The sequence below is a fragment of the Pseudoflavonifractor hominis genome (genome assembly GCF_014288125.1).
GTDB lineage: Bacteria > Bacillota > Clostridia > Oscillospirales > Oscillospiraceae > Pseudoflavonifractor_A > Pseudoflavonifractor_A gallinarum.
This window is the reverse complement of sequence record NZ_JACOPR010000004.1, coordinates 166,905-224,575: the sequence shown is the minus strand read 5'-3', so window position 1 is coordinate 224,575 and position 57,671 is coordinate 166,905. Positions and strand designations below refer to the sequence as shown.

Genomic DNA, 57,671 nt, shown 5'->3' with positions numbered 1-57,671 from the left:
GGTGATCTGGAGGAGGAGGCCCCAGACGTCCTCGTGGGCCTTCTCCAGCTCGTCAAAGAGGAGGACCGAGTAGGGACGCCGGCGCACCGCCTCGGTGAGCTGTCCCCCCTCGTCGTGGCCGATATAGCCAGGAGGGGAGCCGATCAGGCGGGAGACCGTGTGCCGCTCCATATACTCGGACATGTCGAAGCGGAGGAGGGCCTCTTCACTGCCGAAGAGGGCGGCGGCCAGGGCCTTGCAGAGCTCCGTCTTGCCCACGCCGGTGGGCCCCAGAAAGAGAAAGACCCCGATGGGACGGCCGGGCTCCTTCAGCCCCACCCGGCCCCGGCGCACCGCCCGGGCCACCGCCCGGACCGCCTCGTCCTGGCCGATCACCCGGCGGTGGAGCTCCCTCTCCAGGGCGAGGAGGCGGTCCTTTTCACTCTGGGTGAGGGAGGTGACGGGGACCCCCGTCCAGCGGGAGACCACCTGGGCCACATCCTCGGCGGTGACTTCCCCCACATTCTGTCCGCTGTGCCAGAGGGTGCGCTCCCGGTCCAGTTCCCGGCGGAAATCGCTCTCGGCGTCCCGGAGCATGGCGGCCTTTTCAAAATCCTGACTGCGGATGGCCTCCTCCTTCTCCCGTCGGGCCTGGGCCACCCGCTCCTCCAGCTCCCGCAGGTCGGCGGGCGCGGAGAGCCGCTCCAGACGCACCAGGGCGGCCGCCTCGTCCATCAGGTCGATGGCCTTGTCAGGAAGGCGGCGGTCGGCCAGATAGCGGATGGAGAGGGAGAGGGCCGCGTCCAGAGCCTCGTCGGAGATGCGCAGCTTATGGTGGGCCTCATACCGGCCCCGGATTCCCAGCAGGATGGAGCGGGCGGTGGCCTCGTCGGGCTCGGAGACGGTGACAGGCTGGAAGCGCCGCTCCAGCGCCGCGTCCTTTTCGATATAGCGGCGGTACTCGCTGGTGGTGGTGGCGCCGATGACCTGGATCTCCCCCCGGCCCAGGGCGGGCTTGATGATGTTGGCCGCGTCGATGGCGCCCTCGGCGGAGCCGGCCCCCACGATGGTGTGGAGCTCGTCAATGAAGAGAATGATGTTGCCCAGGCGCACCACTTCGCCCAGCAGCTGTTTGACCCGCTCCTCAAACTCGCCCCGGTATTTGGTGCCCGCCACCATGGAGGAGAGGTCCAGGGCCAGCAGACGCTTGCTGCGCAGCTCGTCGGGGACCTCCCCGGCGGCCAGGCGGCGGGCCAGGCCTTCGGCCACGGCGGTCTTGCCCACGCCGGGCTCTCCGATCAGGGCGGGATTGTTCTTGCGCCGGCGGGAGAGAATCTGGATCACCCGGTCGATTTCATCGTCCCGGCCCACCACCGGGTCCAGCAGGCCGCTGGCCGCCATGCGCGTCAGGTCCCGGGAGAACTGCTCCAGGAGCTTGCTGTCCCCGGCGCCGGTGTAATCGGGCTCGGATTTGGCCTTTCCGCCGCTGCGGAAGGGCGGGGGGAGCTCTCCTCCCATGGCCGCGGAGAGATCCCCCGCCAGACGCCGGGGGTCCTGCCCGCAGGCCGAGAGGACCCGGATGGCCACGCCCTCTCCCTCCTGGAGCAGGCCCAGCAGGAGGTGCTCCGTGCCCACGTAGTCCTGACCCAGCCGCCCGGCGTGGGCCAGGGCCAGCTCGATGATGTGCCGGAAGCGGGGGGTGAGCCCCTGGGAGGGGAGGGCCCCCGGTATCCCCGAGCCCACCGCACGCAGGATGGCGGTGCGGATGGTCTCGGCCTCCAGTCCCGCGCTCTGGAGGACCCGGGCGGCCACGCCCCCGCCCTCCCGCAGCAGTCCAAGCAGGAGATGCTCCGTACCCACATAGCCGTGCCCCAGCTCCGCGGCGCTCTCCTGGGCCAGACGCAGAGCGGTCTGGGCCCGCTGGGTAAAATTCACGTCGTTCAAACGATCACCTCGTTTTGCGGAGAATCGGAATCTCCGGGTTCTTTTTTGGATCGGCCCCATGGTAACGCCTCTTTCCTCAGTAAAATTCGATCGCACAAAAGCTGGAAATTCTGCCATCCAAAAATATACCCAGTATTCTGTGAATTTAGCATTGCAATTTTAAAAATTCGTGTTACAATGTGGTTAGTTTAAGTTTGGAGGTGTTACCTATGGCATATGTGATTAGCGGCGATTGCGTGAGCTGCGGCTCCTGCGCTGGCGCCTGCCCCGTGTCCGCCATCCACGAGGGTGACGAGCACTACGAGATCGACGCCGGTTCCTGCATCGACTGCGGTACCTGCGCTGATACCTGCCCCGTCGGAGCGATCTCCCAGGGCTAATCGTCTCATCTGAGAACTGAAAAACAGGGACCCGTCTTAGACGGGTCCCTGTTTTTGTGTTTGCATGAAATACATTTGTTTACAACGGGGCGGAAATCCTGTATACTACCATCATGTAAACTCATGCGTATTCCAGAGAGAAAAAGGAGGAGCGAGCATGAAGCAGCTCAAGAGCAGGGACCTGCTGCTGGTAGGATTCACCCTGTTTTCCATGTTTTTTGGGGCGGGAAATTTGATTTTTCCGCCCAATATTGCGGCTCAGGCCGGGACCATGACCTGGTTTGCCATGCTGGGTATGACCCTGAGCGCGGTGGGCCTTCCGGTATTGGGCATCATCGCGGTGGCCCGCTCGGGGGGACTGGACGTCCTGGGCGGCCGGGTCCACCCCCTGTTCGCAAAGGTCTTTACGGTGATCGCCTACCTGGCCATCGGCCCCTGTCTGGCCATTCCCCGTACCGCCAGCACGTCCTTTGAGATGGCGGTGCCCCCCTTTGTGGGCGGAGACGCCCCCATTGCGGTCTATCAGCTGATCTACTCCCTGGTGTTTTTCGTCCTGGCCCTCATTGTGGCCCTGCGGCCGGAAAAGCTCACCGACCGGCTGGGCAAGATCATGTGTCCCATCCTCATCGCCCTGATCGTCATCACCTTTGTGGGATGCGTGATCAATCCGCTGGAGGGATACGGCGCGGCCGGCGCGGGCTATGAGACCCCGGTCCAGGCCGTCTCCACCGGCTTTTTAGCGGGATACAACACCATGGATACCATCGCGGCGCTGGTCTTCGGCATTATCATCAGCCTGAACATCCGCGCCCGGGGCGTGGAGGAGGACCGCGCCGTGGTCCGCGGAGCGGTCCGGGCAGGCATCATCGCGGGTGTGCTGCTCTTTGTGATCTACTCCATGCTGGCCCACATCGGCGCCCTCTCGGGCGGCGCCTTCCCCAATCCGGAGAACGGGGCCCAGGCGCTGACCAACATCGTGGCCGCCCTGTTCGGACGGCTGGGCAACGTGCTGCTGGCGGCCATCTTCGTCATCGCCTGCTTCAATGTGTGCGTGGGCCTGATCTGCTCCTGCGGCGAGTATTTCAACAGCATCTGCCCCAAGCTCTCCTACCGGGCCTGGGCGGTCCTCTTTGCGGTGGTGAGCATGGTTCTGGCCAACGCGGGACTCAACCAGATCCTGGCCGTCTCCGGGCCGGTGCTCAATATGATCTATCCGGTGGTCATCATGCTCATCCTGCTGGCCTATGCCCAGCCCTGGCTGGAGGGACGGCGGATGGTGTACCCCATGACCATCCTCTTCACCGGGGTGGCCAGCATCCTCTTTGAGGTGCAGCGCCTTTTGAAGCTGGAGGTCTTGAACGGAATGCCGCTGGCCGAGCTGAATCTGGGCTGGATCCTGCCAGCCGCCGTGGGCGTGATCGTGGGCCTGATCCTGTCCGGCAAAAAAGCGGAAGCGTAATTTAGGAGGAGAACGGAAATGCATCACGACGGTCACTGCGGCTGCGGCCATGACCACAGCCATACCCATACCCACGACTGCGGGTGCGGGCACGAACATGGACCTGCACAGGGGGAGCTGACCCCCGCTATGGAGGACTTTCTTCACCATCTGCACCACCATCACTTCCTTCCGGTGGCCCGCTTTCTGGTGGAGAGCAGCGTGGAGGAGGATTTCTGCGCCGTGGCCCTTGCCCCGGTCTATCTCCGCGCGCCCGACGAGAGCATGGAGTCGGTGAAAGAGACGGCGGCCATGCTGCTGGAGCTGGAAAAGATGGGCTATCTCACCCTGGATTACGATTATCCTCTTGACAGATACTCATATAAAGAGTATAAAGAATCTGAGCTTTATGCCTATTTCTGCCGGACGGTGGCGGAGGGAACAGGACGAGCCGGATTCCTGGGTGACCGACCTGTGCTGGAACTGGGCAGTATCGCTCCCACATAAACAGATTGGAAGGAAGGATACTCCATGGAACAGCTCATTCGCAATGCCGTCATCGTGACGGTGGACCCGCAGCGCCGCATTCTCTGGGACGGAGCCATCCTGGTTCGGGATGACCGCATCGCCGATCTTGGTCCCAGCGCTGAGCTGAACGCCAAATACCCTGCCCCCGACCGCGTCGTGGACGCGGGAGGAAAGGTGATCTTCCCTGGCTTTATCGACAACCACACCCACCTCTTCCAGACCCTGCTCAAGGGCATCGGAGACGACATGGAGCTGAGCGACTGGCTCTCCCATATGATGTTCCCTGCGGCGGTCTACCTGGAGGCGGAGGACACATACCATGCCGCCATGCTGGGCCTGTCTGAAGCACTGCACAGCGGCGTGACCACCACGGTGGATTACATGCACTGCCACAGCAAGGGCGGACTGACCGACGGGATCTGCCGCGCGGTGAAGGACCTGGGCGTGCGCGGCATCGTGGGCCGCGGCACCATGGACACCGGCGTGGAGTACGGCACCTGCCCCGACCTGTGCGAGAAGGTGGCCGACGTGGAGGCCGATCTCCACCGGCTGTTCCGCACCTATCACAATACCGAAAACGGCCGCCTGAAGATCTGGGCCGCTCCGTCCTCCATGTGGTCCAACTCGGATGAGATGCTGAAGATGCAGTGGCGCGTGGTCAATGAATACGGCGCGGGCTTTACCGTCCATGTGTCCGAGACGGAGTATGCCCGCATGGCCACCGAGTGGGTCCACGGGTGCAACGACGTGGATCTGCTGAAGAAGCTGAACATCCTGGGCCCCAACGTGCTCATGGTCCACTGCTGCTGGGTCAATGAGCAGGATATGGAGCTGATGAAGCGGTACGACATGAAGGTGTCCCACGATGTCTGCTCCAACATGTACCTGGCCGACGGCGTGGCTCCGGTGCCCGAGATGCTGCGCAAGGGCCTGACCGTGGGCCTGGGCCTGGACGGCGCGGCCAGCAACAACGCCCAGGATATGATCGAGCTGATGAAGTGCACCGCCCTCCAGCACAAGGTCAAGACCCTGGATCCCATGGCGGTCACCGCCGAGAAGGTGCTGGAGATGGCCACCATCGACGGCGCCCGCTCCATCGGCATGGAGGAGGAGATCGGCTCCATCGAGGTGGGCAAGAAGGCCGATCTGGTCTTCTTCGACCCGGCGGCCAGCCAGAAGTCCACCCCCATGCACAACCCCGTCTCCACCCTGGTGTACTCCTCCGGGATGCAGAACATCACCGATGTGATGGTGGATGGACGCATGGTGCTGGAGAGCGGCCATCTGACCACCGCCAGCGACGAGAGCATCATCGCCAATGGCCAGCGCGCCGCCGAGGGCCTGTGCCGCCGCGGCAAGATCACCAACCGGGGCGAGGGCCACAAGTGGGAGAGCTTCAAGACCAGAGCCCAGGAGAACGGATCCTTCTGAGAGAAAGAACTACCCCCAGACCTACACGGGTCTGGGGGTAGTTTGCTGCAAGAGAGAAGATCAGATGGAGAGCTGTTCCAGCAGGAAGCGGCCGATGCTCTCCATGGCCTCGTTGGCCCGCTTGAGGGGGAACATCTGAAAGACGTGCCACATACCGCTCCACACCTCCAGGCGGCAGGGGATGCCGGCCGCCACCAGCCGGTCCCGCAGGCGGACCGAGTCGGAGAGCAGAATCTCGTGGGTGCCCGCCTGGATGAGGACAGGCGGAAAGCCGGAGAAATCCCCGAACAGGGGGGAGAGGTAGGGGGAGGTCCAGTCCTCCCCCCGGGCATAGGCCCCCCGGACGGCCTGGATATACTCCAGCGTGAGGGAGGGGTCCAGCTCGGCCCGCTCCTGATAGGAGCGCCCGCTGGCCGTCATATCGGTCCAGGGGGACATGAGGATGAGGGAGGCGGGGAGCCTGCGCCCCATGGCCTTGAGCCGGTGGGTGAGCACCAGGGCCAGATTCCCGCCCGCCGAGTCTCCGGCCACCACGATGTCCCGGGCACCGTAGCCCAGGTACATCAGGTGGTCCCAAGCCCGGATGGCGTCCTCCACCGCGGCGGGATAGGGGTGCTCCGGAGCCAGGCGGTATTCAAAGGAGAGGACCTCATACCCGGTGACCGCCGCCAGCTTGGAGGCGATGGGGCGGGAATAGCCCAGATTGCCGCTGGTATAGCCTCCGCCGTGGCAGTAGAGGATGGCGTGGCGGCGGTCGTGGCCCCGGTTGGGCCGGACCCAGGCCGCATTCATGCCGGAGAGGGAGAAGGGCTCCCAGCTCATCCCGGCCATGGGGGCGGCCAGGCGGCCCAGGACCTCCTGCCCCTTGCGCTGGCGCTCCAGATCCTCCGGGTCCATGGACTCGGGAGAGGTGGCGGTGTGGATGGCCTTGAGGGCCTTCATCATGCCGGTCAGGCGCCGCTGCTCGGCCCGCCGGGATTCGGAGCGGGCCCGGTCGGATTTGGAGAAGAGCATGGTTCGTTTCATGGACACAGGTCCTCCTTGTACGTGGGAGCTTGTGATATAGAAAAAGAGGTAATAGACGCTTTGCGGGTATTATACCACAGAAGGGGGAGGCGTAACAGTACCAAACCTCCCTTCGTCCAATTCCCCTTGTAGTTTCCATACGGGGGTGATAAAATGGAAAGCAAGAAGCGATCTGATCCAAGAGGAGGTGACCGAATGGCTCCCAGAGAACGCAGAGAGAAGCAGTGGTATAAGCTGGACAATGCCGGCGTGCTCTACTCCGCGATCCAAAAGGAAAACTATTCCGCCATCTACCGCTTTTCCGCGGTGATGGAGGAGCGGGTGGACCCTGATGCCCTGCAGCGGGCGGTGGATAAGACCATGCCCCGCTTTCCGGGCTTTGCGGTCCACATCAAAAAAGGGGCCTTCTGGTACTACTTTGAGCCCAATCCGGCCCCGGGCCCCTTTGTGAAACGGGATATTTCCAACCCCTGCCAGCCGGTCCGCTTCCGGGAGGACAACGGCTGGCTGGTGCGCTTTTACTACTATGAGCACCGGATCTCCCTGGAGGTCTTCCACGCCCTCTCGGACGGGGCGGGCGCACTGGTCTTTTTCCGCACCCTTCTGGCCGTGTACCTGCGGGAGATGGGGCATGCCATCCCCAACGGTCCGGGCATTCTGGACGTGGAGGAGCCCCCCCACCGGGAGGAGCTGGAGGACGCCTATGCCCGCTATGCCACGGTCCGTTCCCTGCGGGCCGGGATCGGGAAGAAGGCCTTCCAGAACACCGGCACGCCGGAGCCCTTCTATACGCTGAATGTGACCATGGGCTTCGTCCCGGTGGACCAGCTCAAGGCCCGGGCCAAGTCCTACGGCGTGTCCATCACGGAGTATCTGACCGGCGCGCTGCTGAAGGTCATTCTGGAGAATCAGGCCAGAGAGGAGCCCCGCCATCCCAAGCCGGTGGCGCTGGCCATCCCCATCAATCTGCGGCCCTGGTTCCCGTCGGAGACCCTGCGCAATTTCATCCTGACGGTGCGGCCCTGCATCGACCCTTCCCTGGGGGAGTATACCTTCCCGGAGATCCTCTCTCAGGTCCACCACTATATGCGCCTGCACATCAACCGGCAGGAGATGCAGGCCCTGCTGACGGGAAATGTCCGCTTCCAGACGAACCGGGCCCTTCAGCTCATTCCCATCTGGCTGAAAAATCCCGTCATGGCCCTGAGCTACCGCCTGGCGGGGACCCGGCCCTATTCCGGTACTTATACGAATCCCGGCGCCTTCACCGTGCCCGAGGAGATGGCCCCCCACATCCGGCGGATGGAGGTCATTCTGGGGCAGGCCACCAACCCCCGGGTCCACTGTGCCTCCATCAGCTACGGCAATACCATGGAGATCACCTTCGCCGGGACCCTTCAGGAGACCGACACCGAGCGGGAGTTCTTCCGCTTCCTGGTCCGGGAGGGCATCCACGTCAAGGTGGAGAGCAACCGGAGCGTCCAATCCGAGCTGCTGTTTTGAGTTTTGCGTGAAAACGAGGTGTAAGCTGCTATGTCCTATTGCGTCAACTGCGGGGTAGAGCTGGATGGAACGGCCTCCTTCTGCCCTCTGTGCCATACGCCGGTGGTCAACCCGAAGCAGCCGGTGGATACCGTCTCCCCCAAGCCCTTTCCAACGGAGCGGGGCGAGGTGGCCCCGGTCTCCAAGTGGGAGCTGGCCGTGCTGATCTCAGCCATGCTGGTGTCGGTGTCGGTGTGCTGTGCTATTTTGAACATCTTCCTCCCGGCGGAGCGGACCTGGTCCCTCTACGTGGTGGGGGCGGCCATTATGCTGTGGCTGTGGTTTGTCCCGCCGCTTCTGCTGCGGGGGATGCCGCTGCTGATCCGGCTGGTGCTGGATGTGGCGGCGGTGGGGGTGTATTTGCTCCTCATCGCCATAGACCTGGACGGAATGGTGTGGTACCTGGGCCTGGCACTGCCCATCGTGCTGTGGGGCGGGGCCTGTGTTCTCTTCCTGGGGCTGATACTGGGGGGAGGACGGCGCTCCATCCTGACCACGGTCACGCTGCTGGTGGGCACGATCGGGGCCTTCCTGGTGGGCACGGAGCTGCTCATCGACCGGTTTATCCACGGGGCCTGGGGGCCCAGCTGGTCCCTGGTGGTCTTCACCATCTGCGTGGCGCTGGTCATTCCGCTCATCATCGTACGGCGGATCCCCTCCCTGCGGGAGGAGGTCCGGCGGCGGTTCCATATGTGACAGCGCGGCGGCGCGGCTCTCTTCGGAGGGCCGCGCCGCTTTTTTCGTGGTATGCAGAATAAAAACGTATATCCCAGAGTGTGCGCCAGGGGAGTACATTCTGAAATATTCACTATAAAATGAATATTTAAAATTATATTCAAATAAAATGGGAGATATAAGAATAATTATGCAAAATGACAGTTGCATTTTTATTCTGATGGGAGTATAATGATGCCAACATCAGGAAGACGGCCGGAGCGGCCGCCTCACAGGAGGTCATTACAATGTCTGAGATCAAGAAAGTTGTCCTCGCCTACTCCGGCGGTCTGGATACGTCCATCATCATCCCCTGGCTGAAGGAGCACTACAACAACCCCGAGATCATCGCCGTGGCCGGCGACGTGGGCCAGAATGACGAGCTGGAGGGCCTGGAGGAGAAGGCCATCAAGACCGGCGCTTCCAAGCTGTATGTGCTGGATCTGGTGGATGAGATGGTAGACGATGTCATCATCCCCTCCATGATGATGGGCGCCAAGTACGAGGACTATCTGCTGGGCACCGCCTTTGCCCGGCCCATCATCGCCAAGGGCCTGGTGGAGATCGCCAAGAAGGAAGGGGCCGACGCCATCGCCCACGGCTGCACCGGCAAGGGCAACGACCAGATCCGGTTTGAGCTGGCCATCAAGCGCTTCGCCCCCGAGATGAAGATCATCGCCCCCTGGAGAGAGTGGGACATCAAGAGCCGCAACGAGGAGATCGACTACGCCGAGGCCCACAACGTGCCCCTGAAGATCAGCCGGGAGACCAGCTACTCCAAGGACAAGAACCTGTGGCACCTCTCCCACGAGGGCCTGGACCTGGAGGATCCCGCCAGCGAGCCCCAGTACGACAAGCCCGGCTTCCTGGAGATGGGCGTCTCTCCCGCCATGGCCCCCGACGAGGCCACCTATGTGACCATCGACTTTGAGAAGGGCTGGCCCGTGGCCGTGGACGGCGAGAAGATGAAGGCCTCCGACATCATCCGCAAGCTCAACGACCTGGGCGGCAAGAACGGTATCGGCCTGCTGGACATCGTGGAGAACCGGATGACCGGCATGAAGGACCGGGGCGTGTACGAGACCCCCGGCGGCGCCATCCTCTACCGGGCCCACGAGGTGCTGGAGATGATCACCATCGACAAGGACACCAAGCACATGAAGCAGAAGCTGGCGGTGGACTTTGCCGATCTGGTCTACAACGGCAAGTGGTTCACCCCCGTGCGGGAGGCCCTCTCCGCCTTCGCCGCTGAGACCCAGAAGTACGTCACCGGCCAGGTGAAGCTCAAGCTCTACAAGGGCAACATCATCACCTCCGGCGTCACCTCTCCCGACACCCTCTACTCCGAGGACATCGTCACCTTCCAGGAGAGCGATTACAACCAGAACGACGCCACCGGCTTTATCAACCTCTGGGGCCTGCCCGACACCATCCTGGCCCTGCGGGACCAGGGAAAGCTGAAGTAAGACGGCATTCAGCCCTCGTCAGAGTTTCGCCGCCCGCAGGCGGCGAAAGAAAATCGAAATCCGTTTTTTCCGAGGACATGTGCCTCGGAAAAAACACTTCTCAGCCCACAAGCGTGCGCGCTTTGCGCGCGCGACGCAGGGGGCTGTATCCCCTCTCAAAAATGCCTGCATTTTTGAGAAAACACTAACCCGATGAAAGAGAAATGAGGTAACCAGCATGAAATTGTGGGCAGGACGGTTCCAGAAGGAAACCGATACCCTGGTAAATGACTTTAACTCGTCCATTTCCTTCGACGCCCGTCTCTACAAGGAGGACATCGCAGGATCCATGGCCCACGCGGCCATGCTGGGAAAGACCGGCATCATCGAGGCCCATGAGGCCGAGAAGATCATCGACGGGCTCAAGGCCATCCTGGCCGACGTGGAGGCCGATCAGGTGGAGTTCTCTATGGAGAATGAGGACATCCACATGAACATCGAGTCCCTCCTCACCCAGCGCATCGGCCAGACCGGCAAGCGGCTGCACACCGCCCGCAGCCGGAACGACCAGGTGGCGGTGGACTTCCGGCTCTATGTGAAGAAGGAGATCCCCGTCATCATCGGCATGATCCAGGACCTGGAGGAGGTGCTGGTGAAAAAGGCCCAGGCCAACCTCCACACCGTCATGCCGGGCTACACCCACCTCCAGCGGGCCCAGCCCACCACCTTCGCCCACTACATGATGGCCTACGCCAACATGCTCAAGCGGGACATTACCCGCCTGGAGGACTGCCTGGAGCGGATGGACGAGTGCCCCCTGGGCGCGGGCGCCCTGGCCACCTCCACCTATCCGGTGGACCGGTTCCAGACCGCGGCGGCCCTGGGCTTCCGGTGCCCCACCGACAACTCCATGGACTCGGTGTCCGACCGGGACTTTGCCATTGAGTTCCTGTCGGCCTGCTCCATTCTGATGATGCACCTGTCCCGTTTCTCGGAGGAGATCATCCTCTGGTGCTCCTGGGAGTTCAAGTATGTGGAGCTGGACGACGCCTACTCCACCGGCTCCTCCATCATGCCCCAGAAGAAGAACCCCGACGTGGCCGAGCTGGTCCGGGGCAAGACCGGGCGGGTGTACGGCTCCCTCATCACCCTGCTGACCGTGATGAAGGGCCTGCCTCTGGCCTACAACAAGGACATGCAGGAGGACAAGGAGCCGGTCTTCGACGCCATCGACACGGTGGAGCTGTGCATCCCCGTCTTTGCCGCCATGCTGGACACCCTCACCGTCAAGGAGAAGAACATGCGCGCGGCGGCCTCCGGCGGCTTCATCAACGCCACCGACTGCGCCGACTACCTGGTCAAGAAGGGAATGCCCTTCCGGGAGGCCTACATGATCGTGGGCAAGCTGGTCAACTTCTGCATCAAGGCCGGTGAGACCCTGGACACCCTGCCCCTGAAGGACTTCAAGGCGGTCTCGCCCATCTTCGAGGAGGACGTCTACCAGGCTCTGGAGCTCAACACCTGCGTCAACGGACGCCAGGTTTACGGCGGTCCCTCCGCCGAGAGCGTGCAGCAGCAGATCGACCACATCAAGGACTTCCTGGCCCAGCGGAAGAAGGGCTGACCCCTTCAGACAGTACCTCCTCAAAATCTGGATTGTAACTGATTTTTGGTTGAAATCCACTCCGAAACATCGTAGTATGGGGACATAAAGCCATCAAGATGGAACAGAAGGGAGTGGTTTCCATGATCAAAAGGATCTGGCCTGCCCTACCGGCGCTGATCCTGTTGGCAGGGTGCGCGGGCGCGGGAAGCGGGCTTTCCACCAGCCCGTCGCCGGAGCCAGCACCGAGCGCCGCCGTGCCGTCTTCCAGTCCGGTTCAAGAGACGGAGGCGGCGGAGGATGTGTTCGCCCAGCTGCCGGAGGAATTTATCTTTGCCAGCGGCGCGGGCGGCTGGTGCACCGTCCTCTCCATCGAATCGGACGGCAGCTTTACCGGGGAGTACCACGACTCCGAGATGGGCGGGACGCCGCCGGTGTGCTATCTCTGCACGTTCAGCGGCACGCTCTCCCAGCCGGAACCGGTGAACGAGTATACCTATTCCGTCCAGCTGCTCTCCTTGGAACAGGACGAGCCGGAGGGGAAGGAGTATATGGAGGACGGCATCCGCTATATCATCTCCACGCCCTACGGGATGGAGGGGGCAGAGGAGCTGCTGCTCTACCGGCCGGGCGCGCCGGCGCCCGAGCTGCCAGAGGAATTCCGCGGCTGGGTGGGCATGCTCGGCGCAGCCCAATCCGAGACCCTGCCCTTTTGGGGGCTCTACAATGTGAACACCCAGCAGGGCTGGGCAGGCTATGAGGGGGATTAAGATGAAACCAAAAATTTATATCGACGGCAAGGAAGGCACCACCGGCCTTCAGATCTATGAGCGCCTGGGCGCGCGGGAGGACATTGACCTCCTGCTCATCGACGAGGAAAAGCGCAAGGACGTTGAGGAGCGGAAGAAGCTCCTCAACGCGGCCGACCTGGTCTTCCTCTGCCTGCCCGACGCGGCGGCCAAGGAGGCGGTGGCCCTCATCGAGAATGACCACACCCGGGTCATCGACGCCTCCACCGCCCACCGCACCGCCAAGGGATGGGTCTACGGCTTCCCGGAGTTTTACCGCTATCCCGGCGAGGTCATCGGACAGGCCACCCGGGTGGCCAATCCCGGGTGCCATGCCACGGGCTTTCTCTCCTCCACCATGCCCCTGGTCTCCCTCCACATCCTGCCCAAGGACTACCCGCTCACCTGCTACTCCCTGACCGGCTACTCCGGCGGGGGCAAGAAGATGATCGCGGAGTACGAGAGCGGGGAGAAGGGGAAGGACCTGTACAGCCCCCGGATCTACGGCACCAACCTGCGCCACAAGCATCTCAATGAGATGCGGAAGATCTCCGGGCTGGACCAGCCTCCGGTCTTCTGCCCGGTGGTGGACGACTACTATAAGGGCATGGCCACCACGATCATGCTCCACAACAAGTATCTGCTGGGGCAGCCGACGGCCAAGGAGATCTACCACATCCTCATGGCCTACTACGCCGGACAGAAGCTGATCTCGGTGCGCTATGAGGAGGAGGGCGGAATGCTCCCCGCCAACGCCCTGGCCGGAAGCGACCGGCTGGAGCTGGTGGTCTGCGGCCATGAGGAGCAGACCATCGTCACCGCCCTCTTCGACAACCTGGGCAAGGGTGCATCGGGCGCGGCGGTACAGAATATGAATATCATGTTGGGCCTGGACGAGACCACCGGGCTCCATTTGGGCTGAGCGGAAGAAGGGGAGCTGGAGACAGCGCACCCTTCGTTCCCCCACAGAAGGGAAGGACATAAGGTTATGAAGCAGATCAACGGCGGCGTGACCGCAGCCAAGGGCTTTCGGGCCTGGGGCGTTCACTGCGGCGTCAAGAGCAAGAAGCTGGAAAAGAAGGACCTGGCCATCATCCTCTCCGAGCGGGAGTGTGCGGCGGCGGCCACCTACACCATGAACCGCGTCAAGGCGGCCCCCATCTACGTCACCATGGACCATCTGGAGGACGGAACGGCCTGGGGTGTAGTGGCCAACAGCGGAAACGCCAACGCCTGCTGCCCCCAGAGCCATGAGAATGCCGAGCTTATGAGCCAGTACGCCGCCCAGGCCACCGGCCACAAGCCCTCGGACTTTGTGGTGGCCTCCACCGGTGTCATCGGCCAGACTATCAACATCGCCGCCATCGAGCGGGGAATGCCCGAGGTGGCGGCCGGACTCACCGACGGCCCCGAGGGCTCCGACGCGGCGGCCCACGCCATCATGACCACTGACACCAGCAAGAAGGAGATCGCCATCTCCTTCACTCTGGGCGGCAAGACCGTGACCATGGGCGCCATCGCCAAGGGCTCCGGCATGATCCACCCCAACATGGGGACCATGCTCTGCTTCATCACCACCGACTGTGCCATCACCGGCGAGCTGCTCTCCGACGCCCTCCACGAGGTGGTGCCCAAGACCTTCAACCGGGTGACGGTGGACGGGGACACCTCCACCAACGACATGTGCGTGGTGCTGGCCAACGGCATGGCGGAGAATCCTCTCATCGAGTGGAAGGATGACAGCTACACCGTCTTCCGCAAGGCCCTGCACCAGGTCTGCGAGTATCTGGCCCGCTGCATCGCCGGCGACGGCGAGGGCGCCAGCCGCCTCATCACCTGCACCGTCCATGCGGCCCGCAGCGAGGAGAGCGCCGAGCGCCTGAGCAAGGCGGTGGTGGGCTCCCCCCTGGTGAAGGCCGCCATGTTCGGCACCGACGCCAACTGGGGCCGGGTCCTGTGCGCCATGGGCTACTCCAAGGCTCCCTTCCGTCCCGAGTACGTGGATGTGAAATTTGCCTCCGCCGTGGGCGAGGTGCTGGTCTGCCAGCAGGGCATGGGCCTGGACTTCGACGAGGAGGCTGCCAAGAGCATCCTCTCCCAGGACGAGGTGATCATCGACATCTGCCTCCACGAGGGAGAGCACGAGGCCACCTGCTGGGGCTGCGACCTGACCTATGACTATGTGAAGATCAACGGCGATTACCGCACCTGATCGGGAAAGAAGGATTCCAAATGTCTGACCCTGTTGTGACCAGAGCCACGGTGCTGGCCGAAGCTCTGCCCTATATCCAGAAATTTTACGGCAAGACCATCGTGGTCAAATACGGCGGAAACGCCATGATCTCCGACGAGCTGCGCCGGGCCGTCATCAGCGACATCATCCTGCTCCACCTGGTGGGCATCCATGTGGTGGTGGTCCACGGCGGCGGGCCCGAGATCTCGGAGATGCTCCGCAAGATCGGCAAGGAGTCCCGCTTTGTGGACGGCCTGCGCTACACCGACGAGGAGACCATGGACATCGTCCAGCAGGTGCTCTGCGGCAAGGTGAACAAGAACCTGGTGGCCACCCTCAACCGCCGGGGCGGCCACGCCATCGGCCTGTGCGGCATGGACGCGGGCCTCTTCCAGGCCCAGAAGCTGGACGAGAAGTACGGCCTGGTGGGCGAGATCGTCAAGGTCAATCCTGACCCGGTGCGGGACTGCCTCCAGCAGGGCTACATCCCGGTGGTCTCCACCGTGGCCCAGGGAGTGGACGGGGAGAACGCCTACAACATCAACGCCGACACCGCCGCGGCCAAGCTGGCCGTGGCCCTGGGGGCCGAGAAGCTCATCCTCCTCACCGACATCCGGGGGCTGCTGCGCGACCCGGCGGACGAGGGGACCCTTATCCCGGTGGTGGGACTCTCCGACGTGCCCCAGCTGGTGCGGGAGGGCGTGATCCAGGGCGGCATGATCCCCAAGATCGAGTGCTGCGTGGAGGCGGTACGCTCCGGCGTGGAGCGCACCCACATCCTGGACGGACGCATCCCCCACTCCATCCTCATCGAGATGCTCTCCGACCAGGGCATCGGTACCATGATTCTGTAAGGAGACGGCAACCATGACCTTTGAAGAACTGAAAGCCCTGGATCACGCCCACACCCTTCAGACCTACGGGCGCTTTGACGTGGCCATTGCCCACGGAAAGGGCGCCACGCTCTGGGATCTGGAGGGGAAGGAGTACATCGACTTCACCTCCGGCATCGGCGTGAACTCGGTGGGCTACGGAAATGAGCAGTGGGCCTGGTCCATCTATGAGCAGGCCCTGGCTCTGGGGCATATCTCCAACCTCTTTTATACCCAGCCCTACGCCAAGCTGGCCGACGTGCTGTGCCGGCGGGCGGGAATGGCGGCGGCCTTCTTCGGAAACTCCGGCGCCGAGGCCAACGAGGGCATCATCAAGCTGGCCCGCAAGTACAGCTTTGACAAGTACGGCAAGGGCCGCAGCACCATCCTGACCCTGAAGAACTCCTTCCACGGACGGACCATCACCACCCTGACCGCCACCGGACAGGATGTGTTCCACCAGTACTTCTATCCCTTTATGGAGGGCTTCCGCTACGCCGATGCCAACGATCTGGAGAGCGTCAAGGCAGAAGGCGGGAAGGACGTGTGCGCCGTGATGCTGGAGCTGGTCCAGGGCGAGGGCGGCGTGCTCCCCATGGAGCCGGACTTTGTCCGGGGTCTGGCGGAGCTGTGCGCCGAGCGGGATTGGCTCCTGCTGGTGGACGAGGTCCAGACCGGCATCGGCCGGACGGGCACCCTCTTTGCCTACCAGCAGTACGGCATCCAGCCCGATGCGGCCTCCTTTGCCAAGGGCATCGCCGGCGGCCTCCCCATGGGCGGATTCCTGGTGAACGAGAAGTGCCGGAATGTGCTGGGAGCGGGCATGCACGGCTCCACCTTCGGCGGCAACCCCATCGCCGCCTCGGCCGCCCTCACCGTCCTGGATATCCTGGACGAGGACGCGCTGGAAGCGGTGAAGGAGAAGGGCGCCTACCTGCGCGCCGGCATTGAGGCCCTGGACAAGAAGAGCATCGGCTCCACCCGCGGGCTGGGCCTGATGATCGGCATTGAGGTCAAGGAGGGCTATACCAACAAGGCCCTGGCCGCCCAGCTGGTGCAGAATGGCCTTTTGGTCCTCACCGCCGGTCCGGGTCTGCGGCTGCTGCCCCCCCTGACGATCACGAAGGAAGAGATGGACAAGGGCCTGGCGATCATGGCCCAGGTCCTGGAATAAGAACGGCGCGGGACACCGCTCCCGCCGGATGATGAGGTGACATGGAAATGAAGGATCTGTTGAAGCTGCTGGATCTCTCCAAGGAAGAGATCATTCATATTCTGAACGTGGGCGACCAGATGAAGTACAACCAGAAGCACGGTCTCACCCACAACTATCTCCAGGGCAAGACTCTGGCCATGATTTTCGAGAAGAACTCCACCCGTACCCGGGTCTCCTTTGAGACCGGTATGTACCAGCTGGGCGGCCACGCCCTCTTCCTCTCCAGCAAGGAGAGCCAGATCGGCCGCGGCGAGCCCGTGGAGGACACCGCCCGGGTGCTCTCCCGCTACTGCGACGGCATCATGATCCGCACCTACTCCCAGGAGGAGGTGGAGAAGCTGGCCGAGTACGCCGACATCCCGGTCATCAACGGCCTGACCGACTTCGCCCACCCCTGCCAGGTGCTGGCCGACCTGATGACCATTCGCGAGCACCAGAGCAAGCTGGAAGGGCTGAATATGTGCTTCATCGGCGACGGCAACAACATGGTCAACTCCCTCATCGTGGGCTGCCTGAAGGTGGGCATGAACGTGTCCGTGGCCTGCCCCGAGGGGTATGACCCCCATCCCGACGTGATGGAGTTTGCCAAGAGCGTGACCGACGCCACCTTTACCCTCACCCGGGATCCCATGGAGGCCGCCAAGGGGGCCGACGTGGTCTTTACCGACGTGTGGGCCTCCATGGGCCAGGAGGAGGAGACCGCCAAGCGCAAGGCCGCCTTCCAGGGCTACCAGGTCAACGAGGCGCTGATGAAGGTCACCAACCCCGGCTGCATGGTGCAGCACTGCCTGCCCGCCCACCGGGGCGAGGAGATCACCGCCGAGGTCTTTGAGGCCCACGCCGGCGAGATCTTCGACGAGGCTGAGAACCGCCTCCACGCCCAGAAAGCGGTGCTCTACCTGCTCATGGGTGAGGAAAAGAAGTAAATCAGACCAAAAAGAAACGCTCCCGGTTTCATCGAAACCGGGGGCGTTTCAGCGTGTCGAAAAACTTCGACACGCTTCTCAAAAATGCAGGCATTTTTTCGAGGGGATGCAGGCCGCGGCGCGCACTTCGTCGGGTCAAAGTCCGCACCGTTCGCCCCGGCCTGACGGCCAGGGTTCACTCCGCTCCCTTGCCCTTCCTCTCCCAAACAAACCCGCTCCGCTGGGTTTTGTTTGGGTTCCCGGCTCACACGCTTGTGGCCTGAGAAGAGTGTTTTCCGATGTACACGCCGCCGGAAAACACGATTTGACCCTCTTCCGCCGTCTGCGGACGGCGGAACTCTGCGAGGCTTTTGTGGTATAAATCGCAGAAATACACTTTATCGACAGTTTGAAGCCCCCGGTTCCGCGGAACCGGGGGCTTGTTCTGTATGAGAAGAAAATCAGTGAGCCAGCTGCTCCATACCCAGGCGGATACGGCGGAGGGTCTCCTCCTTGCCCAGGATGTGGCACAGCTCCACAGCGCCGCCGGGGGTGACGGCCTTGCCGGAGACTGCGGTGCGCACGGGCCACATGATGCGGCCGTTCTTGAGCTCGTGGCTGGCGGCCAGGTCGATGAGGGCGTCGTGGATGGCGTCATAGGTCCAGTCGGAGAGGCCTTCCAGCACGGGGAGGACCATCTGGAGGGCCTCCAGAGAGTTCTCCTCGTTGGTCTTCATCTTCTTGTGGCAGTAGAGCTCGTTGGAGTAGGCAGGCAGCGCGTCAAAGAAGTCTACCTGGGGGGCGATGTCCAGCCAGGTGTCGCAGCGGGGCTGCACCAGGGGCGCGATGAGGGAGAGGTCGATGCCGGGGGTCTTGACCGCCTGCTCCAGATAGGGCCGGGCCCCCTCATAGAAGGCCTCGGGGGAGAGGGCGCGCAGGTACTTGGCGTTGAAGTACTTGAGCTTCTCCAGGTCGAAGATGGCGGGGGACTTGGAGATGCCCGCCACGTCGAAGGACTGAGCCAGCTCGGAGAGGGTGAAGAACTCCCGCTCGCTCTCCTCGCCCTTGGGGGACCAGCCCAGCAGGGTGACATAGTTGACCACGGCCTCGGAGAGGAAGCCCATGGCCAGCAGGTCCTCGTAGGAGGGGTCGCCCTTGCGCTTGGACATCTTGTTGTGCTGGTCGCGCATGACGGGGGAGCAGTGGATATAGGCGGGGACCTCCCAGCCAAAGCCCTCATAGAGCAGGTTGTACTTGGGGGCGGAGGAGAGGTACTCGCTGCCGCGGACCACGTGGGTGATGCCCATGAGGTGGTCGTCGATGACGTTGGCGAAGTTATAGGTGGGCAGACCGTCTGACTTCATGAGGATCTGGTCATCCAGGGTGGAGTTCTCCACCGTGATGTCACCAAACACCACGTCGTGGAAGGTGGTGGAGCCCTCCTTGGGGATCTTCTGGCGGATGACATAGGGCACGCCGGCTTCCACCTTGGCCCGGGCCTCCTCCATGCTCAGGGAGCGGCAGGGATCGTCGCCCCGGTCAAACTCACCGGAATCCTCCTCGGACTCGGTCTTTTCGCAGAAGCAGTAGTAGGCGTGGCCCCGCTCCGCCAGGAGCTCGGCGTACTTGCCGTAAAAGCCGCGGCGCTCGGTCTGTACATAGGGGCCCACCGGACCGCCCAGATCGGGACCCTCGTCCCAGTCCAGACCGCACTTGCGCAGGGTGTTGTAGATCACGTCCACGGCGCCCTCCACCAGGCGGCCCTGGTCGGTGTCCTCGATGCGGAGCAGGAACTTGCCGCCGTTGTGCCGGGCGATGAGCCAGGTGTACAGGGCGGTGCGCAGGTTGCCCACGTGCATATAGCCCGTGGGAGAGGGGGCAAAACGAGTGCGGACCTCTCCCTTGGGAATGCGGGCCTCCATCTCGTCAAACCAATTCATATCCAGAGCCATTTGAATTCCTCCAACGGTTGGGCGCCGCCCGAACGGGGGAGCGCCTGAATTAAGCAGACAATATTATAGAGGCTTTTCCTGCCTATGGCAAGGGGGCGGGGGCAAAACTCTTCCAAAATGGACGGAAAAGGGGGGATCAGGGCTCCTCCGGAGGGAGGATCTCCAGGCGGAAGACGTTGACCACGTCGGCGTCCGGACAGCAGAAGCGGTAGTCCCCGTGGCGGCTCTTGGGCAAGGTCCCGCCGTAGCGGAGGATGTCCACGAAGGGGAAGGCCGCGTGGGCCGCCATGGGGCACAGCTCGCCCCGCTGGGTCTCAAAGTCGAAGGAATCGCCGATCTGGTGCCCCCGGTGACACCGGCAGGGGCCCAGACGGTCCACCAGAGTGATGCGGACGGACGGCTTTTTCATGGAAAGACAGCTCCTTTCTCTCAGAAACCCGGCAGGGCGAAGGGGGGCTCAGGCCTGCTCGCCGAAGAAGAGGGCCATGTCCTCCTCCACGGTGCGGATGCCGGCGATGCCGAAGTTCTCCACCAGGACCTTGGCTACGTTGGGGCTGAGGAAGGCGGGCAGGGTGGGGCCCAGGTGGATGTTCTTCACCCCCAGATAGAGCAGGGCCAGCAGGACGATGACCGCCTTCTGCTCATACCAGGCGATGTTGTAGATGATGGGCAGGTCGTTGATGTCGGAGAGGCCAAAGACCTCCTTGAGCTTGAGGGCGATGACGGCCAGGGAGTAGGAGTCGTTGCACTGGCCGGCGTCCAGCACCCGGGGAATCCCGTTGATGTCGCCCAGGTCCAGCTTGTTGTACTTGTACTTGGCGCAGCCCGCGGTGAGGATCACGGTGTCCCGGGGCAGGGCCTTGGCAAAGTCGGTGTAGTAGCTGCGGCTCTTGGCGCGGCCGTCGCAGCCGGCCATGACCACGAACTTCTTGATGGCTCCGCTCTTGACGGCCTCTACCACCTGATCGGCCAGGGCCAGCACCTGGGCGTGGGCAAAGCCGCCCACGATCTCACCCTGCTCCAGCTCGGCAGGGGGCGCGCAGCGCTTGGCGTGCTCGATGAGAGCGGAGAAGTCCTTCTCCTCCCCGATGGCGCCGGGAATGTGCTTGCAGCCGGGGAATCCGGCGGCGCCGGTGGTGTAGAGCCGGTCCTTGTAGCTGTCCTTGGGGGGCACGATGCAGTTGGTGGTCATCAGGATGGGACCGTGGAAGGACTCGAACTCCTCCTTCTGCTTCCACCAGGCGTTGCCATAGTTGCCCACAAAGTGGGGGTACTTCTTGAAGGCGGGGTAGTAGTGGGCGGGGAGCATCTCGGAGTGGGTGTACACGTCCACGCCGGTGTCCTTGGTCTGCTCCAGCAGCATCTCCAGGTCCCGCAGGTCGTGGCCGGAGACCAGGATGCCGGGGTTCTTGCCCACGCCCAGCTGGACCCGGGTGATCTCGGGGTTGCCGTAGGCCTGGGTGTTGGCCTGGTCCAGAAGGGCCATGCCGGATACGCCGTATTTGCCGGTCTCCAGAGTGAGGGCCACCAGGTCGTCGGCGGTGAGGGTGTCGTCCAGAGTGGCGGCCAGGGCCCGCTGGAGGAAGGCGTCGATCTCCTCGTCGGCCTGGAGCAGGGCGTTGGCGTGCTTGGAGTAGGCGGACAGGCCCTTCAGACCGTAGGTGATGAGCTCCCGCAGAGAGCGGATGTCCTCATTTTCGGTGGAGAGCACGCCCACCTGGGCGGCCTTCTCCTCCCAGTCGCCGGAGCCGTCCCACCGGGCGGCGGCGGGGAGGGCGGAGGGATCCTGGACCTGGGCCAGCAGGGGGGCCTTGGCCGCCAGGGTATCCCGGATGCGCTGGAGGATGGCCTCCTGGTCAAAGTTGGCGTTGGTGATGGTGGTGAAGAGGTTGAGGGTGATGAGCTGGTTGAGGGAAGCGGGGATGGCCTCGCCCTGGGCACGCAGGGCGGTGGTGACAGCGGAGAGCCCCTTGGTCACATAGACCAGCAGGTCCTGGGTGTTGGCCACCTGGGCGGTCTTGCCGCACACGCCGGCTCGGGTGCATCCGGCGCAGCCGGCGGTCTCCTGGCACTGATAGCAGAACATCTTGTTTTCCATAGTCTAACTCCTTTTTATGGCCGGAGCAAGCTGCGGCCGGTGGTTTTCTGGATCATGGCATCAGTATAGGGGAGAATGGCCCATTTGTATGTTGGAATTCCAACAGAAAAACGAATGCACCGGGAAAACCGGATGGAAAAATCCGGTGTGGAAGAGGGAAAGGACACGCCTCCCCTTGCAACCGGAGGGAGAACGTGACATAATGAAGATTACCAAAGATTAGAAAAGGAGGCCCCCGCATGAAGCCATCGAAAACCTACCGGTCCGAAAATCTGCACTATCTGAAAATGCTGGCCCGGCAGTATCCCACCGTTCAGGCGGCCAGTACCGAGATCATCAATCTCCAGGCGATCCTGAACCTGCCCAAGGGCACGGAACACTTCATCTCCGATGTGCACGGCGAATACGAGGCATTTCTGCACATCCTCAACTCCGCTTCCGGCGTGGTGCGGGAAAAGCTGGACAAGCTCTTCGGCACCAGCGTCTCCAAGGCCGAGCTGGACCAGCTGGCCACCCTCATCTACTACCCCAAGGAGAAGCTGGAGGAGATCGAGCGGGAGAACGACGACATGCGGGAGTGGTACCGCATCACCTTCCACCGCCTCATCGAGGTCTGCCGGGAGGTCAGCTCCAAGTATACCCGCTCCAAGGTCCGTAAGGCCATGCCCAAGGAGTACGCCTATATCATCGACGAGCTCATCCACACCCACTATGAGGACAGCGATAAGCGGGACTACTACGAGAACATCATCTCCACCATCATCGACATCGACCGGGCCTCCAACTTCCTGGTGCAGCTGTGCGAGCTCATCAAGCGCCTGGCCGTGGACCACCTGCACCTGGTGGGCGATATCTTTGACCGCGGCCCCCGGGCCGACATCATCCTGGACTCGCTGATGGAGTACCACAGCGTGGACATCCAGTGGGGCAACCACGACATCCTGTGGATGGGCGCGGCCTCCGGCTCCCGCACCCTGGTGGCCACCGTGCTGGCCAACTCCCTGCGCTACAACAACCTGGAGGTCATCGAGACCGGATACGGCATCTCCCTGCGGCCCCTGTCGGTCTTTGCCAACGAGGTGTACAAGGACTGTGACATCCACCAGTTCGCCGTCAAGCTCACCAATGAGGACGAGGCCCACTACACCGAGAAGGACAAGATGCTGGCCGCCCGGATGCACAAGGCCATCACCATCATCCTCTTCAAGCTGGAGGGGCAGAAGATCCTGCGCAATCCCTGCTTCGGCATGAACGACCGGCTGCTCCTGGACAAGATCGACTATGAGAACAAGTGCATCACCCTGGGGGGCACCACCTATCCGCTGGAGGACACCGACTTCCCCACCGTGGACCGGAACGACCCCTATGCCCTCACGGAGGAGGAGTCTGTCCTCATCGACCAGCTCACCGCCTCCTTCCGGCACAGCGAAAAGCTCCAGCGGCACATCCGCTTCCTCTACTCCAAGGGCAGCCTCTACAAGGTGTTCAACGGGAACCTCCTCTTCCACGGCTGCATCCCCATGACGGCGGAGGGGGAGCTGATGCGCTTCTCCATCGGCTGCGAGAACCTCTCGGGGCGGGCCTTCCTGGACTATGCCGACCTGGTTGCCCGGCGGGCCTACTACAATAAGCCCGGCTCTCCCGAGCGGCAGTTCGGTATGGACTTCCTCTGGTTCCTCTGGGCGGGACGCAACAGCCCCATCTTCGGCCGGGACCGGATGACCACCTTCGAGCGGCGGCTCATCGTGGACGAGTCCACCTGGACCGAGCCCAAGAATCCCTACTACCAGTTCTACAACGACCCCGCCGTGTGCGATATGCTGCTGCGGGAGTTCGGGCTGGAGGGTCCCCACTGCCACATCATCAACGGCCACATCCCGGTCAAGTCCAAGAAGGGCGAGAGCCCCATGAAGGCGGGGGGCAAGCTGCTGGTCATCGACGGCGGCTTCTGCAAGGCCTATCAGAAGACCACCGGCATCGCGGGCTATACCCTGATCTACAACTCGGGCTGCTTCCGCCTGGTCTCCCATGAGCCCTTTGTGGGCCGGCGCAACGCCATCCGGGAGAATCAGGACATCGCCTCCAGCTCGGTGGTGTTTGAGCGGCTGGAATCCCGCATGAAGATCGCCGGGACCGATGTGGGCCGCCAGCTCCAGGAGCAGATCGACGACCTGATGGCCCTGCTCTGGGCCTTCCGCAGCGGCGAGATCGCCGAGGATCACAAGAAATAAGCAGAGAGAACAGGGCGCGGCCGCCGCAGAACGAATCTTCTGCGGCGGCCGCGTTTGTTTTTTGGGGGTCAGGAGGGGGCATAGATGCCGTGCCCGGTGTCGGTGTCATTGATATACCAGGTGGGACGGAGCTCATCCAGGTAGGGGTCGGTCACGGCTGGGACATAGGCGGAGCTGATGCTGGAGTAGCGGTGGACCTTCTCCGTGTGCATCACCGGAGTGAGATCCCAGTAGGCCTGCATATAGATGATCTCATAGAAGGGCTGGAGGAAGGAGGAGCCAATCCCGTCGGTACGGTAGATCAGCTGGACCCACAGGACGCGGGCCTCCTCCGGGCGGGTCTCCACGCCGAAGTAGTTTCCCGCGCGGAAGAGGGAGAGGGCCTCCTCCGTACTCCGGATGGGGTAGACCCCCTGCTGGACCAGCGTGAGGGTGAGGCGCAGAGAGGTGGCGCTGTCCGACCGGGCGGCGGAGAAGGTGTAGTCCAGCAGCTGCTCCTCCAGTGGTTGCCCGGTATCGGCGGGGAAGGAACGGGACTGGGTGTCGGGCTCCCCGGAGAAGGAATAGTGGACCGACTTGGCCGTTTCGACGGCGCCTCCCCCGGTGAGGCGGGAGAGCAGGTCGGCAGGGGAGCAATAGGTGGGCTCGATGACCACCTCGGGGGCATCTGCGGAGAAGGAGAGCTGGGTGCCGTCGGCCAGGAGAAAGACGCCGGGACCGTCGGTGCCGCGGAGGGTGGTATCCAGTGCGTCGGCCAGATCCTCGGCGGCGGCCTGCTGCGCCTCGGCGGAGAGGGGGCCGGAGGGGTAGACGGGCAGCGCGGAGATTTCATCGGTCCGGTCCCGGGTGGGATTTCCGCTGTCATAGTCCTCCGGGGTGATGATAATGCTCCACCCGTGGTCGTCAGGGGGGAGCGTGGGGGTGGGAGTGACGGCGGGCGGGTCGGAGACAGCGGGCGGGTCGGAGACGATGGGTGGAAGGGCCTGTCCGGTATCCGCGAGGGCGATGGAGATGCTGGCGGTAATCCCGGCCGCGGCCAGCAGGAGGCCGGCCAGGGCCACCCGCAAGGGCCGGCGGGGGCCTCGTCCCTTTGCGCTGTCCAATACGGCGTCCACCCGGCGCCGGACCGCGCGGGGGTCCACGGTGGGGTAGGCCTCGGGCAGGTCCAGGTCCTCCCATAGATCGTGCAGGTGATCACGCATGGTCGATTCCTCCTTTCAATAGCGCCTCTTTCAGGCGTTTCCGGCCCCGGCTCAAACGGGCCTTGGCGGCCGCCAGACTCAGACCCAGGCGGGGGGCCACCTCTTTCAGGGGCTGGTCCTCGTAGTAGTAGAGGAGAAACAGGGTACGGTCGGGCTCCTCCATGGACTCCACGGCCCGACGGAGCTGGGCGTGGCACTCCTGCCGCTCCACCAGGGCCTCGGGCAGATCACCCACTGCGGGCAGGGTGTCGGAGAGGGGGAGGACACCCCGGGTGCGGCGCAGGCGGTCGGCGGCTTTGTTCCGGGCCACGGCGGCCAGCCAGGGGCGCAGGGACGGACCGCTCTGGATGTCACCGGAGCGGAGCCACAGGGTCACAAACACGTCGGAGACCACCTCCTCCAGATCCTCGGGGAGGAGGGATGGCCCCAGAGTGCGGGCGGCGACCGCGGTCACATACCCGGTGTAGCGCCGGATGGCGGCGTGGAGTGCCCAGCGGCGTCCCGCCTGGATGTGCCGAAGCAGAGCTTCTTCCTTCAAAGCATACACCTCCTAAGGGGGCTGTGTGGGAGTGTTTTTTGCTCCCCTCTTCTGGACGCAGAAGGAGCGAAAAGGTGACACAAAAAAGACCTGACGGCGCGATTCTCGCCCCCCGGGAGGGAATTCCCGCCCTGTGGGGTGGCTGCGAGAGCGATTTCCTGCTACAATGGGGCCAGAAAGAAAGGAGGCGGAACCATGGAAGCGGAATTCAGTGAACGCCTGAAACGCTATCGCAAGGAAAAAAACATGACCCAGCAGGAGCTGGCCGACGCCCTGGGGGTGAGCAACAAGAGCATCTCCCGCTGGGAGTCGGCGGGCGGATACCCGGACGTCCCCCTGCTGGTGCCCCTGGCCCGGGCCCTGGGGGTGAGCGTGGACGATCTGCTGGACGGAGAAAAGCCGGTGCGCGCCCTGACCCGGACGGATGTCCAGAGCCTGCTCTCCTTTGCCTTTGCCCTGGGGGGCGGCATCCTGTTCTATCTCCTGCGGCTCTTTGTGCCCCTGCTGGTGTGCTACCTGGCCTATCTGGGCTGCATGGCCTACGGGGTCTACCTCCAGCGGTACTACGCCTACCACTCCCGCTGGTTCTGGCTGGGGAACGCCGGGATGAATCTGGCGGTCAACCTGAGCGTGATCGCCGGCGCGGCGGCCGGCGGGCTCGTCCTGATCGCGGGAGGAGGGAGCACGCTCCTGTCGACCTGGTTCCAGCTGTGGCTGTCGGGCCGGCAGAGGGGGATGGTGCTGGGGGTGCTCTTCCTCTGGCTGGCGCTGGGCGCGGCGCTGACCGCCCTGACCATGGGCCTCGCCCGGCGGCATTTTCAGGAAAAAGGGGGCTTCCGTCTGTCGGTGTGGTCCCTGCCCCGGGGCCGGGCACTCCTCCCGGCGGCGGGATTCCTGGTGGTGCTGGGATTCTGGGGCGCCTACTGCCTGGACATCCTTCCCATCTGGTGCTACCGGTATCAGGGTGGGCTCTTTGCCGGACTGCTGGTCCTGCTGGAGCTCTGGTATCTGTGGCTCTTCCGGCGGGACCGGAGGCGCCTGGTTCCGGCCCTCCTGATGACCGCCCTGTGCGGGCCCATGTGGCTCTTTGCAAAGGGAAGCGCCGAACAGATCTGGAGCCTTTCCACCGGGCGGGAGTACTCCTGGACGCCGGAGGTCGATCTGAGCCGCTTTATCGTGGAGTGGAGGCCGTCGGCAGGGGTGTTCCTGCTGGGTGTGATCCTGCTGGTCCTCTACCTGGTCCTGGCCGGATGTTCCGTGCGGAAGAAGCAGCCGGAAGAGGATACCATATGACAAAAGAGGGTGTACGGTTTCCCGTACACCCTCTTTTCATCGCCTCAGGAGTGGATGTGCTCCTGGGCGGACTCCTCCGCGTCGGCGCGCTTCTTGCTGTGGGGACTGTATTTTTTGTCGTCCAGTCCGGGAATAAACAGGTATTTCCGGATGGTGAACAGAATGGAAATGGCGATCACCATGACCAGATTCTCCACCGCGGTGGTGTGCTCAATGACCATCTGGCGGGCGATGGCGAAGAGGAGGACCTCCACCACCGAGCTCATATTGTGTCGGCTGAGCATCTTGAGGAACTCGATGCCGATGACCACGGTAAAAACGTCGGCCAGAAAGGTCTGGAGCAGATCGGTATTGCCGGGGCCGCTTGTCATAATGTTCAGCTCCAAGAGAACCGACCAGACCGACAAGGTGATGGCGACAATCACAATGAGGCTCACCACGATCTCCAGCAGTTGGGCCACACGGTAGATGTACGAGGGGATGCGCAGTTTCAGCAGTTCACTGTCCATAAAAATCCCTCCGGTTGAAATCAGGGCAGGGGGAACTCGTTCAGCAGCCCGTCCACATCGGAGGGCTCGGTGGCAAAACTGGCCACCAGGCGGATGACGGTATGGTCGGCCTCGGGCGCCGCGCCCCATACCTCAAAGGCGCAGATCCGCTCCAACTCCGGGAGGATGGCGTCGGGCACAATGGGGAAGATCTGATTGGAGGGGGACTCGAAGAGGAAGGAGTACCCCTTGGCCTTCAGTCCGTCCTGGAGCTTGCGGGCCATGTCGTTGGAGTGGCGGGCCAGCTGGAAATAGAGGTCGTCCTTCAGCAGGGCCTCGAACTGGGCGCCCAGCAGCCAGCCCTTGGCCAGGACAGCGCCCCGCTGCTTCTTGATGCGGAAGAAATCCCCCTGAAGGGCGGGGTTGACCAGGACCAGCGCCTCGCCCATGAGGGCGCCGTTCTTGGTGCCGCCGATGTAGAAGGCGTCGGTCAGGCGGGCCAGATCGGGGAGGGTCAGGTCGTTGGCGGGGGAGGTGAGGGCACAGCCCAGGCGGGCGCCGTCCAGGAAGAGGAGCAGGTCGTGGGCACGGCAGCAGGCGGAGAGGGCCTCCAGCTCGGCCTTGGTGTAGACGCCGCCGGTCTCGGTGGCGTCCGAGATGTAGACCAGCCGGGGCTTGACCAGGTGGATGTCCTCATAGGCCGGGAGGGCCGCCTCGATGAGGGCGGGGGTCAGCTTGCCGTCGGGGCCGGCCTCCAGGGGGAGGAGCTTGTGCCCGGTGGCCTCCACCGCGCCGGACTCGTGGCCATTGACATGGCCGGTCTGGGCGCAGAACACCCCCTCCCAGGGGCGGAGGAAGGCGGCGATGGCGGTGAAGTTGGCCGAGGTGCCGCCGATCAGGAACTGCACATCGGCCTGGGGGGCCTGGCAGAGCTCCTTGATCCGGGCGGCGGCCGCCTCACAGTGGGGGTCGAAGCCATAGCCGGGGTTGCCCTCCAGATTGCTGGCGGACAGGGCCTCCAGCACCTTAGGATGGGCGCCGAAGGAGTAGTCGTTGCGGAACAGATACATCACATTTCCCTCATTTCAAAACGTGGGCGGTATCCCATTGGATACCGCCCACAGGCTTGACAGACTGGATTACTTGCCGGGCTTGAAGCTGTCCTTCAGGCTGACGGAGCGGTTAAAGACCAGGTGGCCGGGCTGGGAATCCTTGTTGTCCACGCAGAAATAGCCCTGGCGGAGGAACTGGTAGGAGGCGGGCGCCTGGGCGCCGGCCAGACTGGCCTCCACCTTGGAGCCGGTGAGGACCTCCAGAGAGCCGGGATTCAGGCAGTCCAGGAAATTCTTGTCGCCGGCATCGGGCTCGGCGTCGGCGAAGAGGTTGTCATAGAGGCGGACCTCGGCGTCCACGGCGGTGGCGGCGTCCACCCAGTGGATGGTGGCGCCCTTCACCTTGCGGCCGTCGGCGGGATCGCCGCCCCGGCTGTCGGGATCGTACTCGGCGGCGATCTCAATGACGTTGCCGGCATCGTCGGTCTCATAGCCCACACACTTGATGAGGTAGGCGCCTTTCAGGCGGCACTCGGGTCCGCCGGGATAGAGGCGCTTGTACTTGGGCACGGGCTCGGGGAGGAAGTCCTCGGCCTCCACATAGAGCTCCCGGGAGAAGGTGACGGTCCGGGTGCCGTCCTCGGGCCGGTTGGGGTTGTTCTCCACCTCGAAGGTCTCGCTCTGACCCTCGGGGTAGTTGGTGATGACCAGCTTCACGGGGCGCAGGACCGCCATGACGCGCTGGGCAGTCTCGTTGAGGTCCTCCCGCAGGCAGTGCTCCAGGAAGGCAAACTCCACCGTGGAGGCCGCCTTGCTCACGCCGTTGCGCTCGGAGAAGTTGCGGATGGAGCGGGGGGTGTAGCCACGGCGGCGCAGGCCGCAGAGGGTGGGCATGCGGGGATCGTCCCAGCCGGAGACCCGGCCCTCCTCCACCAGCTGGCGGAGCTTGCGCTTGGACATGACGGTGTAGTTGATGCCCAGCCGGGCGAACTCGATCTGGCGGGGCTTGGCGGGCACATCGCAGTGCTGGATGACCCAGTCGTAGAGGGGACGGTGGTCCTCAAACTCCAGGGAGCACAGGGAGTGGGTGATCCCCTCCAGAGCGTCCTCCAGCGGATGGGCGAAGTCGTACATGGGATAGATGCACCACTTGTCCCCCTGGCGGTGATGGTGCATATGGTTGATGCGGTAGATGACCGGGTCGCGCATGTTGAAGTTGCCGCTGGTGAGGTCGATCTTGGCCCGCAGGGTCATGCGGCCGTTCTCGAACTCGCCGGCGCGCATCCGGGCGAAGAGGTCCAGGGACTCCTCCACCGGGCGGTCCCGGTAGGGGGAGCGGGCGGGGGTGTTCACGTCCCCGCGGTATTCCTTAAACTGCTCCGGGGTGAGCTCACAGACATAGGCAAGGCCCTTCTTGATGAGCTCCACGGCGTACTGGTACATCTGCTCAAAATAGTCCGAGGCAAAGAAGAACCGGTCGCCCCAGTCGTAGCCCAGCCAGTGGATGTCCTCCTGGATGGCCTCCACATACTCCACATCCTCTTTCGTGGGGTTGGTGTCGTCCATGCGGAGGTTGCACAGTCCGCCGTACTTCTCAGCGGTGCCGAAGTCCACGAAGATGGCCTTGGCGTGGCCGATGTGCAGGTAGCCGTTGGGCTCGGGGGGAAAACGGGTGTGGACGGTCATACCTTGGAACTGACCGCCCTGCGCGATATCCTCGTCAATGAAATCATGGATAAAGTTCTGGGCCATTACGGGTGGATTCAGTTCGTCAGGCATATCATTCACTCCTTTGTATTATCGGCGCCCGCCCGCCGCCGGGGCAGGGACAGGTGACTTTTCCTATTATATACTGATGGATACGAAGTTTGCAAGACTTCTGTGCCCGTGAAGGGGAGGGAAACGGGAAAAAACCGCGGATTTTCCCGCCCGCCGCCGGGGCAGACCTTGACAGGGGAGCGTTTTGCCGTCTAGAATGAGACAGACCGTGCGGTTTCCGTCCCATCCCGGAGGCCCGCCGCCGGAGAGAGGAGCTTGTCATGAAACGCATCTTGGGACTGGGTATCCTGTCCTCCTTTTTCTTTGCCTTTACCTTTATTCTCAACCGGAGCATGAATCTCTCCGGCGGATACTGGATCTGGAGCGCGTCGCTGCGCTATCTGTTCTCCCTGCCGTTTTTGTGGGGGATGGTGGGAGCCCGGCACAAGCTGGGCCCGGTGCTGGAGTCCATCCGGCGCAGTCCGGGGCCCTGGCTGCTCTGGAGCACGGTGGGCTTCGGCCTCTTTTACGCCCCGCTGACCTGGGCCTCCGACTTCGGGGAGTCCTGGCTCACGGTGTCCCTGTGGCAGCTGACCATTGTGGCGGGGGTCTTCCTTAATCCCCTGTGGGGAAAGAAGATCCCCCGCCGGAGCCTGGGCGCGGTGGCGGTCATCCTGCTGGGGGTGGTCCTCATCCAGAGCGAGCGCCTCCTGAGTGGGGAGGCCGGGGGCGGGGTGCTGACCTGCCTGGGGCTCATCTCGGTGGCGGCGGTGGCCTACCCTCTGGGCAACCGCAAGATGATGGACCTGTGCGGGGAGGAGCTGGACACCCCCCAGCGGGTGCTGGGCATGACCATTTGCAGTCTGCCCTTCTTCCTGGCCCTCTCGGCCGTGGCGGTGGTCCAGGGACGGCTGCCCAGCGGGAGCCAGTGCTTCCAGGCGCTGCTGGTGGCCATCTTCTCGGCGGTCATCGCCACCATCCTCTTTTTCCAGGCCACCAATCTGGGACGGGGGGACCCCAAGCTCCTGTCCCTGGCCGAGGGGACCATCGCGGGCGAGATCATTTTTACCCTGATCGGCGGGGTGGTGCTGCTGGGAGACGCCATGCCCACCCCAGTCCAGTTCCTGGGCATCGGGGTCATCATTGCGGGACTGCTGCTCAACTGCCGGGCGGCGGCCAAGTGAGGAGGACGCTATGAGACTGCTGCTGGCACGGCACGGAGAGACCGACTGGAACGCCCGGGGACAGATCCAGGGACAGAGCGACACCACCCTCAACGACCGGGGCAGGGCCCAGGCCGCCGAGCTGGCCCGCCGCCTGCTGGCGGCCGGGGAGCGGGTGGAGCGGATCTATGCCAGCCCCCAGAAGCGGGCCCTGGAGACCGCCCAGATCGCGGGCAGACTGCTGGGCCTGACGCCCGAGCCGGTGGAGGGCCTGCGGGAGATCTCCTTCGGCCACTGGGAGGGACATGCCTGGACCGAGATCCAGAAGCGCTGGCGGGAGGAGTACCGGCGCTATGAGGCCGACCGCCTCCGCATGGCCCCCCTGGGGGGCGAGTCCTTCGCGGCCATGCTCTGCCGGGTCCTGCCCGCCCTGGAACAGATCAGCCGCTCCGGGGAGGGGACCGCCCTGGTGGTGGCCCACAGCGCGGTGATCAAGGGGACCCTCTGCTGGCTGGAGGGGGGCAGCTTTGCGGAGATGAACCGCCGCTACCGGCTGGACAACGCCCAGTGGGCGGTGCTGGAGGGGCGAGATTCCTTTCCCCTCCCCCTTGCCAAAGAGGGACGGATATGGTAGGATGGACAAGACGGCCCTTCCGGCGCGGGAAGGGAAGTACATGAGTCGAGGACAAGGGCGTTCCGGCTCCCGAAGGACGGGAGAGGAGCGCCCTTTTTGCCAGGATCACACAGCGTGTCGAAGTACTTCGACACGCTTCTCAAAAATGCAAGCATTTTTTCGAGGGGGATGCAGTCCGCTGCGCGCACTCGCTTTCGCTCGCACACTTGCGGCCTGAGCAGAGTGTTTTCCGACGTACATGCCGCCGGAAAACACGATTTGATTTTCTTCCGCCGTCTGCGGGACGGCGGAACTCTGCGAGGCTCTTGCAGCACAAATCGCAGAATACACTTCATTGACAGACTGATATATTTAAAGGGGGATTATTCATCATGGCACTGAGTAAGGAAGACATCATCCGCATCGTGCGGGAGGAGGACATCAAATTTGTCCGCATGCAGTTTGCCGACATCTTTGGACAGCTGAAGAATGTGGCCCTCACCGCCTCCCAGGTGGAGAAGGCGGTCAACAATCAGATCATGTTTGACGGCTCCTCGGTGGAGGGCTTTGTCCGCATCGACGAGTCGGACCAGTGCCTCTACCCGGACCGGGACACCTTCACTATCTTCCCCTGGCGGGCCCAGTTCGGCAAGACGGCCCGGATGATCTGCGACGTGTACAACACCGACGGCTCCCCCTTCATGGGGGACCCCCGGAACGTGCTCAAGCGCATGACCGAGAAGATGAAGGCCATGGGCTACGACACCTTCAATGTGGGGCCCGAGTGCGAGTTCTTCCTCTTCAAGACCGACGAGCACGGGAACCCCACCACCGAGACCAACGACGAGGCGGGCTATTTTGACCTGGGCCCCCTGGACCACGGGGAGACCACCCGGCGGGAGATCTGCCTCAACCTGGAGGAGATGGGCTTTGAGATCGAGGCCAGCCACCACGAGAACGCCGCGGGCCAGCATGAGATCGACTTCAAGTACGCCGACGCCCTCACCGCCGCCGACAACATCATGACCTTCAAGCTGGCGGTCAAGCTCCTGGCCCAGAAGAACGGCCTCCACGCCACCTTTATGCCCAAGCCCATCTTCGGCGTGGCCGGATCGGGCATGCACACCAACATGTCCCTCTTCCGGGACGGCAAGAACGTGTTCTACGATCCCAATGACCGCCGGGGACTCTCCAAGGAGGCGTACAGCTTCATCGCGGGCATTCTGGCCCATGTGAAGGGGATCTCGGCCATCACCAATCCCCTGGTCAACTCCTACAAGCGCCTGGTGCCGGGCTATGAGGCCCCCTGCTATCTGGCCTGGTCGGCCTCCAACCGCTCGGCCCTCATCCGCATCCCGGCCGCCCGGGGGCAGTCCACCCGGGTGGAGCTACGCTCCCCCGACCCGTCCTGCAATCCCTATCTGGCCTTTGCTGTGTGCCTGGCCGCCGGACTGGACGGCATCGAGCGGGGCCTCACCCCGCCGGAGGAGATCACCGAGAACATCTATGCCATGGACGACGCCGCCCGGGCCGCCCGTGGGATCGAGAGCCTGCCTGACTCCCTCTCCAGCGCCATCAAGGAGCTGCAGAAGGACCAGCTGCTCATGGATGCCCTGGGGGATCATGTCTCCTCCTACTACATCCAGGGCAAAAAGAAGGAGTGGTACGAGTATAAAACCCGCGTCAGCTCCTGGGAGCGGGAGAAATACATCACCCTCTATTGATGGAGCACAGCGCACAGGGAGTTGAGTGGGGTTGGAGCGCGTCGTACTTGCCTTTGAGAATGAGAACACCAGCCGGAAGGTCCGCGCGCTGCTGGAAGGAGCGGGCCTGGCCCGGGGACTGATCTGCCGCACGGCGGCGGAGGTCCGCCTCCTGCTGGGCCAGCCGCAGATCCCCACGGTGGTCTGCGGCTACAAGCTGCCCGACGCCACGGCGGAGGAGCTGTTTTTTGACCTGCCGGCCGGGCGCACCATGGTGCTGGTGGCGCCGGAGAATCTGCTGAGCCTGTGCGGGCGCTCCGACGGGCTGGTGACCCTCTCCACCCCGCTCTCCCGCAACGCCCTGCTGGAGGGGGTGGAGCGGGCGCTGGGCCTGGCCCAGAGCGTCCGGCTGAGTGTCCGCCCGGCCGGGGAGGAGGAACTCATCCGCCGGGCCAAGGAGTGGCTCATGGAGCAGCGGGGGATGGACGAGGGGCAGGCCCACCGCCTGCTCCAGCAGAGAAGCATGATCTGCGGACGAAAGCTGGCGGAGACCGCCCGGCTCCTCCTGGAGCGGGAGGCGGGACTGGCGCTGTATGGATAAGGAGGAATTGGCGTGAAGTTTACCAAAATGCAGGGTCTGGGCAACGACTATGTCTACCTGGACTGTACCCGGGAAATGCCGGAGGATCTGCCCGCCCTGGCCCGGCGGGTGTCTGACCGGCACTTCGGCATCGGCTCGGACGGACTGATCTGCATCTGTCCCTCGGACTGTGCCGACGTGCGGATGCGGATGTACAATGCCGACGGCTCGGAGAGCGAGATGTGCGGCAACGGCATCCGCTGCGTGGGAAAGTTTGCCTACGACAAGGGGCTGGTGGGCAAGACCAGCCTGGCGGTGGAGACCCTGGCCGGCATCAAGCACCTGGAGCTCCACCTGGAGCACGGGAAGGTGTCCGCGGTGACGGTGGACATGGGGGTCCCCACCTGGGAGGAGAACCGGGTCCTCACCATCCAGGGAGAGGACTACACCGTAACGCCGGTCTCCATGGGCAACCCCCATGCGGTGCTCTATGTGGACGACCCGGGAGCGGTGGACCTGCCCCGGCTGGGCCCCGATTTTGAGCACCACCCCAGCTTCCCCAACCGGACGAACACCGAGTTCGTGCAGGTCCTGGGCCCGGACCACCTGCGCATGCGGGTGTGGGAGCGGGGCAGCGGCGAGACCATGGCCTGCGGCACCGGCGCCTGCGCGGTGCTGGTGGCCACGGTGCTCAACGGCAAGTGCGGCCGCAGCGCCGACGTGGACCTGCTGGGCGGCCGCCTGCACATCCGCTGGGACGAGGAGACCGGCCACGTCTTCATGACCGGAGGGGCCGCCACCGTCTTTGAGGGAGAACTTATCGAGGAATAAGCTCTGATACATAAATGCACTCTCCGGACGGTTTTCCGCAAAAGCCTCGCAGAGTTTCGCCGCCCGCAGGCGGCGAAAGAACGTCCGAATTCGTTTTTTCTGAGGACATGAGCCTCAGAAAAAACACTTCTCAGGCCGCAAGTGTGCGAGCGTAAGCGAGTGCGCGCAGCGGCCTGCATCCCCTCTCTCAAAAATGCCTGCATTTTTGAGACGCCAGCCGGCGCCCTACTGGGCGCCGGTTTTGTCGTATCATGGGGAAGCGTGAGGAAGATGGGGGGCAACGGCTTATGACCTTTTTTGTGGCGGGACGGGCTTATAATGGGGGGCACGGAAAGGGGGGAGGCCGTTGACAGTGGTCTACATAGACGAGCTGTTCCTGCTCAATCTGACGGTCAACTATCTGCTCCTGCTCTCGGCGGGCAAGCTGGCGGGGGAACGGCTGCGCCGCCTCTGGCTGGGGGCCGGGGCCGCGCTGGGCGGGCTCTATGCCGCCGCGGTGTGCTTTCCGGGGATGGGATTTCTGCTCCATCCCCTCTGCAAGCTGGCGGTGGGGGTGGCCATGCTCCTGCTGGCCTACGGGCGCAGTCCCCGCCTGCTGCGGGTGAGCCTGGTGTTCTTCGGCGTGTCGGCCGCCTTCGGGGGCGGCGTGTTCGCCATCGCGCTGCTGGGCGGGCGGGGGCTCACCCTGAAAAACGGGATCTTTTACTCCGGGATGGACCTGCGGCTCATCCTGCTCTCGGCGGCCGGGTGCTATACGCTTTTGACCCTGGTCTTCCGGCGGGGGGCGGTCCACACGCCCCGGGAGCTGCGCACTGCCGTGGTGCGGCTGGGGGAGCGGACGGTATCCCTGGTCACGCTGGTGGACACCGGCCACACCCTCACCGATCCGGTGAGCGGGCGGATGGTGCTGGTGGCGGAGGGGCGGAAGCTGGAGGACCTCTTTCCGCCCGGGAGCGGCCCCGATCCATGGGTCCTCACCCACCCGGTGGAGGGGATGGAGAAGCTGAGCCAGGGCGCGCTGGGACGCCGCCTGCGCCTGCTGCCCTACCGGGCGGTGGGGGTGGAGTGCGGCTTTCTCCTGGCGGTCCGGGCTGACTCGGTCCGGGTGGGGGGAGAGGAGCTGGGCGACCTGCTGGTGGCCCTCTCGCCCACGCCGGTATCCGACGGAGGAAACTGCACCGCGCTCATCGGCGCGCTGTAAATCAGACCCGGTGAGGACCGGGAGGAGGAGAAAGGGTATGAATCTGCGCCTGCGCATCTACACGGGGATACAGCGGCTCCTGACGAGGCTTGGCCTGTCGCTGCCGGGAAAGGTCATGTACATCGGCGGCAGCGACACGCTGCCCGCCCCGCTTCCCCGGGAGGAGGAGGCGGAGCTCATCCAGCGGCTGGAGGAGGGGGACGAGTGGGCGAAAAAGCGCCTGATCGAGCACAACCTGCGCCTGGTGGTCTACATCGCCCGTCGATTTGAGAACACCGGCGTGGGGCTGGAGGACCTGATCTCCATCGGGACCATCGGACTCATCAAGGCCGTGTCCACCTACAAGCCGGCCAAGAACATCAAGCTGGCCACCTATGCCTCCCGGTGCATTGAGAATGAGATCCTCATGCACCTGCGCAAGACCTCCAATCAGAAGACCGAGGTCTCCTTTGACGAGCCCCTCAACACCGACTGGGACGGCAACGAGCTGCTCCTCTCCGACGTGCTGGGGACCGAGAGCGACCTGGTCATGCGCCCCATCGAGGAGGATGTGGACCGGCAGCTCCTCTTCGACGCCCTGGAGAAGCTGGAGCCCCGGGAGCGGGAGATCATCACCCTGCGCTTCGGGCTCAGCGGCGGAGCGGAGCAGACCCAAAAAGAAGTGGCCGACCGGCTGGGGATCTCCCAGTCCTACATCTCCCGGCTGGAGAAGCGGATCATCTCCCGCCTCAAGCGGGAGATCCTGCGGATGATCTGAACGACAATTTTTTTGAAAAAAGTGTCAAAATTACCTTTCTGTTTGGAGAAATTATGGTATAATAATACTATACCGGAGGAGATCCGGAACACGACCGAAACAGGGAGGTGCCTTTTATGAAACAGGTCGTCATTTCCATCAGCCGCCAATACGGCTCCGGCGGGCGCATCATCGCCCGGAGACTGTCGGAAGCGCTGGAGGTTCCATACTATGACAAGGAGATCATTCAGGCGGTGGCCGAGCGGACCGGTCTGACGGAGAACTACATCCGCCAGGCGGAGACCCGCCCCACCGGCAGCTTTATGTTCGATCTGTACAATATGACGCAGATGCTGCCCCTGCCCGATCAGGTGTTCATCGCCCAGTCCAAGATCATCAAGGAGGCGGCTCAAAAGGGCCCCTGTGTCATCGTGGGCCGCTGCTCCGACTACATCCTGGACGAGTTCCCCAACTGCCTGCGGGTCTTTGTGATGGCCCCGCTGGAGGAGCGGGCCCGCCGCGCCCGGGAGGAGTATGGGGTGGAGAGCGTCCATATCGAAAACTACGTGACCCGTCAGGACCGCTACCGCGCCTCCTACTACAACCATTTTGTGGGGAAAAAGTGGGGCGATATGAACAACTACGATCTGTGCATCAACAGCCGCATCGGCATTGAGGAGTCGGTGAAGGCCATTCAGGCCGCCGCGCTGGCCATGGATGAGAACGGCAAATAAACAAGACAGGACGGCCCGGAGATCGTATGGTCTCCGGGCCGTTTCAGGCTGTCGATAAAGTGTATTACTGTGATTTATGCTGCAAGAGCCTCGCAGAGTTCCGCCGTCCGCAGACGGCGGAAAAGAGTCAAAATCGTGTTTTCCGGCGGCATGTACGTCGGAAAACACCCTGCTCAGGCCGTTAGTGTGTGCCCCAAAGGGGCACGCGCGCGGCGGCCTGCATCCCCTCGAAAAAATGCTTGCATTTTTGAGAAGCGTGTCGAAGTTTTTCGACACGCTGGGACGGCCCGGAGATCGTATGGTCTCCGGGCCGTTTTTCGGGTTCCGGACCGGGGGCGGGGGGCGGAATTTGCTTTCCGCACGAAGAAAGGCGTTTTTTATCTTGCGAACTGGGCTGCGGTGGGCTATACTGAAAGCAATGGTTCAAAATATCGTTCAAAGGACAGGTGAATCAAATGGAACAGGCAAAGGTACATGAACTGGCAGTCACCGCTGCAAAAGGGCGCCTGCTGGGCATGGATATGGTCCATACGGCGGCTTCCGGCCACATCGGCGGCGCGCTGTCCGCGATGGACATCCTGACGGTGCTCTATTTTCACGAGATGAAGGTGGACCCCAAGGAGCCCAAGTCCCCCGATCGGGACCGCTTCGTGCTCTCCAAGGGCCACTGCACGCCCGCGCTCTACTCCGTGCTGGCGCTGCGGGGATTCTTCCCCGTGGAGGAGCTCAAGCTCTTCCGCTCCATTGAGGGCCATCTCTCCGGCCACCCCGACATGGTGCACGTCCCCGGCGTGGACATGTCCACCGGCTCCCTGGGACAGGGCCTCTCCACCGCGGTGGGCATGGCTCTGGCCGGCAAGCTGGACAAGAAGGACTACCGGGTCTATGCCGTCCTGGGCGACGGTGAGGTGGCCGAGGGCCAGATCTGGGAGGCCGCCATGGCCGCGGCCAAGTACCATCTGTCCAACCTCTGCGCCTTCGTGGATGTGAACGGCCTTCAGATCGACGGCAAGACCGCCGACGTCATGCCCACCGAGCCTCTGGATCAGAAGTTTGCCGCCTTCAACTGGAATGTGCTCCAGGTGGACGGCCACGACTATGCGGCCATCGCCGACGCGCTGGAGCAGGCCCGCGCCTGCACCGACAAGCCCACCGTCATCCTGGCCCGCACGGTCAAGGGCAAGGGAGTCTCCTTCATGGAGAACGACGCCGGCTGGCATGGCAAGGCTCCCAACGACGAGCAGTATGAGAAGGCCCATGCCGAGCTGGAAGCCAAGCTGAACGAACTGGAGGGGAAGTAAACCATGGCTGATAAGATCGCAACCCGCGCCGCCTTCGGCGAGGCTATCGTAGAACTGGCGGAGCAGTATCCCGAGCTGGTGGTGCTGGACGCCGACCTCTCGGGCGCCACCATGACCAAGAATTTTTCCAAGGCCTATCCGGAGCGCTTTTTCAACATGGGCATCGCCGAGAGCAACATGGTCGGTGTGGCCGCCGGCCTTGCCACCTGCGGCAAAAAGCCCTTTGCCGCCACCTTCGCCATGTTTGCCGCCGGCCGCGCCTTTGAGCAGGTGCGCAACTCCGTGGCCTACCCCCACCTGAACGTGAAGGTGGTGGGCTCCCACGGCGGTCTGAGCGTGGGCGAGGACGGCGCCACCCATCAGTGCTGCGAGGACTTCGCCACCATGCGCTCCATTCCCGGCATGCTGGTGTGCTGCCCCTGCGACGGCCACGAGATGAAGCTGGCGGTCAAGGCCCTGCTGGACTATGAGGGCCCCGCCTACCTGCGTCTGGGCCGCCTGGCGGTGGAGACCGTCACCGACACCATCCCCGGCTACACCTTCGAGCTGGGCAAGGGCACCACCCTGAAGGACGGCGGCGATGTGACCATCGTGGCCACCGGCATGATGGTGCAGATGGCCCTGAAGGCCGCCGAGATGCTCCAGGCCGACGGCATCGACGCCCGGGTCATCGACATGCACACCATCAAGCCCCTGGACGAGGAGCTGCTGCTCCGCGCCGCCCGGGAGACCGGCGCCATCGTGACCACCGAGGAGCACAACATCCTGGGCGGTCTGGGCGAGGCCGTGGCCGGCTATCTCTCCGGCGTGTGCCCCGTGCCCGTGGTGCGCCACGGCGTCAACGACGTGTTCGGCCGCTCCGGCAAGGCCCCCCTGGTGCTGGAGCACTACGGTCTCACCCCCGAGGGGATCGCGACCCAGGCCCGCGCCGCGGTGGCTCTGAAGAAGTAAATGATCCGTCTCATTGCCACCGATATGGACGGCACCCTCCTGGAGCGGGACCATGTGACCATCTCGCCCCGCAGCTGCGCGGCCCTGCGCGCGGCGTCGGAGCGGGGGGTGCACATCGTCCTGGCCAGCGGGCGGCCCTGGTGCTTCGTGCGGGACAGCGTGGAGAAGCTGGGGTGCGTGGACTACACCATCCTCTGCAACGGGACGAGCACCCGGGCCGTGGCGGAGGATGTCTGGCTGGACCGGAACGGTCTGGAGGAGCCGGTCTGGCGGCGTCTCTTCGGGATGCTGCGCCGGGCAGGCGTGCCCTTCCTGACCTACTCGGACGGGGAGGCCTACCTGGAGCGGGCCGTGCTGGCCGAGATGGGACAGCATTTCTGCCTGTCGCCGGAATTTCAGCGCACCGCCGAGCGGGTGATCACCCTGGTGGACTCCCTGGAGGAGATCCTGGCCGGACGGCGGGTGGAGAAGATCGACAACTTCTTCGTCCCCGAGGCCGTCCGCGCCCCGCTGCGGGAGGAGCTTGCCTCCATCCCGGGGCTCTATGTGACCTCCGGATTGTCCCATAACCTGGAGATCAGCTCGGCGGGCGCCGACAAGGGCCGGGCCCTGGCGCAGCTGTGTGCCCGCCTGGGGATCGCCCGGGAGGAGGTCATGGCCTTCGGGGACGGCGGAAACGATGTGGAGATGCTCCGCTGGGCGGGGTGCTCCTTTGCCATGGAAAACGGGATGGACTGTGCCCGGGAAGCGGCCGATCAGATCGCCCCCTCCAATCAGGAGGACGGCGTGGGCCGGATGGTGGAGCGCTATGTGCTCCACCCAGAGGCGTAACGGACAGGGGTTCATCCCACAAGAAGCGGTTTCGGGTCACGGATGGGCTGCCCCGGCTTGCGGGGCGGCATGCAAAGCGTACCAAGGAACGATACGGCGGCGCGGTCTCGAAATGGGACCGCGCCGCTTTTTGTGTCTTGCTCCGGGAGCAGCCGGGAGCAGAAGGGAGAATGTTTATGAATTGTGTGATTTTGGACGGGTACACCCTCAATCCGGGCGATCTGGACTGGGCCCCTCTGGAGCGGTTTGGAACGCTGACGGTCTATGACCGCACACCGCCGGAGCTGGTGGCCGAACGCATCGGGGAGGCCCAGGTGGCCATGACCAACAAGACCGTTCTGGACCGCGCGGTGCTGGAGGCCTGCCCCAACCTGCGCTATATCAGCGTCCTGGCCACCGGGTACAACGTGGTGGACCTGGAGGCGGCCCGGGAGCGGGGGATCGTCGTGACCAACATCCCGGCGTACAGCACCCATGCGGTGGCCCAGCACGTCTTTGCGCTGCTGCTGGAGCTCACCAACCACGTGGGTCTGCACAGCGAGAGCGTCAAGGCGGGGAACTGGGCCCGGATCGAGGATTTCTGCTACTGGGAGAAGCCCATGATGGAGCTGGAGGGCAAGACCTTCGGCATCGTGGGCTATGGCCGGATCGGCCAGGCGGTGGCCCGTCTCGCCCTGGCCTTCGGGATGGAGGTGCTGGTCTCCTCCTCCCACACGATCGAGGAGATGCCCGGGCTGCACGCCGCCGCGCTGGAGGAGGTCCTGCGCCGCTCGGATATCCTCTCCCTCCACTGCCCCCTGACCGAGGAGCGCCGGGGCTTCCTCAACCGCGCGCGCCTGGCCGCCATGAAGCGGGGCGTTCTGATTCTCAACACCGCCCGGGGACCGCTCATCGACGGGAGCGCCCTCTATGAGGCCCTCTGCTCCGGACAGGTGGGAGGCGCGGCCCTGGATGTGCTGTGTGAGGAGCCGCCCCGCTCGGGAGACCTTCTCATCGGCGCGCCCAACTGCATCATCACGCCCCATTTGGCCTGGGGCCCCCGGGAGACCCGGGTGCGCCTGATGGAGATCGCGGCCCACAATCTGGAGTGTTTCCTGGCCGGCACGCCGGTGAACGTGGTAAATCCCTGAGAAGCGGGACGCCCTAGACCGGAAGGGCAAGAAAATCGCAAGAATTTCAGCCCACCCAAGGGGAAGAGAATATGGTACAATAGGCAGGACACAAGTGCGGAGAGCACGGCCGGAGGGGAGTGTGCGCCATGGAGCAGATACCGTCATCGCCGCAGGAGCGATTGCGCCGCTATGCGCGGGAAGACGTGGAGACCCTTTACCGGGAGCTCCGGGTGACCCCCGGGGGGCTGAGCCGGGAGCAGATCCCACGGATGCGGGAGAAGTACGGAGAAAACCGGATCGGGTACCGCACGGAGGAGGGGCCGGGAGCGCGGCTCCGCCGGGCGTTCATCACCCCCTTCAGCGTGATTCTGCTGGTGCTGGCGGCGGTGTCCTTTGTCACCGACGTCTGGCTGGACTCCAATTTCAGCCGGAACGGGACCACGGTGGCCCTCATCCTCCTGATGCTGGTGGCCGGAGGGGCCGTCCGGCTCCTCCAGGAGCGGAGAGCGGGCTCGGCGGCCGATCGGCTGATCGGAGAGCGGGCCATCACCGTCTCGGTCCGGCGGGGAGGACAGGTGCTGCGCATCCCGGCGGAGGAGCTGGTGGTGGGGGACGTGGTGCTTCTCTCCACCGGAGACCGGGTCCCGGCCGACCTGCGCCTGACCGGCGTGCACGGCCTCTTTGTCTCCCAGTCGCTGCTGACCGGGGAGAGCACCGTCCTGGAAAAGACGGTATCCCCCCTTCCGCCGGGTGGCTCGGCGGCCCTGAGCGCGTGCTCCAATCTGGCCTTTACCGGCAGCAGCGTCCTCAGCGGCAGCGGAGAGGGCGTGGTCCTGGCCGTGGGTCCCCACACCGTATACGGGAGCTACCTCCGGGAGCTGCAGGAGACCAGACGGAGCTTTGACCAGGGGGCCAACTCCATCGCCTGGGTGCTGATCCGCTTCATGACCACCCTGGTGCCGGTGGTCTTCGTGATCTCGGCGCTGACCAGAGGGGACTGGGGGACCTCCTTTCTCTTTGCCCTCTCGGTGGCGGTGGGGCTCACCCCCGAGATGCTCCCCGTGGTGATCAACGCCTGCCTGGCCAGGGGGAGCGCCGCCATGGGGCGGAAGCAGACCATTGTCAAGAACATCAACGCCATGCAGAGCTTTGGCAGCATGGATGTGCTGTGCGTGGACAAGACCGGCACCCTGACCGGGGACGAGATCCATCTGGAGTACTACCTGGACATCCTGGGGGAGGAGAGCAGCACGGTGCTGGACTGCGCCTATCTGAACAGCCTCTGTCACGGGGAGCCCTCCAACCATCTGGACCGGGCCATCCTGGCCTGCTCCGGCATGCCGGGCCGGGAGGCGCATTTTCAGGCGCTGGGGCAGCGGGTGCGGAAATGGGATGAGCTCCCCTTTGACTACACCCGCAAATGCGCCAGCGTCCTCCTCTCCGACGGGGAGGGGGAGCCCTTTTTGATCACCAAGGGGGCGGTGGAGCAGGTCTATGCCCGCTGCCGCCGGGTCTTCCACCGGGGAGAGACCGTGGAGATCGACCCGTCCGATACCGGAGGGGTCCACGCCGTGGTGGACGAGATGCTGGAGGACGGCATGAAGGTGCTGGCCGTGGCCGGGCGCAGGCTGCCCGGAAAGCAAAAACTCTGTCCGGAGGACGAGCGGGGGCTGACGCTGCTGGGGTATCTGGTCTTTTTTGACGCGCCCAAGCGCTCGGCCGCCCAGGCGCTGGGCCGCCTGCGGGAGCTCCATGTCCGGGTCAAGGTGCTCACCGGGGACCACCGGAGCGTGGCCGGTTCGGTGTGCCGGCGTCTGGGCATCCCGGCGGAGCAGATCCTGACCGGAGAGGCGCTGATGGCCCTGACGGAGGATGCGCGCATCACGGCGGTGGAACAGACGGACGTCTTTGCCGAGTTGACGCCGGGGCAGAAATCGGAGCTGATCCGCCTCCTGCGGGAGAACGGACACACCGTGGGCTTCCTGGGGGACGGGATGAACGACCTGGCCGCCATGACCAGTGCCGACGTGGGCATCTCCGTGGACACGGCCGCGCCGGCCGCCAAGGAGGCCGCCGACGTCATTCTCCTGAAAAAAGACCTCAACGTGCTGGAACAGGGCATCCTGGAGGGGCGCCGGGCCTTTGCCAACATGAGCAAGTATATCCACATCACGGCCTCGTCCAATTTCGGGAACATCTTCTCCATCGTGCTGGCCAGCGCCTTCCTGCCCTTCCTGCCCATGACCTCCATCCAGCTGCTGCTCCTCAATCTGCTCTATGACCTGCTGTGCATGACCCTCCCCTGGGACCGGGTGGACGGGGAGGACTGCGGCAGGCCCAGCATCTGGTCGGGCCATACTCTGGGGCGGTTCATGCGGTTTTTCGGACCGGTGAGCTCTCTGTTCGACCTGCTGACCTTCGCCTTTTTGTACTGGGTCCTGTGTCCCTCCCTGCTGGGGGGCGGATACGCCGCCCTGTCCGGGGCCATGCAGGAGCAGTATGCCATGCTGTTCCACACCGGGTGGTTTCTGGAGTCCATGTGGACCCAGGTGCTCATCCTGCACATGCTCCGCACCCGGCACATCCCCTTTGTTCAGAGCCGGGCGTCCGGCGTGGTGTGGCTGGTGACCTCCGGGGGACTGCTGGCGCTGACGGCGGTGGTGTATACACCGGCGGCGGCCTGGCTGGGGCTGACCCCGCTGCCGGGGGTCTATTTCCTGTTCCTGGCCGGCATGGTGCTGTGCTATATGCTGCTGGTCACACTGGCCAAGCGGTACTATCTCAGGCGGTATCATACGCTGTGGTGAGACATCCATTCCATGTGTGGGAGAAAGGGGAGGAGACCGCGTGAAAAAAATCTATTTTGCCTCCCTGGACTCCGCCGTCCTCCAATGGCTCCGGCAGGCGCTGGAGCGCGGGGCCCCCGATACGCCGGGGGGAAGAGAACTGCGCCGGGGGATCGAGAGCCTGGGGACGGGGGCCTCCGACGTCCTGATGCTCGAGGTGGGCGGTGCGGCCGGGGAGACGGAGGCCGATGGGATGACCTGCGGAGACCTTGTCATATCCCCCCGGAGCAGACGGGTGCTCCGGGCCGGGAAGGAGATCGCCCTGACCCCCAAGGAGTTCGACATCCTGTATTTCCTGGCCCAGAACCGGGGGACCGTTTTTACCAAGGAGCAGATCTACCAGGCAGTGTGGGAGGAGGACTATTACACCACCGACAGCAACATCATGGCCTTCATCCGCAAGCTGCGGAAAAAGATCGAGCCCAACCCGGACGCGCCCGAGTATATCCTCACCATCTGGGGGATCGGGTACAAATTCAATGACGATCTGTGATAGCGTGTCGAAGTCTTTCGACACGCTTCTCAAAAATGCAAGCATTTTTTCGAGGGGATGCAGACCGCCGCACGCATCGTCGGGTCAAAGTCCGCACCGTTCCCCCCGGCCTGACGGCCAGGGCTCACTTTGCTCCCTTGCCCCTCCTCTCCCAAACAAACCCCCGCTTCGCTGGGCTTTGTTTGGGTTCCCGGGAAGGGCCACACACTTGCGGCCTGAGAAGAGTGTTTTCCGACGTACACGCCGCCGGAAAACACGATCCCACCCTCTTCCGCCGTCTGCGGACGGCGGAACTCTGCGAGGCTCTTGCAGCGAAAAACGCAGGAGCACACTTTATTGACAGTCTGAAACGGGCTGCCGCACTTTCTTGTGCGGCAGCCCGTTTCTTGCGCAAAGGCAAGAGAATCGCAAGGATTTGAACATAGGATCCGGGAGAGAAAAAAGCTATACTATAACCTGCGCCCGGGGAAACGGGCAAGTTGAATGACATCAGGAGGTGGTTTTGATGGATGCCGGCCCGCTTTTATGCCGGAAAAATGAGGGGAAGGCCGCCAAAACCACCCCTTGCGGAGGTGTGTGCGGCGGCTGGATGCCCGAGAAAAAGGAGGATCAAGCCCCATGCATCGCAAGAAACAGCAGAACGTCCCGGCCCGCAGCGCAGCCGCCTCTGCCGCCCGGGAGAAGAACCACGAGGCACTGACCTTTGCCGCCACCAGCGGCATCAAGACCGTACTGGAGCGGTGGGACACCGCCATGGGCGGACTGGAAGAGCACGCGGTGCTCCTGCACCGGAACCTCTATGGGCGCAATCAGGTGACCCATGAGAAGAAGAAGTCCCTGGCCGCCCGGGTGGCGGGCTCCTTCATCAACCCCTTCACGGCCATTCTCTTCTGTCTGGCCGTGGTGTCCATGTTTACCGACATCCTCATCCCGCTGTATCAGCACCAGCCGGAGGAGGTGGCCCCCCTGACGGTGATCATCATTCTGACCATGGTCTTTCTGTCCGGGACCCTGCGCTTCGTGCAGGAGTCCCGCTCGGGGAACGCGGCCGAGCGGCTGCTGGCCATGATCACCACCACCTGCACGGTGACCCGCCGGGAGCAGGGGACGGGCGAGATCCCCCTGGAAGAGGTGGTGGCGGGGGACATCATTCACCTCTCCGCGGGGGACATGGTCCCGGCGGATGTGCGCATCCTGGCGGCCAAGGACCTGTTCATCAGCCAGGCCGCCCTGACCGGGGAGAGCGACCCGGTGGAGAAGACGCCGGAGAGCTGCGCCGATGCGGATGTGCCGGTGACCGACCTTCCCAACATCGCCTTCCTGGGGAGCAATGTCATCAGCGGAAGCGCCACCGCCGTGGCCCTGGCCGTGGGGGACGCCACCCTCTTTGGCTCCATGGCGGTCTCGGTGGCCGGAGAGGCGGTGGAGACCAACTTCACCAAGGGGGTCAACGCGGTCTCCTGGGTCCTGATCCGCTTCATGCTGGTCATGGTCCCGGTGGTCTTCTTCATCAACGGCCTGACCAAGGGGGACTGGCTGGAGGCCTTCCTGTTCGCCATCTCGGTGGCGGTGGGATTGACGCCCGAGATGCTCCCCATGATCGTGACCACCTGCCTGGCCAAGGGGGCGGTCTCCATGTCCAAGGAAAAGACCATCGTGAAAAACCTCAACTCCATCCAGAATTTCGGGGCCATGGATGTGCTCTGCACCGATAAGACCGGGACGCTGACCCAGGACAAGGTGGTGCTGGAATACCACATGGACGTGTCCGGCAAGGAGGACGCCAGAGTGCTGCGCCACGCCTATCTGAACAGCTATTTCCAGACGGGCTACCGCAACCTGATGGACGTGGCCATCATCGAGCGCACCGAGGAGGAAGAGGCCTCCCAGCCCCAGCTGGTCAATCTGTCCCAGCGGTACCGCAAGGTGGATGAGATCCCCTTTGACTTCACCCGCCGCCGCCTCTCCGTGGTGGTGGAGGACCTGAGCGGAAAGCGCCAGATGATCACCAAGGGCGCGGTGGAGGAGATGTGCGCCGTCTGCGCCTGGACCGAGTACCGGGGGGAGATCCGCCCCCTCACCGAGGAGACCCGCCGGGAGATCCTGGAGACCGTGGACCGCCTGAACGAGGACGGGATGCGGGTCATCGCCCTGGCCCAGAAGATGGTGGAGCGGGTGGATACCTACCACGCCGAGGAGGAGCGGGACATGGTCCTCATGGGCTACCTGGCCTTCCTGGACCCGCCCAAGGAGTCCACCGCCCAGGCCATCCGGGCCCTCAGAGACCACGGGGTGACCACCAAGATCCTGACCGGGGACAACGAGCGGGTGACCCGCTGCATCTGCAAGCAGGTGGGCCTGCGGGGCAGCAAGATGCTGCTGGGCTCCGATGTGGAGCGGATGAGCGACGAGGCCCTGGTCCGGGCGGCCGAGCACACCGACATCTTCGCCAAGCTCTCCCCCGACCAGAAGGCCCGGGTGGTCTCCGCCCTGCGGCAGGGGGGCCACACGGTGGGCTTCCTGGGCGACGGCATCAACGACGCGGCCGCCATGAAGGCGGCGGACATCGGCATCTCGGTGGATACGGCGGTAGACATCGCCAAGGAGTCGGCCGACATCATCCTGCTGGAAAAGGACCTGATGGTGCTGGAGCGGGGGATCGTGGAGGGCCGCAAGACCTACGCCAACATGATCAAATACATCAAGATGACGGCCTCCTCCAACTTCGGGAACATGTTTTCCGTGCTGGCGGCCTCGGCCCTGCTGCCCTTCCTGCCCATGGAGAGCATCCATCTGATCCTGCTCAACCTGATCTATGACCTGAGCTGCACCGCCATCCCCTGGGACAATGTGGACGAGGAGTTCATCGCCCAGCCCCGCAAGTGGGACGCCTCCAGCATCGGGAAATTCATGCTGTGGATCGGGCCCACCAGCTCCATCTTCGACTGGACCACCTACGCCTTTTTGTACTTTGTCTTCTGTCCGCTCTTTGTCTCCCACGGGATTCTGTACAACGACCTCCCCGCCTATTACAGCGGCGCGGAGCTGGCCGGGATGCAGCAGACCTATGCCGCCATGTTCCACGCCGGCTGGTTCGTGGAGTCCATGTGGAGCCAGACTCTGGTCATCCACATGATCCGCACCCCCAAGCTGCCCTTCCTCCAGAGCCGGGCCTCCGCCGGGGTGACGCTGCTGACCTTTACCGGGATCGCGGTGCTGACCGTGATTCCCTTTACGAAGCTGGGTACCCTGCTGGGTCTGGTGGCCCTTCCGGCGGCGTACTTTGCCTATCTGATCCCCTGCATCGTGCTCTATATGATGCTGGCCACCAGCCTGAAAAAAGCCTATGTGCGCCATTACGGCGAGCTGCTGTGAAAAAGGAGGAAGCGCTATGACCATCCACTGGACAAAGCTGTGGCTCGACCTGTTCGGGACCACCGAGTGGGCAGGCATCAACCTGGGCTTCTGGGCCGCCATGGCGGCCACGGCCCTGGTGGTGATCGGCATGAACCTGCTGTTCTGGACCAGAAAAAAGAAGGAAGACTAAAAGGATGCGCCTGCCGCAAGATTGCGGCAGGCGCATGTTTGCGGGCAGAAGGGGAAGATTTCCTTGCCTTTCCCGGATGGGTGGGATATAATAACACTTCACCTGTCAGAAAGGACGACTGCTATGAGACGCAAGCTCCCCATCTATGCCATCTGCTTTGTCAATTTGATTTATCTGGCCCCCTCGGTGGCGGTCAGCGGACTGCTGAGCGCCTTTCCGGGGGTGCCCGAGCCGGTGCTCCAGCTCCTGCTGACCCTGCCCAACCTGATGGGCATTGCGGGGATCCTGGGCGTGCCGCTGCTGACCCGCTTCTTTGCCCGCAAGCACCTGGCCGTGGCCGGGCTCTCCATCTACCTGTTCAGCGGCGCGCTGAGCTATGTGGGGCGGGCCTGCCTGCCGGTGCTGCTGGTGGGGAGCGCCATGATGGGCATTGCCTACGGCATGGGCTCCACCCTCTATCCGCTCCTGGTGAGCATGTACTACGAGGGGGAGGAGCGCCGCCGGGTCATGGGGGCCACCGCCGGGATCATGCAGCTGGGGCGCATCGCGGTGGTGCTGGCCGGAGGAGTGCTGGCCGACCTGCACTGGTACAATGTGTACCTCCTCTTTGCCCTGAATCTGATTCCCCTGGTGCTGACCATCCGCCTGCTGCCCACCGATGCGGTGGAAGGGCGGCGCGAGGGACAGCCGGGCGGCGGATGCGAGGGGTGGAACGTCCCCGCCATCCTGCGCCTGAGTGTCATCGGCTTTGTCTTTGCGGTGTGTTACTATGTGAATGTGACCCAGGCCTCCCTCTACATCGAGGGGTACGGGCTGGGGACCGCCCAGCTCACGGGGATCGTGACGGCGGTGGCCTCGGTGCTCTCGGGGCTGCTGGCCTTTGTGTTCGGCCCCATCTACCGCCGGACGGGGCGGTATACCTTTGCCTGGGCCCTTGGGATCATGGGCGGGGGCTACCTGCTGGCCGGGCTCCAGATCGGCCTGCTCCCGGCGGTCCTGGCGGTGTGCGCCCCGGCGGCGGGGATCGCCCTCTTCAACCCCTGCCTGATGCTGGAGCTCACCGAGACCGCCCCCCAGAAGACCCTGCCGGGGGCCACCGCGCTGGTGCTCACGGTGCTGAACGTGGGCTATTTTCTCTCTCCCTACCTGGTGGGGGCCTTTGTGCCCCTCTTCCCGGGGGAGGGGGCCGCGGCACAGTTCCTGGCCGGGGGCGGACTCTGCCTGTGTGCGGTGGTACTGTGCGCGGCAGGGGAGCTGCGCCGGAGCACCAGAGTGGTCAAGTGAGCAAATCCCCTCGAAAAAATGCCTGCATTTTTGAAAAGCAGACTCCCCCCGGTGTGCCCAGCACCGGGGGGAGTCTGCTTCTGTCGTTTGCTGCTTGGAGAAAAGAGAGAAATAGGTGTAGACCGAAGGAGGATGCGCGGAACAGGCCAGCCGAAGCCCATAGGCTCGCCTGCTCCGGGCGTCCCACTTGGGTGGGAGGGAGGAGGCCCCGGGCGGCGGAGGTCTCAGACCGCCGCCCGGGTTTCCCGCGCAGAATTTGGAGAAAAGAAAGTTTGGAGAAAAGAAGTTTAGAGAAAAGAGAGAGTAGGGAGAAAACAGAAGAAAATCAGGACTTGGCCAGCGCCTCACCCAGAGAGCGGCACTGGGCCAGAGCGGCCTCGTCGGGGGTCTCGTGGGCCATCAGGCCGTCCTGACAGAGCTGTGCGCCCGACTGGTCGGTGCGCTCCTGCCAGTCGCGCATCCACTGCCCGTCGCCCCAGCCGTAGGAGCCGAAGAGGGCCACTGTTTTTCCGCTGAGTTTGGACTCCAGCTCAGTGAAGAAGGGCTCAAATTCGCTCTCCTCCAGCACCTCGGCCCCCATGGCGGGACAGCCCAGGGCCAGACGCTCATACTTGGCGGCGTCGGCGGCGGTCAGCTCGGAGACCTGGAAGAGGGATACATCCGCACCGGAATTCCGGGCGCCCTCGGCCACTGCCTGGGCCATGGCCTCCGTGTTGCCCGAACCGGTCCAGTAGATTACCGCGATTTGCATGTCAAAACGACCTCCTTTGATGTAAGCGTATCCTTATGCAGCCTGCGCTCGCTGTGTTTGCAGCAGCTCCAGCAGGGGCGTCCCGTCGGCCAGCCCCCGGCACAGCCGGTCCCGGCACCGGTCGAAGCGGGCAAAGCAGCCCCTGGCATAGGCCACGTCGCCGTAGACCTTCCAGTATCCGCTCATGCGGCAGCACTCGCCCCCCAGGGCCAGGAAGCCCAGCACATCGGCCAGGGGATAGCCCAGGAAGAACCCGATCTCGTGGGGGAAGCCCCCGCCGTGGGAGACCCGGTCCCGCAGCAGCTCCAGCTGCTCCGCCAAAGTGCCGCCGGCCGGGTAGCCGCAGCGCAGCAGGCACGCCCGCACCTGGACCGGAGCCAGGGCCTGGCGCAGCAGCGCCGGGCGAAAGACCAGCAGCAGCCACCGGCGGTCACACTGGCACAGGGGGAAGAGCCGGATGCCCAGGGGCTCCAGCCGCCGGCCGTAGCGGGCGAGCAGGGCGGGCAGATCCGGATACTCGCTCCGGGCCAGAGAGACCAGGTTGGCCGGCGCAGCGCCCGAGAGGGCGGGGGCACAGTGAAAGGCGAGGGCCCGTTCAAACGCAGCGGATTGAGGATGCATGGTAACACTCCTTTTTGATAGTTAGTTTATGCTAACCTAAAGGGAAAGAGAAGCGGGGGAATGGCCCCCGTCCAGGAACTTGTTAGTTAGCTAAGACTAACTACGTGTATGAGAATAGCACAGGGGAAGCGATCTGTCAAGGGTAATTTTTCAGTTTCTGCAAAAATCGCAGAAAAGATATTCTGTGTATCTCGTGCAAGGATGGGGGAGGGAGCGTGCAAATTGTGTGCAGTTCTCCGCCTTGCACCGGGGAGAAGGCAGGCTCTATAATAGTGTCTGCTGCATCGGGCGAAGGTCTCCCTCCAGACTCTGTCCGGTACCTGATTTGAGAGAGGATGACCCTATGAAACACGATTCCCAACGTACATCCGGGCGGGGCGGGGCCGGTCAGATCCTGGCCCTGACCTGGCCGATTTTTATTGAACTGCTCCTCCAGCTCATGGTGGGCAACGCCGACCAGATGATGGTGGGCTGGCACGATCCCAACGGGGTGGGGGCCATCGGAAACGCCAACCAGATCACCAATCTGCTGCTGCTGGTCTTTTCCGTGGTGTGTACCGCCTCCATGATCCTGATTTCCCAGTACATCGGCGCCCGGGACACCCGAAAGGTCAACCAGATCTACGCGGTCTCCCTGGCCGCCAATCTGGTCTTCGGGCTGGCGGTGAGCCTCTTCCTGCTGCTCTTCAGCCCCTGGGTCTTCCGGCTGATGGGGGTCCAGGCGGTCATGTTTGAAGAGGCCTGCCTCTACATGCGCATCATCAGCCTGGGCATGGTCTTTCAGGCGGTCTATCTGACCTTTACCGCCTTTTTCCGCAGCAGCCAGATGATGAAGGAGACCATGGCCGTCTCGGTGGTCATGAACTGTCTGAACATCGGCGGCAACGCCATCCTCATCAACGGCATCCCGGCGGTGGGCCTGCCTGCCCTGGGGGTGGCGGGGGCGGCCATCTCCAGCGGCATTTCCCGGGTCATGGGCGTGATCATCATTGCCACCCTCTTCCGCGTCCGCTTCGGACCGGTGCTCCGACTGGAATATCTGCGGCCCTTCCCCCGGGAGGAGCTGCGGCGGCTGCTGCGCATCGGCATCCCCACCGGGGGCGAGTCGGTCTCCTACAACCTGTCCCAGATCGGGGTGCAGACCGTGTGCAATGTGTTCCCGGCCTTCGTGGTCAACACCCGGGTGTACGCCACCATGTTCGCCAACGTGACCTACCTCTTCGGCTCGGCCATGTCCCAGGCCTGCCAGGTGGTGGTGGCCCGGCTGATGGGCGGGGGAGAGATCGCCCGGACCGACCGGCAGGTCAAGACCACCGTGCTCATCTCCACAGGGGTGTCCACGGCGGTCTCGGTGGTGCTCTATGTCCTGTGTGAGCCGGTCTACCGCATCTTCACCTCGGACCCCCAGGTCCTGGCCCTGGCCAAGACCATCATGCTCATCGAGATCCCCCTGGAGGTGGGCCGGGCGGTCAACATGGTGATGGTGCGGGCCCTCCAGGCCTGCGGAGACATCCGCTTCCCGGTCACCATCTGCATCATCGCCGCGTGGATCGTGGGGGTGGGCGGAAGCTACCTCTTCGGCGTGGTGTGGAGGATGGGCCTGGCCGGGCTCTGGATCGCCATGGCGCTGGATGAGCTGATCCGGGCAGGGCTGTTCCTCTGGCGCTGGCACGGCAGGAGCTGGTGCCGCAAGCAGCTGCTGGAGCCGAACGACTAAAAAAGAAAGGCGGGGACGCTCTTCCGTTTGGGAGAGCGTCCCCGCCTGTTATTTTGTCTTGGCGGCGATCAATAGATCCCCTTGCCGCCGTTCCACTTCCAGTCCCGGACCTCGGGCATGTCGATGCCGTTGGTGATGATGTACTGCTTGTGCTCCACCAGCTTGTCCTTCATGAGCTGGATGAGGAAGGAGCCCCGGTTGCCCAGCTGGGGCAGACGCTTGACCACGTCCTCCACCAGGTGGAAGCGGTCGATGTCGTTCTGGACCCGCATGTCAAAGGGCGTGGTGATGGTGCCCTCCTCCTTGTAGCCGCGCACGTGGAGACGCTTGTTGTGGCGGCGGTAGGTGAGCTCATGGATGAGGGTGGGGTAGCCGTGGAAGGCGAAGATGATGGGCTTGTCCACCGTGAAGAGGGCGTCGTAGTCCTCGGCGGTCAGGCCGTGGGGGTGCTCCGTATGGGGCTGGAGCTTCATCAGGTCCACCACGTTGATGACCCGGATCTTGAGCTCCGGGAGATACTTGTGCAGGATGGTGACGGCGGCCAGGGTCTCCAGCGTGGGGGTCTCGCCGCAGCAGGCCATGACCACGTCGGGCTCGCACCCCTGGTCGTTGGAGGCCCACTGCCAGATGCCGATGCCGTGGGTGCAGTGCTTGATGGCCTCGTCCATGGTGAGCCACTGGGGACGGGGGTGCTTGGAGGTGATCAGCACGTTCACATAGTTCCGGCTGCGGATGCAGTGGTCGAAGCAGGAGAGCAGGCAGTTCCCGTCCGGGGGGAGGTAGAGGCGCACCACGTCGGCCTTCTTGTTGGCCACATGGTCCAGGAAGCCGGGGTCCTGGTGGGTGAAGCCGTTGTGGTCCTGCTGCCAGACGTTGGAGGAGAGGATGTAGTTGAGGGAGGCGATGTCCTGCCGCCAGGGGAGCTGGGCGCAGACCTTGAGCCACTTGGCGTGCTGGGCGAACATGGAGTCCACGATGCGGATGAAGGCCTCGTAGCTGTTAAAGATGCCGTGGCGGCCGGTGAGGAGGTAGCCCTCCAGCCAGCCCTGGCACATGTGCTCGGAGAGCATGGAGTCCATGATGCGCCCGTCGGGGGCCAGGTACTCATCCCGGTCGGTGCGCTCGGCGTTCCAGCAGCGGTTGGTCTCGTGGAACACGGCGCCCAGCCGGTTGGACATGGTCTCATCCGGGCCAAAGACCCGGAAGTTGCGGGCCTCGGCGTTGAGCTTGAGGATGTCCCGGACGAATTTGCCCAGCTCGGTCATGTCCTCGCCCTTGACCTCGCCGGGGGCGGGGACGTCCACGGCGTACTCTCGGAAATCGGGGATGCGCAGGTCCCGCAGGAGCAGTCCGCCGTTGGCGTGGGGGTTGGCGCCCATGCGCCGGTCCCCCTTGGGGGCCAGAGCCTGGAGCTCGGGGATGAGGGTGCCGTTGCGGTCGAAGAGCTCCTCGGGATGGTAGCTCTTGAGCCAGTTTTCCAGCAGCTTCAGGTGCTCCGGGTGGTCCTCGCCGATGGAGATGGGCACCTGATGGGCCCGGAAGGTCCCCTCCACCCGCAGGCCGTCCACCTCCTTGGGGCCGGTCCAGCCCTTGGGGGAGCGGAAGACGATCATGGGCCAGCGGGGACGGGTGGTGTCGCCGGTGGTGCGGGCGCTCTGCTGGATGCGGTCGATCTCCCGCACGGCCCAGTCCAGGGCGGCCGCCATCTGCTGGTGCATCTTGACCGGGTCGTCCCCCTCCACAAAGCGGGGGGTCCAGCCGCAGCCCTTGAAGAAATCCTCCACCTCTTCATGGGTGATGCGGGAGAAGATGGTGGGGTTGGAGATCTTGAAGCCGTTGAGGTGCAGGATGGGGAGCACCGCGCCGTCAATGACGGGGTTGAGGAACTTGTTGGAGTGCCAGGCGGTGGCCAGGGGGCCGGTCTCGGCCTCGCCGTCGCCCACCACGCAGGCGGCGATGAGGGTGGGGTTATCCAGCACCGCGCCGAAGGCATGGGCCAGGGAATAGCCTAGCTCGCCTCCCTCGTTGATGGAGCCGGGGGTCTCGGGAGCCACGTGGCTGGCGATGCCGCCGGGGAAGGAGAACTGCTTGAAGAGCTTCTTCATGCCCTCCAGATCCTGGCTGATGTTGGGATAGATCTCGCTGTAAGTACCCTCCAGATAGGTCTGGGCCACCATGGCGTTGCCCCCGTGGCCCGGGCCGGAGAGGTAGATCATGTTGAGGTCATACTTGGTGATGATGCGGTTCAGGTGGGTGTAGATGAAGTTCTGCCCAGGCACCGTACCCCAGTGGCCCACAATGGTCTTCTTGAGGTGCTCGCTTTGCAGGGGTTTCCGGAGCAGGGGGTTATCCAGCAGATAGAGCTGTCCGGCGGCCAGATAATTGGCGGCCCGCCAATAGGCGTCGATCTTACGCAGCATGTCGGGGGTGAGGGGCCCCTTCTTTGACATGCGGGTGGATGTTTTAGCAACAGCTTTTGCTGTGGTTGCTGCCTTTCGAGCCAAGATAACGACCTCCTTATTTCGCTTATTACGCTGTTATTATATGCTTAATTGAGAAAAAGTCAAGAAAAATGGATAAAGTTCACGATTTAAAGAGGGGAATGCGGGAGAAAGGACAGCAAAAGTGCCCATAGAGCGGAAAAAACGCCAATGTCATATAAAGACATATCCCCCTCCGCCCGGAGGGGCAGAGGGGGACGAAATGGCAGAGAGTGAGCTATACGCCGTAGCTGGGTTCCAGCGTGAAGCGGGACAGGGAGAAGGAGGCGCCGTCATAGGTCACGTCGGCCAGGAGCCGGGCGAAGTAGAAGGGCTCCTCCTCGCCGGACAGGCGCAGGCCGATGCCGAAGACCGCGGTGATGCGTCCGTCCTCCTCCCGGAAATAGGTCTGCCCCTGGAAGGTGAGGGGCTGGGCCGGGTCGGGGTCGGGCAGATCCTCCAGATAGTAGAGGAGGGAGCTCTCCTCCGCGGTCAGGGACACCCCGCCCGAGATGGGGTCAAACTGATAGCCGACGGTGTCCTCCAGCGTGGACACCCAGTCCTCGGCCCGGAGGGCGGTGTCGGTCCAGCCGTCCTCCTCCGGGCGGTAGAGATGCAGCTCAAAGATGTGCTGGTCGGTGGTGTTTAAGGTCAGATAGTTGACGGCCAGCTCCGAGGAGCCGTCCCCGTCAAAGTCCGCCCACCACAGATCGGGGAGGCGGGGCGATTCGTCGGGGAGAAAGCGCTGGTCAAAGGGGAAGAGATCCTCCTCCTGCCGGAGGATCACCCCGCCCCCCAGGCCCGGGTTGAGCCCGTAGAGGGTGAGACCGGCCTCGGGGACCTGGCCCAGCAGGAGGGCGCCGGGGCCGTCCAGGGCGAGAAAGGTCTCCAGATCGGAGACGGCGCACCCGTCCAGGGTCTCCGCGGTCAGGGGAGCGTCCTGGGCTGGGGCGGACGGAGAGGACGCCGCCGGGAAGCTGCTCTGAGGGGTGGGCGCGGCGCAGGAGGCGAGCAGGAGCAGGGAGGCGCTCAGGCAGAGAAGGGAATGACGCAAGTACAAATCAACCTCACAATCCAAGAAGAGACAGGTGTTACGGCTGGCAGGAGATCGCGTCGATCTTGGTCTTGGAAAACCAGCGATACAGCACCAGCGCGCCGATACAGGGGAGGGCCTCGGCGATCACGAAGGCGTACCAGACCGCCCCCGCACCCGCCGCAAGGCCCAGCAGGAGGGCTAGGGGGAAGATCAGGATGACCTGCCGCAGCAGGCTCAGGCCCAGGCTGAGGGAGGGCACGCCCAGGGCCTGGAAGGCCGAGCTGAGCAGGATGGAGATCCCGGCGGGAAGGAAGGAGAGGCACAGGATGCGCAGGGCGGGAATGCCGGCGGCCAGGGTGGCGGCGTCGGCGTCAAAGAAGCCCAGCAGCGCCCCGGGGAAGAGGAGGAAGACCGCCGTTCCCAGCAGCATGATGCCTCCGCCGATCAGCAGGGCGAAATGGATGGCCTCCCGGATGCGGTCGGG

49 protein-coding genes (2 of these 49 cut by a window edge) are annotated in these 57,671 nt (G+C 63.8%); 34 read left to right on the top strand and 15 right to left on the bottom strand.

Annotation, left to right across the window (positions count from 1 at the left end; translation table 11 throughout):
- Nucleotides 1–1,923 carry the 5' portion of an ATP-dependent Clp protease ATP-binding subunit gene (locus tag H8S34_RS08805; protein ID WP_186963746.1) on the bottom strand. Its footprint begins 564 nt before the window's first position, so 1,923 of the gene's 2,487 nt are visible here — the first part of the coding sequence; its start codon is at nucleotides 1,921–1,923; its stop codon lies off the left edge, out of view.
- A 209-nt stretch (nucleotides 1,924–2,132) separates the two neighbouring features.
- Here H8S34_RS08805 and fdxA point away from each other — a divergent pair, with 209 nt between their 5' ends.
- From fdxA to H8S34_RS08785, 4 genes are all read left to right on the top strand, one after another.
- Nucleotides 2,133–2,303 carry a 4Fe-4S ferredoxin gene (fdxA, locus tag H8S34_RS08800; RefSeq protein WP_101692701.1) on the top strand — a complete coding sequence of 57 codons (171 nt, stop codon included), beginning with the start codon at nucleotides 2,133–2,135 and terminating at the stop codon, nucleotides 2,301–2,303.
- A 157-nt stretch (nucleotides 2,304–2,460) separates the two neighbouring features.
- Nucleotides 2,461–3,762, top strand: a complete 1,302-nt coding sequence (gene brnQ / locus H8S34_RS08795; RefSeq protein WP_186963745.1) for a branched-chain amino acid transport system II carrier protein — start codon at nucleotides 2,461–2,463, stop codon at nucleotides 3,760–3,762.
- An 18-nt stretch (nucleotides 3,763–3,780) separates the two neighbouring features.
- Nucleotides 3,781–4,248 (top strand): hypothetical protein, encoded by a 468-nt coding sequence (locus H8S34_RS08790; protein ID WP_186963744.1) that lies wholly within the window; start codon nucleotides 3,781–3,783, stop codon nucleotides 4,246–4,248.
- A gap of 24 nt (nucleotides 4,249–4,272) precedes the next feature.
- Nucleotides 4,273–5,700, top strand: coding sequence for an amidohydrolase family protein (locus H8S34_RS08785; protein WP_186963743.1), 1,428 nt, complete (start codon nucleotides 4,273–4,275; stop codon nucleotides 5,698–5,700).
- A 60-nt stretch (nucleotides 5,701–5,760) separates the two neighbouring features.
- Here H8S34_RS08785 and H8S34_RS08780 read toward each other — a convergent pair whose 3' ends face one another.
- Nucleotides 5,761–6,726 (bottom strand): alpha/beta hydrolase, encoded by a 966-nt coding sequence (locus H8S34_RS08780; protein ID WP_186963742.1) that lies wholly within the window; start codon nucleotides 6,724–6,726, stop codon nucleotides 5,761–5,763.
- 195 nt (nucleotides 6,727–6,921) lie between these two features.
- Here H8S34_RS08780 and H8S34_RS08775 point away from each other — a divergent pair, with 195 nt between their 5' ends.
- The 10 genes from H8S34_RS08775 to argF all read left to right on the top strand — a co-directional run bounded on the left by H8S34_RS08775 (nucleotide 6,922) and on the right by argF (nucleotide 18,065).
- Nucleotides 6,922–8,229: a hypothetical protein gene (locus tag H8S34_RS08775; protein ID WP_101692706.1), complete on the top strand. Its 1,308-nt coding sequence runs from the start codon at nucleotides 6,922–6,924 to the stop codon at nucleotides 8,227–8,229.
- Between the two features lie 30 nt (nucleotides 8,230–8,259).
- Nucleotides 8,260–8,964 carry a DUF6320 domain-containing protein gene (locus H8S34_RS08770; protein ID WP_101692707.1) on the top strand — a complete coding sequence of 235 codons (705 nt, stop codon included), beginning with the start codon at nucleotides 8,260–8,262 and terminating at the stop codon, nucleotides 8,962–8,964.
- Between the two features lie 266 nt (nucleotides 8,965–9,230).
- Complete coding sequence (locus tag H8S34_RS08765; protein ID WP_101692708.1) at nucleotides 9,231–10,448, top strand: argininosuccinate synthase; 1,218 nt, start codon at nucleotides 9,231–9,233, stop codon at nucleotides 10,446–10,448.
- A 217-nt stretch (nucleotides 10,449–10,665) separates the two neighbouring features.
- The gene (argH, locus tag H8S34_RS08760) at nucleotides 10,666–12,051 is read left to right on the top strand and encodes an argininosuccinate lyase (protein WP_101692709.1); all 1,386 of its coding nucleotides are present in this window, start codon (nucleotides 10,666–10,668) and stop codon (nucleotides 12,049–12,051) included.
- Between the two features lie 122 nt (nucleotides 12,052–12,173).
- Entirely contained in the window at nucleotides 12,174–12,800 is a 627-nt protein-coding gene (locus H8S34_RS08755; protein WP_186963741.1) for a hypothetical protein, read from the top strand.
- Between the two features lies 1 nt (nucleotide 12,801).
- Nucleotides 12,802–13,740, top strand: coding sequence for an N-acetyl-gamma-glutamyl-phosphate reductase (gene argC, locus H8S34_RS08750; RefSeq protein ID WP_186963740.1), 939 nt, complete (start codon nucleotides 12,802–12,804; stop codon nucleotides 13,738–13,740).
- Between the two features lie 66 nt (nucleotides 13,741–13,806).
- Nucleotides 13,807–15,030: a bifunctional ornithine acetyltransferase/N-acetylglutamate synthase gene (gene argJ, locus H8S34_RS08745; RefSeq protein WP_101692712.1), complete on the top strand. Its 1,224-nt coding sequence runs from the start codon at nucleotides 13,807–13,809 to the stop codon at nucleotides 15,028–15,030.
- Between the two features lie 20 nt (nucleotides 15,031–15,050).
- On the top strand, nucleotides 15,051–15,905 hold the full coding sequence (gene argB / locus H8S34_RS08740; protein WP_101692713.1) for an acetylglutamate kinase: 855 nt from the start codon (nucleotides 15,051–15,053) through the stop codon (nucleotides 15,903–15,905).
- Nucleotides 15,906–15,918: 13 nt separating this feature from the next.
- The gene (locus tag H8S34_RS08735; RefSeq protein ID WP_186963739.1) at nucleotides 15,919–17,097 is read left to right on the top strand and encodes an aspartate aminotransferase family protein; all 1,179 of its coding nucleotides are present in this window, start codon (nucleotides 15,919–15,921) and stop codon (nucleotides 17,095–17,097) included.
- 47 nt (nucleotides 17,098–17,144) lie between these two features.
- On the top strand, nucleotides 17,145–18,065 hold the full coding sequence (gene argF / locus H8S34_RS08730) for an ornithine carbamoyltransferase (RefSeq protein ID WP_101692715.1): 921 nt from the start codon (nucleotides 17,145–17,147) through the stop codon (nucleotides 18,063–18,065).
- Nucleotides 18,066–18,505: 440 nt separating this feature from the next.
- Here the strand turns inward: argF and gltX are convergent, their stop codons facing one another.
- The 3 genes from gltX to hcp form a co-directional block, all read right to left on the bottom strand.
- The gene (gene gltX, locus H8S34_RS08725; RefSeq protein WP_186963738.1) at nucleotides 18,506–19,996 is read right to left on the bottom strand and encodes a glutamate--tRNA ligase; all 1,491 of its coding nucleotides are present in this window, start codon (nucleotides 19,994–19,996) and stop codon (nucleotides 18,506–18,508) included.
- A gap of 136 nt (nucleotides 19,997–20,132) precedes the next feature.
- On the bottom strand, nucleotides 20,133–20,405 hold the full coding sequence (locus H8S34_RS08720; protein WP_101692717.1) for a TIGR04076 family protein: 273 nt from the start codon (nucleotides 20,403–20,405) through the stop codon (nucleotides 20,133–20,135).
- A 48-nt stretch (nucleotides 20,406–20,453) separates the two neighbouring features.
- Entirely contained in the window at nucleotides 20,454–22,094 is a 1,641-nt protein-coding gene (gene hcp / locus H8S34_RS08715; protein WP_101692718.1) for a hydroxylamine reductase, read from the bottom strand.
- A gap of 239 nt (nucleotides 22,095–22,333) precedes the next feature.
- On the opposite strand from hcp, the gene H8S34_RS08710 reads away from it, so the two are divergent.
- On the top strand, nucleotides 22,334–24,325 hold the full coding sequence (locus tag H8S34_RS08710) for a fructose-1,6-bisphosphatase (protein WP_101692719.1): 1,992 nt from the start codon (nucleotides 22,334–22,336) through the stop codon (nucleotides 24,323–24,325).
- Between the two features lie 68 nt (nucleotides 24,326–24,393).
- Here the strand turns inward: H8S34_RS08710 and H8S34_RS08705 are convergent, their stop codons facing one another.
- Complete coding sequence (locus H8S34_RS08705; RefSeq protein WP_186963737.1) at nucleotides 24,394–25,527, bottom strand: hypothetical protein; 1,134 nt, start codon at nucleotides 25,525–25,527, stop codon at nucleotides 24,394–24,396.
- On the bottom strand, nucleotides 25,520–26,065 hold the full coding sequence (locus H8S34_RS08700; protein ID WP_243207962.1) for an RNA polymerase sigma factor: 546 nt from the start codon (nucleotides 26,063–26,065) through the stop codon (nucleotides 25,520–25,522). The genes H8S34_RS08705 and H8S34_RS08700 overlap by 8 nt, the downstream gene beginning before the upstream one ends.
- Nucleotides 26,066–26,260: 195 nt before the next feature.
- On the opposite strand from H8S34_RS08700, the gene H8S34_RS08695 reads away from it, so the two are divergent.
- A complete protein-coding gene (locus H8S34_RS08695; RefSeq protein ID WP_180956833.1) occupies nucleotides 26,261–27,358 on the top strand; it encodes a helix-turn-helix transcriptional regulator in 1,098 nt (365 codons plus the stop codon).
- 44 nt (nucleotides 27,359–27,402) lie between these two features.
- Here the strand turns inward: H8S34_RS08695 and H8S34_RS08690 are convergent, their stop codons facing one another.
- The 3 genes from H8S34_RS08690 to H8S34_RS08680 all read right to left on the bottom strand — a co-directional run bounded on the left by H8S34_RS08690 (nucleotide 27,403) and on the right by H8S34_RS08680 (nucleotide 30,677).
- Nucleotides 27,403–27,867, bottom strand: a complete 465-nt coding sequence (locus tag H8S34_RS08690) for a phosphate-starvation-inducible PsiE family protein (RefSeq protein WP_101692722.1) — start codon at nucleotides 27,865–27,867, stop codon at nucleotides 27,403–27,405.
- Between the two features lie 20 nt (nucleotides 27,868–27,887).
- Nucleotides 27,888–28,916 carry a threonine aldolase family protein gene (locus tag H8S34_RS08685; RefSeq protein WP_101692723.1) on the bottom strand — a complete coding sequence of 343 codons (1,029 nt, stop codon included), beginning with the start codon at nucleotides 28,914–28,916 and terminating at the stop codon, nucleotides 27,888–27,890.
- A 69-nt stretch (nucleotides 28,917–28,985) separates the two neighbouring features.
- Complete coding sequence (locus H8S34_RS08680) at nucleotides 28,986–30,677, bottom strand: glutamine--tRNA ligase/YqeY domain fusion protein (protein WP_101692724.1); 1,692 nt, start codon at nucleotides 30,675–30,677, stop codon at nucleotides 28,986–28,988.
- Nucleotides 30,678–30,937: 260 nt separating this feature from the next.
- Between H8S34_RS08680 and H8S34_RS08675 the strand changes: the two genes are divergently transcribed.
- The 17 genes from H8S34_RS08675 (at nucleotide 30,938) to H8S34_RS08595 (ending at nucleotide 50,582) form a co-directional block, all read left to right on the top strand.
- A complete protein-coding gene (locus H8S34_RS08675; RefSeq protein ID WP_186963736.1) occupies nucleotides 30,938–31,840 on the top strand; it encodes a DMT family transporter in 903 nt (300 codons plus the stop codon).
- Nucleotides 31,841–31,850: 10 nt separating this feature from the next.
- On the top strand, nucleotides 31,851–32,453 hold the full coding sequence (locus H8S34_RS08670; RefSeq protein ID WP_186963735.1) for a histidine phosphatase family protein: 603 nt from the start codon (nucleotides 31,851–31,853) through the stop codon (nucleotides 32,451–32,453).
- Nucleotides 32,454–32,821: 368 nt separating this feature from the next.
- Nucleotides 32,822–34,156, top strand: a complete 1,335-nt coding sequence (gene glnA, locus H8S34_RS08665; RefSeq protein ID WP_186963769.1) for a type I glutamate--ammonia ligase — start codon at nucleotides 32,822–32,824, stop codon at nucleotides 34,154–34,156.
- Between the two features lie 31 nt (nucleotides 34,157–34,187).
- The gene (locus H8S34_RS08660) at nucleotides 34,188–34,736 is read left to right on the top strand and encodes an ANTAR domain-containing response regulator (RefSeq protein ID WP_186963734.1); all 549 of its coding nucleotides are present in this window, start codon (nucleotides 34,188–34,190) and stop codon (nucleotides 34,734–34,736) included.
- A gap of 12 nt (nucleotides 34,737–34,748) precedes the next feature.
- Nucleotides 34,749–35,546 (top strand): diaminopimelate epimerase, encoded by a 798-nt coding sequence (gene dapF, locus H8S34_RS08655; RefSeq protein WP_366485808.1) that lies wholly within the window; start codon nucleotides 34,749–34,751, stop codon nucleotides 35,544–35,546.
- 352 nt (nucleotides 35,547–35,898) lie between these two features.
- Entirely contained in the window at nucleotides 35,899–36,747 is an 849-nt protein-coding gene (locus H8S34_RS08650) for a sigma-E processing peptidase SpoIIGA (RefSeq protein ID WP_366485807.1), read from the top strand.
- A gap of 37 nt (nucleotides 36,748–36,784) precedes the next feature.
- Nucleotides 36,785–37,504: an RNA polymerase sporulation sigma factor SigE gene (sigE, locus tag H8S34_RS08645; RefSeq protein ID WP_101692731.1), complete on the top strand. Its 720-nt coding sequence runs from the start codon at nucleotides 36,785–36,787 to the stop codon at nucleotides 37,502–37,504.
- A gap of 116 nt (nucleotides 37,505–37,620) precedes the next feature.
- Nucleotides 37,621–38,217: a cytidylate kinase-like family protein gene (locus H8S34_RS08640; protein ID WP_101692732.1), complete on the top strand. Its 597-nt coding sequence runs from the start codon at nucleotides 37,621–37,623 to the stop codon at nucleotides 38,215–38,217.
- A 455-nt stretch (nucleotides 38,218–38,672) separates the two neighbouring features.
- Nucleotides 38,673–39,518 (top strand): transketolase, encoded by an 846-nt coding sequence (locus H8S34_RS08635; RefSeq protein ID WP_101692733.1) that lies wholly within the window; start codon nucleotides 38,673–38,675, stop codon nucleotides 39,516–39,518.
- A gap of 3 nt (nucleotides 39,519–39,521) precedes the next feature.
- Nucleotides 39,522–40,469: a transketolase family protein gene (locus H8S34_RS08630; RefSeq protein WP_186963732.1), complete on the top strand. Its 948-nt coding sequence runs from the start codon at nucleotides 39,522–39,524 to the stop codon at nucleotides 40,467–40,469.
- Entirely contained in the window at nucleotides 40,470–41,300 is an 831-nt protein-coding gene (locus tag H8S34_RS08625) for an HAD family hydrolase (RefSeq protein ID WP_186963731.1), read from the top strand.
- Nucleotides 41,301–41,476: 176 nt separating this feature from the next.
- Nucleotides 41,477–42,430, top strand: coding sequence for a D-2-hydroxyacid dehydrogenase (locus H8S34_RS08620; RefSeq protein WP_101692736.1), 954 nt, complete (start codon nucleotides 41,477–41,479; stop codon nucleotides 42,428–42,430).
- 128 nt (nucleotides 42,431–42,558) lie between these two features.
- On the top strand, nucleotides 42,559–45,219 hold the full coding sequence (mgtA, locus tag H8S34_RS08615) for a magnesium-translocating P-type ATPase (RefSeq protein WP_186963730.1): 2,661 nt from the start codon (nucleotides 42,559–42,561) through the stop codon (nucleotides 45,217–45,219).
- Nucleotides 45,220–45,259: 40 nt separating this feature from the next.
- Nucleotides 45,260–45,751, top strand: a complete 492-nt coding sequence (locus H8S34_RS08610) for a winged helix-turn-helix domain-containing protein (protein ID WP_186963729.1) — start codon at nucleotides 45,260–45,262, stop codon at nucleotides 45,749–45,751.
- A gap of 618 nt (nucleotides 45,752–46,369) precedes the next feature.
- Nucleotides 46,370–49,126 (top strand): magnesium-translocating P-type ATPase, encoded by a 2,757-nt coding sequence (gene mgtA / locus H8S34_RS08605; RefSeq protein ID WP_186963728.1) that lies wholly within the window; start codon nucleotides 46,370–46,372, stop codon nucleotides 49,124–49,126.
- A 16-nt stretch (nucleotides 49,127–49,142) separates the two neighbouring features.
- Complete coding sequence (locus tag H8S34_RS08600) at nucleotides 49,143–49,298, top strand: hypothetical protein (RefSeq protein WP_180956920.1); 156 nt, start codon at nucleotides 49,143–49,145, stop codon at nucleotides 49,296–49,298.
- Nucleotides 49,299–49,421: 123 nt separating this feature from the next.
- A complete protein-coding gene (locus tag H8S34_RS08595; protein WP_101692739.1) occupies nucleotides 49,422–50,582 on the top strand; it encodes an MFS transporter in 1,161 nt (386 codons plus the stop codon).
- Between the two features lie 325 nt (nucleotides 50,583–50,907).
- On the opposite strand, the gene H8S34_RS08590 is transcribed toward H8S34_RS08595, so the two are convergent.
- Both H8S34_RS08590 and H8S34_RS08585 read right to left on the bottom strand, forming a co-directional pair.
- Entirely contained in the window at nucleotides 50,908–51,333 is a 426-nt protein-coding gene (locus H8S34_RS08590; protein WP_186963727.1) for a flavodoxin, read from the bottom strand.
- Between the two features lie 33 nt (nucleotides 51,334–51,366).
- A complete protein-coding gene (locus H8S34_RS08585; protein WP_101692741.1) occupies nucleotides 51,367–51,954 on the bottom strand; it encodes a DUF3793 family protein in 588 nt (195 codons plus the stop codon).
- 343 nt (nucleotides 51,955–52,297) lie between these two features.
- On the opposite strand from H8S34_RS08585, the gene H8S34_RS08580 reads away from it, so the two are divergent.
- Complete coding sequence (locus H8S34_RS08580; protein WP_186963726.1) at nucleotides 52,298–53,671, top strand: MATE family efflux transporter; 1,374 nt, start codon at nucleotides 52,298–52,300, stop codon at nucleotides 53,669–53,671.
- Nucleotides 53,672–53,739: 68 nt separating this feature from the next.
- On the opposite strand, the gene H8S34_RS08575 is transcribed toward H8S34_RS08580, so the two are convergent.
- From H8S34_RS08575 to H8S34_RS08565, 3 genes are all read right to left on the bottom strand, one after another.
- Entirely contained in the window at nucleotides 53,740–56,121 is a 2,382-nt protein-coding gene (locus tag H8S34_RS08575) for a phosphoketolase family protein (RefSeq protein ID WP_186963725.1), read from the bottom strand.
- A 268-nt stretch (nucleotides 56,122–56,389) separates the two neighbouring features.
- Nucleotides 56,390–57,205 (bottom strand): hypothetical protein, encoded by an 816-nt coding sequence (locus H8S34_RS08570; RefSeq protein WP_101692744.1) that lies wholly within the window; start codon nucleotides 57,203–57,205, stop codon nucleotides 56,390–56,392.
- Nucleotides 57,206–57,242: 37 nt separating this feature from the next.
- Nucleotides 57,243–57,671 carry the end of an MATE family efflux transporter gene (locus tag H8S34_RS08565; protein ID WP_235964289.1) on the bottom strand. It continues 930 nt past the right edge of the window, so the window shows 429 of its 1,359 coding nt (coding positions 931–1,359); its start codon lies beyond the right edge, outside the window; it ends in the stop codon at nucleotides 57,243–57,245.

Excerpts from the sequence above, each read along its gene's own strand:
- H8S34_RS08575 (WP_186963725.1), bottom strand. The coding sequence starts at position 56,121 with ATGTCAAAGAAGGGGCCCCTCACCCCCGACATGCTGCGTAAGATCGAC.
- H8S34_RS08790 (WP_186963744.1), top strand. The coding sequence starts at position 3,781 with ATGCATCACGACGGTCACTGCGGCTGCGGCCATGACCACAGCCATACC.
- H8S34_RS08775 (WP_101692706.1), top strand. The coding sequence starts at position 6,922 with ATGGCTCCCAGAGAACGCAGAGAGAAGCAGTGGTATAAGCTGGACAAT.
- H8S34_RS08720 (WP_101692717.1), bottom strand. The coding sequence starts at position 20,405 with ATGAAAAAGCCGTCCGTCCGCATCACTCTGGTGGACCGTCTGGGCCCC.
- H8S34_RS08580 (WP_186963726.1), top strand. The coding sequence starts at position 52,298 with ATGAAACACGATTCCCAACGTACATCCGGGCGGGGCGGGGCCGGTCAG.
- mgtA (WP_186963728.1), top strand. The coding sequence starts at position 46,370 with ATGCATCGCAAGAAACAGCAGAACGTCCCGGCCCGCAGCGCAGCCGCC.
- H8S34_RS08690 (WP_101692722.1), bottom strand. The coding sequence starts at position 27,867 with ATGGACAGTGAACTGCTGAAACTGCGCATCCCCTCGTACATCTACCGT.
- H8S34_RS08590 (WP_186963727.1), bottom strand. The coding sequence starts at position 51,333 with ATGCAAATCGCGGTAATCTACTGGACCGGTTCGGGCAACACGGAGGCC.
- argC (WP_186963740.1), top strand. The coding sequence starts at position 12,802 with ATGAAACCAAAAATTTATATCGACGGCAAGGAAGGCACCACCGGCCTT.
- argB (WP_101692713.1), top strand. The coding sequence starts at position 15,051 with ATGTCTGACCCTGTTGTGACCAGAGCCACGGTGCTGGCCGAAGCTCTG.
- H8S34_RS08640 (WP_101692732.1), top strand. The coding sequence starts at position 37,621 with ATGAAACAGGTCGTCATTTCCATCAGCCGCCAATACGGCTCCGGCGGG.
- argF (WP_101692715.1), top strand. The coding sequence starts at position 17,145 with ATGAAGGATCTGTTGAAGCTGCTGGATCTCTCCAAGGAAGAGATCATT.
- argJ (WP_101692712.1), top strand. The coding sequence starts at position 13,807 with ATGAAGCAGATCAACGGCGGCGTGACCGCAGCCAAGGGCTTTCGGGCC.
- H8S34_RS08600 (WP_180956920.1), top strand. The coding sequence starts at position 49,143 with ATGACCATCCACTGGACAAAGCTGTGGCTCGACCTGTTCGGGACCACC.
- H8S34_RS08685 (WP_101692723.1), bottom strand. The coding sequence starts at position 28,916 with ATGTATCTGTTCCGCAACGACTACTCCTTCGGCGCCCATCCTAAGGTG.
- H8S34_RS08680 (WP_101692724.1), bottom strand. The coding sequence starts at position 30,677 with ATGCCTGACGAACTGAATCCACCCGTAATGGCCCAGAACTTTATCCAT.
- H8S34_RS08695 (WP_180956833.1), top strand. The coding sequence starts at position 26,261 with ATGGAAGCGGAATTCAGTGAACGCCTGAAACGCTATCGCAAGGAAAAA.
- H8S34_RS08595 (WP_101692739.1), top strand. The coding sequence starts at position 49,422 with ATGAGACGCAAGCTCCCCATCTATGCCATCTGCTTTGTCAATTTGATT.
- hcp (WP_101692718.1), bottom strand. The coding sequence starts at position 22,094 with ATGGAAAACAAGATGTTCTGCTATCAGTGCCAGGAGACCGCCGGCTGC.
- sigE (WP_101692731.1), top strand. The coding sequence starts at position 36,785 with ATGAATCTGCGCCTGCGCATCTACACGGGGATACAGCGGCTCCTGACG.
- H8S34_RS08620 (WP_101692736.1), top strand. The coding sequence starts at position 41,477 with ATGAATTGTGTGATTTTGGACGGGTACACCCTCAATCCGGGCGATCTG.
- H8S34_RS08710 (WP_101692719.1), top strand. The coding sequence starts at position 22,334 with ATGAAGCCATCGAAAACCTACCGGTCCGAAAATCTGCACTATCTGAAA.
- H8S34_RS08780 (WP_186963742.1), bottom strand. The coding sequence starts at position 6,726 with ATGAAACGAACCATGCTCTTCTCCAAATCCGACCGGGCCCGCTCCGAA.
- argH (WP_101692709.1), top strand. The coding sequence starts at position 10,666 with ATGAAATTGTGGGCAGGACGGTTCCAGAAGGAAACCGATACCCTGGTA.
- gltX (WP_186963738.1), bottom strand. The coding sequence starts at position 19,996 with ATGGCTCTGGATATGAATTGGTTTGACGAGATGGAGGCCCGCATTCCC.
- H8S34_RS08625 (WP_186963731.1), top strand. The coding sequence starts at position 40,470 with ATGATCCGTCTCATTGCCACCGATATGGACGGCACCCTCCTGGAGCGG.
- H8S34_RS08670 (WP_186963735.1), top strand. The coding sequence starts at position 31,851 with ATGAGACTGCTGCTGGCACGGCACGGAGAGACCGACTGGAACGCCCGG.
- H8S34_RS08705 (WP_186963737.1), bottom strand. The coding sequence starts at position 25,527 with ATGCGTGATCACCTGCACGATCTATGGGAGGACCTGGACCTGCCCGAG.
- H8S34_RS08755 (WP_186963741.1), top strand. The coding sequence starts at position 12,174 with ATGATCAAAAGGATCTGGCCTGCCCTACCGGCGCTGATCCTGTTGGCA.
- mgtA (WP_186963730.1), top strand. The coding sequence starts at position 42,559 with ATGGAGCAGATACCGTCATCGCCGCAGGAGCGATTGCGCCGCTATGCG.
- fdxA (WP_101692701.1), top strand. The coding sequence starts at position 2,133 with ATGGCATATGTGATTAGCGGCGATTGCGTGAGCTGCGGCTCCTGCGCT.
- H8S34_RS08785 (WP_186963743.1), top strand. The coding sequence starts at position 4,273 with ATGGAACAGCTCATTCGCAATGCCGTCATCGTGACGGTGGACCCGCAG.
- H8S34_RS08675 (WP_186963736.1), top strand. The coding sequence starts at position 30,938 with ATGAAACGCATCTTGGGACTGGGTATCCTGTCCTCCTTTTTCTTTGCC.
- brnQ (WP_186963745.1), top strand. The coding sequence starts at position 2,461 with ATGAAGCAGCTCAAGAGCAGGGACCTGCTGCTGGTAGGATTCACCCTG.
- H8S34_RS08770 (WP_101692707.1), top strand. The coding sequence starts at position 8,260 with ATGTCCTATTGCGTCAACTGCGGGGTAGAGCTGGATGGAACGGCCTCC.
- H8S34_RS08765 (WP_101692708.1), top strand. The coding sequence starts at position 9,231 with ATGTCTGAGATCAAGAAAGTTGTCCTCGCCTACTCCGGCGGTCTGGAT.
- H8S34_RS08585 (WP_101692741.1), bottom strand. The coding sequence starts at position 51,954 with ATGCATCCTCAATCCGCTGCGTTTGAACGGGCCCTCGCCTTTCACTGT.
- H8S34_RS08630 (WP_186963732.1), top strand. The coding sequence starts at position 39,522 with ATGGCTGATAAGATCGCAACCCGCGCCGCCTTCGGCGAGGCTATCGTA.
- H8S34_RS08635 (WP_101692733.1), top strand. The coding sequence starts at position 38,673 with ATGGAACAGGCAAAGGTACATGAACTGGCAGTCACCGCTGCAAAAGGG.
- H8S34_RS08735 (WP_186963739.1), top strand. The coding sequence starts at position 15,919 with ATGACCTTTGAAGAACTGAAAGCCCTGGATCACGCCCACACCCTTCAG.